A 57,671-nucleotide genomic window follows, 5' to 3' on the forward strand; every position below is an offset into this window, starting at 1 on the left:
GTATTCTGCTTTGATAGATAAAATAGGAATGAACTCTATGGTTTTAGAAACAGATATGGCGGGTAATTATGTAGGCTCTTCTTATGGTTGGGCTACGACAAGGGATTGGGCAAAATTTGGTTTGCTTTATTTGCACGAAGGGAATTGGAATGGCGAGCAGCTATTTAATAAGAGCTGGGCTAAATATGTGGCAACGCCAACAAATGGTTCAAATGGGGATTATGGGGGACATTTTTGGTTGAATGCCGGTGGAAGATATCCTGATGTGCCAAAGGATTTGTACTCGGCTAATGGTTTTCAAGGACAAAAAGTATTTATTATTCCGTCGCACGATTTAGTTATTGTGAGAATGGGTTTAACAGAAGATGCTAAGTTTGATGTAAACGGAATGTTGAAAGGGATTCTTGGGAGTTTTAAGAAGTAAGTTATGATAGATGAAAAGTATCCGTTAATTGAGGCTTTAAAGAAGTATAAAGCAAACTTTAATAAATCGCAATTTATTAGTTTACCAACTAATACTAATTTTGGGAATTTAAATATCATTTGGATGCAAATTGTTGTTAGAACCGAAAGTTGCAATAGTGAAATTATAAATATATATGATGATTTTTATAATTCGAAAAAGGAATTAGTGCTAAATGGAACTGTTGATGTAAGTCTTGAAATAGGTTATAAAGAAATAATGAAAATTGAACAGCTTTTTTATTGGTTAAGAAAGACGTCGGATGAATTAATATCTTTAATTTTTATATTGAGTTATTTTAAAGAAAATACTAGATACCCGCTAAAAATTAAAGTGAGTTCAATTGGCGAGTTTCTTAATAAGGAAAAATGTTTTGATGGAGGATTTGATAAGTTTAAAAGTATTTTACTAACATTAAATGAAATTTCTAATGGTTATAAACATTCCTTTATTAATTCTCAGCTTAATTCTTATAGTGGTTCTGTGCATCCAGTTGTTTTTGCATATTTAATGAAATATAATGATTCAAAGAATTCTGCAGAATTTCGTTCGATTGATTTAAAAGTATTTCTAAAGGAGTATGATGATTTTTTAAAATTCACTAAAAAGTATATTGAGTTAATGTATGTAAATGAATAATATTTTTTAGCCGCGATAGAAGTGAAAATCTTTTTTAAGGTTTTTACCGAAAAAAGATTGTAGCGGATAGCGGGAAATAGCTTCAAAAAAATAACCCTTTCAGAGTTTTGAACTTTGAAAGGGTTAAATGTTTTAAGTCCTTAATTATTACAAATCAAAACCTATTTTCACGCCTAATTTGTTAGCGATGATTTTGGTAATTCTTTGTTTTAATTCAGGTATTTTGATGTTTTCGATAACTGCATTCGAGAACGCATACATCAATAACGCTTTTGCTTCTTTTTTAGGAATTCCACGTGCTTGCATATAGAACATTGCCGTTTCGTCTAATTGTCCGATGGTACAACCATGAGAACATTTTACGTCATCAGCAAAAATTTCTAATTGCGGTTTTGCATTTATTGTAGCTTTGTCACTCAATAAAATGTTATTGCTTTTTTGGAATGCATTCGTTTTTTGCGCTTCTCTCTCTACATACACTTTTCCGTTGAAAACACCTGTAGAACGATCAGAATAGATTCCTTTGTAGTCCTGAAAGCTTTCGCAATTTGGAGTGGAATGTTTCACTAATGTGTAGTGATCTACGTGCTGTTTCTCACCAATAATCGTGATTCCGTTTAAGGTACTTGTCAATCTTTCGCCAAAGTGATAGAAATTCAAGTTGTTTCTCGTTAAGTTTCCTCCAAAAGAGAAGGTATGAACAGCTACATGACTTTCTTGTTTTTGGGAAACATAAGTGTTGTCTATAAGATTAGCAGTGAGGTTGTCATTTTGAATTTTGTAGAAATCTACAATCGCACGTTTTTGTGCAAAAATCTCTGTAACCGAATTGGTTAAAACAGGATTATCATTCAAACTCTGGTGACGCTCGATAATTTGTACATGAGAATTCTCACCTACAATCACCAAGTTTCTTGGTTGTGTCATCAAAGCAGCTTCGTTTCCAGTAGAGAAATACATGATTTCAATAGGTTTGTCAGCGACTTTACTTTTTGGGATGTTGATGTATGCTCCTTCAATAGCGAAAGCCGTATTCAACGAAGTCAAGCTATCGTCTTTATTGGCAATCTGGTTGAAGTAAGTATCAATAATCATTTTGTACTTTGGTTTCGTCAATGCCGACGCCATTAAGCAAACATCAATCCCTTCATGCGTTGTTGATGATAAATGAGAACTGAAAACACCATCAATAAACACTACTTTGTAGGTGTCTACTTCGTGTAAAAAATATTTTTTTACATCAGAATACTGAATGTTACTATCTGTTTTTGGAAAAACGGTAAAGTCATTTTTTAGAATGGCGTTTAGCGAAGTGTATTTCCAAGCTTCATCTTTTTTGGTTGGGAAACCTTTATTTTCAAAGTTTTTTATGGCTGAAGTTCTCACATCATGAAGTTCAGAGTGAACATCGATGCGCTCTTCAAAAGCCATAAAAGACGATACTAATTTTTCTTTTAAATCCATTTTTATAGTTTTTGTTTAAAGTTTAAGGTTTAAAAGCTTAAAGTTATTTTGAGGTAACTTTAAACTATAGACTTTAAACAAATTTTATACTTCTTGTTCTTGTTTGATCCAGTCGTATCCTCTTTCTTCAAGCTCTAAAGCTAAAGAAGCGTCTCCAGATTTTACAATTTTACCGTTAAGTAAAACATGAACGAAATCAGGAACGATATAATCTAATAAACGTTGGTAGTGCGTAATTACTACAATTGCGTTTTTGTCGCTTTTTAATTTATTAACTCCGTTAGCTACGATACGTAATGCATCAATATCTAATCCAGAATCAGTTTCATCAAGAATAGCCAATTTTGGTTCTAACATCGCCATTTGAAAAATTTCGTTACGTTTTTTCTCTCCACCAGAAAATCCTTCATTTAATGAACGAGATAAAAACTTACGGTCGATTTCTAATAATTCTGATTTCTCACGAATCACTTTTAGCATTTCATTAGCAGGCATTTCTTCCTTACCGTTTGCTTTGCGAGTTTCGTTGATGGCTGTTCTAATGAAGTTTGTTACTGAAACTCCAGGAATTTCAACTGGATATTGAAACGACAAGAATACACCCTTATGTGCTCTTTCTTCTGGAGCTAAATCAGAAAGGTCTTCACCATCTAATTCGATTTCTCCTTCAGTCACTTCGTAAGTTTCGTTTCCTGCAATGATTGAAGCAAGTGTACTTTTTCCGGCACCGTTAGGTCCCATTATTGCGTGAATTTCTCCTGCTTTTACTTCAAGATTAATTCCTTTTAATATTTCTTTGCCATCGATTGAGGCATGTAAATTTTTTATGCTTAACATCTGTTTTCGTTGTTTAAAGTTTAAAGTTTAAAGTTCTCGTGTTTACTGAAACTTCGTGCCTTTAAAATCTTTCTTGTTTAAATATGATATAAAATTATTTATTTTCCCGCTTAAATTTTCGAAGTCAGTTTTTAAAAATTCAAACTTTTCTACGTTAATATAATTGTAATCTAGTGCTCTGTATAATTGAGACCTTGTTTCTCCAGCGGATCCTTTTGCAATAGACAAAAATTGTCTAAATTCTAAATTTCCATTTCTTTCAAATCCTTCGGCAATATTATCCATTACTGAACCAGATGATGCTTTTATTTGATCTCTAAATCTAAAATCATTTTTTAAATCTGTTTCTGCAGAAATAATATGAATCTCCTTAGCTAGTCGTCTGGCTTCTTTCCAGATCTCTAAATCTTCAAATTTTGTAATTGTAGCCATAAAATTTGTTTAAAGTTTTCTAGTTTAAAATTACTCAACTATTACGTATCCACAACTTTAAACCTTAAGCTTTAAACTTTTTTTATCCTACCGATCCTTCTAACGAAATTTCTAATAATTTTTGTGCTTCTACTGCAAATTCCATTGGCAACTTGTTCAAAACTTCTTTACTGAAACCGTTAACGATTAAAGCAATTGCTTTTTCAGTTGGAATTCCACGTTGGTTACAATAGAAAACTTGGTCTTCACCAATTTTACTTGTCGTAGCCTCATGTTCCACTTTAGCTGTTGGATTTTTACTTTCGATGTAAGGGAAAGTATGCGCTCCACAATTGTTCCCCATTAATAAGGAATCACACTGTGAAAAATTACGAGCATTTTCAGCAGTTGCTCCAATTTTAACTAAACCACGGTAGCTATTCTGTGATTTTCCAGCAGAAATACCTTTGGAAATAATGGTCGACTTAGAGTTTTTCCCAATGTGGATCATTTTTGTTCCTGTATCGGCTTGTTGGAAATTATTCGTTACAGCGATAGAATAAAATTCTCCTACTGAATTATCTCCTTTTAAAATAACCGATGGATATTTCCAAGTTACTGCAGAACCAGTTTCTACCTGTGTCCAAGAAATTTTAGCGTTTTTCTCGCAGATTCCTCTTTTAGTCACAAAGTTGAAAACTCCACCTTTACCTTCTTTGTTTCCAGGGTACCAGTTTTGTACTGTTGAATATTTTATTTCGGCATCATCAAGTGCGATTAGCTCAACTACAGCAGCGTGTAATTGGTTTTCATCACGACTTGGGGCCGTGCAACCTTCTAGGTAACTTACATAACTACCTTCGTCAGCAACAAGTAATGTTCTTTCGAACTGTCCTGTTCCTGCTTGATTGATTCTAAAGTAGGTCGAAAGTTCCATTGGACAACGAACTCCTTTTGGAATATAACAAAAAGAACCATCAGAAAATACTGCAGAATTCAAAGCAGCATAAAAATTGTCTTTTTGTGGAACAACTGTTCCTAAATATTTACGAACTAATTCTGGATGCTCTTTAATAGCTTCAGAAATACTCATAAAGATAATTCCTTTTTCTCCTAATGTTTTCTTGAATGTTGTTGCTACTGAAACAGAGTCAACTACAATATCCATAGCGACATTATTCATCATTTTTTGTTCGTCAACAGAGATACCTAACTTTTTGTACATTTCTAAAAGTTCAGGATCTACGTCGTCTAATGTTTTATTAGGGTCAACCGCTTTTGGGGCTGAATAATAAGAGATAGCCTGAAAGTCAGGTTTTGTATAATGTACATTTGCCCATTCTGGTTCAGTCATTTCTTGCCAAGCACGAAATGCCTCAATGCGCCAGTCGGTCATCCATTGTGGTTCTTCTTTTCTGTGGGAAATGGCACGAACTATATCTTCGTTTAACCCAATAGGAAACGTATCCGATTCCAATTCGGTATAAAATCCGTACTCGTATTCTTTAGTTTCGAGTTCGATTTTTAAGTCGTCTTCTGTATATTTACTCATTCTTGTAAAGATTTAAAGATTTAAAGATTCAAAAATTGAATATTAAACTTTATTATTTGTGTCTAAATTTTAAAGAGAGAAACTCTCTCCACAACCACAGGTTCTGCTTGCATTAGGATTATTGAAAACAAATCCTTTTCCGTTTATCCCGCCTGAAAATTCCAGGATGGTTCCCGCTAAATAGAGAAAAGATTTTTTCTCTACAGCGATTGTTATGTCGTTGTCTATGAAAATCTTATCTTCTTCGTTTTTGGTTTTGTCAAATTTCAAATCATAAGACAAACCAGAGCATCCGCCACTTTTTACACCTACTCTTACATAGTCTGTAGCAGCGTCAAAACCGTCCTCTTTCATCAAATCGACGATTTTCTTTTTGGCAGTATCAGAAACCTTTATCATTGTTATATTGATTTTGTCTAAATTAACCACAAAGGTAGTGTATAAAAACCTTTTTCCATAATTGATAACATTTTTATAACTAATGATAAAATAGAAAAAGTCTATATGATTTCTTTTAAAGCAGATCAATTTTCATAAATTGCAATCTATTACGGAAAAAGCAAAAGATTCTAAACGTTTTCTTTTATCTATATGAGGTGATGAGGATCTAAACTAGATCGTTTTATCCTTCAATTTTTTAATCTTTCAATTCAAAAAAATGAAACTATATCCTATTGAAACCGGTAATTTTAAACTTGATGGTGGCGCAATGTTTGGCGTGGTGCCCAAAACAATTTGGAACAGAACCAATCCCGCAGATGAAAATAATTTAATTGATATTGCAGCTAGATGCTTGTTGATAGAAGATGGCAACCGACTGATTTTGATCGATACTGGAATGGGTAACAAGCAATCAGAAAAGTTTTTTGGCTATTATTCTCTTTGGGGATCTCATTCTATGGATAAGTCCTTAGCTAAATATGGTTTTCACCGTGACGATGTTACTGATGTTTTTATGACGCATCTGCATTTTGACCATTGTGGTGGTAGCGTGCAATGGAATGCAGACAAAACGGGGTATGAACCTGCTTTTAAAAATGCTAAATTCTGGAGTAATGAAAATCATTGGGAATGGGCTACAAAACCGAACCCTAGGGAGAAAGCCTCTTTCCTGTCTGAAAATATTCTACCTATGCAAGAAAGTGGTCAATTGAATTTTATAAAAAGACCTGAAGGGGATTTCTTGGAATCATCAGAACTAGGTTTTGGCATCTTTTTTGCGGATGGACATACTGAAAAACAGATGATTCCACATATTAAGTATAAAGATAAAACAATCGTTTTTTGTGCTGATTTATTGGCGACAGCCGGACATATTCCAATTCCTTACGTAATGGGATATGATACGAGACCATTGTTGACCATGCCTGAGAAAACTAAATTTCTTACATCCGCAGCTGATAATGATTACTATTTATTCTTGGAACATGATGCACACAATCAAATTATAACTGTGCAACATACTGAGAAAGGCGTTCGACTAAAAGACGTTTATACGGCTGAAGAAATCTTAACGTAGTGTTAATACTGCTTTTATTTGTAACAAAATAAATTATTTTCGACAAATATTTAAAACATAAATTAAATTTCCATGAATATTATTAAACCCATTTGCCTTTCTACTTTTGCCGTTTTGGTTTTAGCAGGATGTGGAGCTCAAAAGCAAGTTTCAACAACTGCTTCGTTAGCTCAAATTAGCGCTCCTTTAAACATAAAAAAAGTTGCTCCTTTAAAAGAAAATGAATTAAAACGTTGGAGTCATTTAGACATTGTAAATGATACAATCCCTGGAATGAGCGTTGACAGAGCGTATTCAGAATTATTAAAAAATAAAACTGGAGTAAAAGTTATTGTTGGAATTGTAGATTCTGGTGTTGATATTGAACATGAAGATTTAAAAGATGTTGTTTGGACCAATACAAAGGAAATTCCTGGAAACGGAATTGACGATGATAAAAATGGTTATGTAGATGATATTCACGGTTGGAATTTTCTTGGAGATATTACCAAAGAGAATTTGGAGTATGAAAGAATCATCAAAAATAAAGACTTAGTTGATGAGTTAACGTATCAAGCTGCAAAAGCATTAAATGATAAAAAAATTGCGGATGCGACAGTAGGAAAAGCGCGTACAGAGCAAATGATTGCGGATTTAAACGAAAGTGATGCCGCTTTAGCAAAGCATTTCGGAAAACCGGTTTACACAATTGACGAAGTAAAAGCAATTGTTTCAGAAGAACCAGCCATGCAAAAAAGCAAAGCTTCAATGCAAAGAATGCTTTCTTTTAATTTGCCAATAGCAGATTTGAAAGTGGCTATTCAAAAGCAATTAGATGGTATGAATGCGATTTTAAAAGGAGACAACCTAACAACTGATTATAGAAAAGTTGTAGGAGATAATCCTAATGATATCACAGATACAAAATACGGGAATAACAATGTTATGGGACCAGACAAGAATGAAATTCTTCATGGAACTCACGTTGCTGGTATCGTTGCTCAAGTGAGAAACAACAATATTGGAGGTGACGGAGTTGCTAACAATGTTCAAATCTTGACTGTTCGTGCAGTACCAGATGGTGATGAGTACGATAAAGATATTGCGTTAGGAATTCGCTACGCAGTTGATAATGGTGCAAAAGTGATTAACGGAAGTTTTGGAAAAAGCTTTTCTCCTCACAAACAATGGGTTTATGACGCTATTAAATATGCTGAAAAGAAAGACGTATTAATTGTTCATGCTGCAGGAAATAGTGCTGAAGACATTGATAGTTATGATAACTTTCCGAATGATTCTGATGACAAAAAAACGGAATTCGCTGACAATATGATTACTATTGGAGCTTTGAATTATGAATATGGGGATAAAGTGGTTGCTCGTTTCTCAAATATTGGGAAAGTGAATGTTGATGTTTTTGCTCCTGGAGTGAAGATATATGCTACAACGCCAAATGATACTTACAAGTATTTACAAGGAACTTCAATGGCTTCACCAAATGTTGCAGGTGTTGCTGCTTTAATACGTTCTTATTATCCAAAATTATCTGCCTCTCAGGTAAAACATATCTTGATGGATTCAGGAGTAGCGATTTCTACTGATGTAGTTGTTGGAGGGAAACCTACTGATGTGCGTTCTTTTACTGCGCTATCTCAATCAGGAAAAATAGTGAATGCTTACAATGCTTTACTGATGGCTGAAAAAATGTCAAAATAATATTTATCAAATATTTAAAAATGGAAGGGCAATTTGTCCTTCCATTTTTTATTTTAAGCAATTTGAAAACCTTCATTTATTTTTTTACTTTCGTCAAATCTTAACATAGTGTTAATCCATTTATAGTCTGTTGTAAAAAGACATAATTTAGGCCCACATTTAATTTTAAAAATTTATAAATGAACACGATTAAACCTATCTATTATTCTGCCTTTGCATTTTTTGCATTAGTAGGATGTAGCGCTCAAAAACAGCTTACTAAGACTAGTGCACCTATAACGATAAGTTCGCCTTTGATTATTAAAAAAGTGGCGCCTATTAGTGATGCTGATTTAAAACGTTGGAGTCATTTAGATTTAGTTAACGATACAATCCCCGGAATGAGTGTTGATAAAGCCTATTCTGAATTGTTGAAAAACAGAAAAGGAGTAAAAGTTATCGTAGGAGTTGTAGATTCAGGAGTTGACATTGAGCACGAGGATTTAAAAGATGTTGTTTGGACCAATGCAAAAGAAATTGCTGACAACGGAATTGACGATGATAACAATGGGTTTGTTGATGATATTCACGGTTGGAATTTTCTTGGTAATTCAGGATTCGAAAATTTAGAGATGACCCGTATTCTGAAAAAAGCAGATGATGGATCAGTGACCTATAAAAATGCAAAAGCAGAATATGAAAAAAAGTACAATGAGGCATTGGAAGGAAAACAGCAAGTAGATTTTCTTTTAAACACTAATAAAACGATTCAAACGTATTTAAAGAAAGACGATTATACGCTTGAGGAATTGAATGCAATTGTGACTACTAATGAAGATTTGAGTAAAAGTAAAATGATTATGACTAGCGTTATTGGGCAGTCAGGTCCTACATTCAACGCTGATATCGAAGAATATAGAAAATACGTTTACGACCAATTGAATTATAATTTGAATAAGGATTTTAATGGCAGGGAATCAGTTGGTGATAATCCAGATGATATAAGTGACAACAAATACGGTAATAATGTAGTTTTTGGGCCTGATAAGGAAGAGGCATTGCACGGCACTCATGTTGCGGGAATCATTGCCCAAGTTAGAGGCAACAGTATTGGAGGCGATGGAATTGCAAATAATGTTGAAATTATGGCAATAAGAGCTGTTCCTAATGGTGACGAATACGATAAAGATATCGCTTTGGCGATTCGTTATGCTGTTGATAATGGCGCGAAAGTAATTAATGGGAGTTTTGGAAAAAGCTATTCTCCACACAAACAATGGGTTTTTGACGCCATTAAATATGCTGAAGCAAAAGATGTTTTGTTTGTACATGCCGCTGGAAACGACGGAAACAATATTGATTTAGAAAAAAATATTAATTTTCCAAATGATTCTGAAGACAACAAAAAAGAGTTTGCTAGCAATGTTCTTACTGTTGGTGCGATAAACAATATTTATGGTTCTACTGTTGTTGCTCCATTTTCTAATTACGGCACTATTAATGTGGATGTATATGCGCCGGGAATGGAGATTTACGCTTCTGTTCCAAACAACAAATATAAATACGAACAGGGAACATCTATGGCTTCGCCAAATGCAGCCGGGGTTGCAGCATTAGTACGCTCGTATTACCCTAAATTATCTGCTAAGCAGGTAAAGCAAATTCTAATGGATTCTGGAACACCACTTCCAACTTCAGTAGAATTAGGAGAGCAAAACGATAAAAAATCGGCAGCTGATACGTCAAAATCTGGAAAAATGATCAATGCGTATAATGCACTGATTTTTGCAGCTGCGTTATCTGAAAATATTCAAAAATAAATTTACTAATCCAAGGACATGAGTCCTTCCATTTTTCAATTAAATACCATGAGAAAACTTATTTTACTTTCAATTATCACGCTCAGTTTTGGGTCTGTTTATGCACAAAGTGCCACATACTGGCAACAACATGTTGATTACAAAATGGATGTTACCATGGATGTAAAAAACTATCAATATAAAGGAAAGCAGGAATTGGTTTACACCAATAATTCTTCTGATACTTTAAGAAAAGTATATTATCATTTGTTCAATAACGCATTCCAACCAGGAAGCGAGATGGATGCAAGACTACATAGCATCAAAGATCCTGACGGAAGAATGGTGAACAAAGTAAAAGTAGATGGAAAAGAAGTTAAAGTAAGCCGAATCGAGAGCTTGAAGCCTAACGAAATTGGCTACTTAAAAATTACTAATTTCAAGCAAGATGGAGTTGATGCTGTTGCAAAAACGGTAGGAACAATACTTATTGTTGATTTAGTAAAACCAATTTTACCTAACTCTAAAACTACTTTTACCCTAGATTTTGATGGTCAAGTGCCAGTTCAAATTCGCCGTTCTGGTAGAAACAATTCTGAAGGAGTTGAATTGTCAATGGCACAATGGTACCCAAAAATGGCCGAATTTGATTTCGAAGGATGGCATGCTGATCCTTATATCGCAAGAGAATTTCACGGTGTTTGGGGGAATTTTGACGTAAATATCACTATCGATAAGGACTATACAATAGGAGGTTCTGGGTACTTGCAAAATCAAAACGAAATAGGACACGGATACGAAGATGCTGGTGTTAACGTAAACTATCCAAAGAAACTGAAAACATTGACTTGGCATTTTGTTGCGCCAATGGTTCATGATTTTACTTGGGCTGCTGATAAAAACTACATTCACAATGTGGTAAAAGGGCCTAATGATGTCGCTATACACTTTTTATACAAAAACTATCCAAAGACAGTAGAGAACTGGAAAAAGCTACAACCAATGATGGTGAATGTAATGGATTTTTACAATAAAAACATTGGAGACTATCCTTATAAACAATACTCTTTTATACAAGGTGGTGATGGAGGAATGGAGTATGCGATGTGTACTTTAATGCTAGGAAACGGAACTCTGGAAGGAATTTACGGTACGGCTACACATGAGTTAGGACACTCTTGGTTTCAACATATTTTAGCTTCTAATGAATCTAAGCACCCTTGGATGGATGAAGGATTTACGACTTATATTGAAGATTTGGCTATCAACGAACTATCTGGTAAAAAAGTAGAAAACCCTTTCAAAGGGAATTATAACGCTTACTATAAGTTAGTGGAATCAGGGAAAGAACAAGCACAAACGACACATGGTGATCGTTATGATGAAAATAGACCTTACAGCATTTCGTCTTACGTAAAAGGAAGTATCTTCTTATCTCAATTGGGTTATGTAATAGGACAAGACAATCTTGCTAAAACGGTAAAAAGATATTACCAAGATTTTAAATTCAAGCATCCTACGCCAAATGATATCAAAAGAACGGCAGAACGTGTTTCAGGTGCTAACTTAGACTGGTATTTAGTTGATTGGGCAGAAACTGCTAATACAATTGATTATGGAATTAAAGAAGTGAAAGAAAATGGAGAGTCAACTACAGTTAGTCTAGAGAGAATTGGAAGAATGCCAATGCCTATTGACTTAACAGTAGAATATGTTGATGGAACAACAGAGAGTTTCTATGTTCCGTTGCGCATGATGAGTTTTGAGAAAGAAAACCCGAATCCATCCGTAAGAAGAACAGTTTTAAACGACTGGACTTGGGCTGCATCTGACTATGACTTTACTATCGCTAAAGCAAAAAGCACAATCAAGAAAATCACTATTGACCCAAGCGGATTAATGGCTGACGTGAAACAAGCGAATAACGTTTATGAAATGAAGTAATATTTCTTATAAAGCAAAAAAAAGTCTAGTTGTGAAACTAGACTTTTTTTTTGCTTTTATATTTCTTCTGATTTACTTAGATTTTCTAACATGTCTTTGGTCATGGTTTCTAAGTCATATTTATGTTTCCAGCCCCAATCTTCTCTCGCTTGGTGGTCATCTATACTTGCAGGCCAACTGTCCGCAATTTTCTGGCGGAAGTCAGGTTCATAAGTAATCGTGAATTCTGGAATGTGTTTCTTAATTTCTGCAGCAATTTCTGTTGGCGTAAAACTCATTGCAGCCAAATTGTATGAAGAATGAATTTTGATTTCATCTTGTGGTGCTTGCATAATATTTATGGTCGCAGCAATTGCGTCATCCATATACATCATTGGCATTTTAGTTTCTGATGAAAGGAAACATTCGTAAGTTTTATCAGAAAGTGCTTTATGAAAAATATCAACTGCATAATCTGTAGTTCCACCACCTGGAGGTGAAGAATAGCTTATTAAACCAGGATAACGGATGCTTCGCACATCAACACCAAAAATATTATGGTAATATTCGCACCATCTTTCACCAGATTGTTTGCTGATTCCATAAACGGTAGAAGGTTCCATTATGGTATATTGTGGGGTATTCTCTTTAGGAGTTGTAGGTCCAAAAACAGCAATGCTAGAAGGCCAGAATATTTTTTTTATTTTTCCGGCTTTCGCCAAATTCAAAACGTGAAATAATGAATTCATGTTGAGGTCCCAAGCAAAAGCAGGGTTTTTCTCAGCTGTCGCTGATAGCAATGCAGCCATCAGATAGATTTCGTCAATCTTATGTACTTCTACAAGATGCTCAATTTGATTGAAATCTAAGGCGTTAATTACCTCAAATGGACCTGAGTTGACAACGTCATTGTTCAGTTTACGAATGTCAGAAGCGATAACATTATCAGTTCCGTATATTTTTCGTAATGAATGGGTTAGCTCGGTTCCAATTTGACCACAAGCGCCAATAATTAATATTTTCGTACTCATTTTGATAGGTTTTGAATGGCAAAGGTAACGTTTTCGTAAATATTTTCGCGCTAGTGAATCAAGATTACAAATACGATACAAAAAGGCTTAAAAGGATAATTTTCTTTCTGTTTTTTTGGCATATTTAATGCTGAAAATGCAGTGTTTAGAGTGTAATTGTAATTCGCATTTTGGAATCTGTAATTATAAATTTACTTTGTAACTTTGTGCTTCAATGCAATTACAATGAAATACAAATTATCCTACTTTCTTTTTCTGATTATTTTGCTTTCCTCATGTAAAAATGATGATCAAAAACGGATTGCCGAAAATGAAAAAGATGCCCAAAAAAAGGAAGTCATTTTCTTAAACATAGACAAAGGCTGGGTCTTTTATGACACTCCTATTAATACCACTTCAGAGGCCAGCATGGCCACTTGGAATGAATTACGATTATTTTTAGCTGAACTGGCAATAAAGCCTAAAAAAACCATTGGCGCTTTTCAGCAAAAATCGACAGCTATTTCTAAAAAAGTAATGGCGTTGAATGAAAATATACCAAATCAGTTTGACAAGCCTCAGATCAAGAGTAGAATTTCGACTTTGATCACTAAGGTGCGCTTGCTGGATTTATATATTCATTTGGACAACATTCCAGAAAAAAAGGTAACTCGCACAATTGCAGAGATCAATAATGAATTGTCCTCCTTGCAGAGACAAATGGATAAAATTACAGAAAAAAGTAAAATTCCTGTTGAAGCGGGCGAGTCAGAATTAATGAAAATGATGGATGCTTCAAGAGCAATCCCGAATACACCAACTACACCTATCGATCCAAATACCCCTCAAATTGAGTAAGACAGCCTTATATAACACATACGATAATTCCCCAAAAGTTAAGCAAATTGTAGAGCAATTGGGCGGATTAAACCCAATAAAGATGCAACTCGACGGTTTGTTGGGCTCTTCTGTTTCATTCGTTATTCGTGCTTTATTTAAAAAGGCGGAGCGTCCCTTTTTGATAGTTTTAAACAACAAGGAAGAAGCAGCTTATTATTTGAACGATTTAGAACAAATGATTGGTGAACAAGATGTACTGTTTTATCCAGGATCTTATCGACGTCCGTACCAAATTGAAGATACAGATAATGCTAATGTTTTGCTACGTGCCGAAGTGCTCAACAGAATTAATTCGCGCAAAAAACCAGCGGTTATCGTTAGTTATCCAGAAGCGCTATTTGAAAAAGTAGTTACCCGTAAGGATTTGGAAAAAAATACTTTAAAAGTATCTGTTGGAGACAAAATTTCTATTGATTTTATCAATGAAGTTTTATTCGAATATGAATTCAAAAGAGTTGATTTTATTACTGAGCCGGGCGAGTTTTCTGTTCGTGGAGGTATTGTCGATGTTTTTTCTTTTTCAAATGATAATCCATACCGAATCGAGTTTTTTGGAAATGAAGTGGACAGTATTCGTAGTTTTGACGTTGGCACACAATTGTCTATAGAAATCCAAAAAAAAATCACCATAATTCCTAATGTGGAGAACAAGGTTTTTCAGGAGAACCGAGAAAGTTTCTTGGATTACATTTCAGAGAAAACGGTAATTTTCATTCAAAACACTGAGGACCTTTTTTCACAATTAGACAAGCAATTTACAAGAGCAGAAGAGGCTTTCGAAAAACTGTCTAAAGACATAAAACATGCCGCGCCTGAGCAATTGTTTCTAAATCAATCTGCTTTTATCAAAAGAGCATTGGATTTTTCAATCGTAGAATTGAGTTCCAGACCGATATTTAAAATAGCAAAAAAATTCGAATTCTATATTCAACCACAGCCATCGTTCAACAAGCAATTTGACCTATTGTTGAATAACCTGAATGAGAATCATTTCAACGGATATAAAAATTATTTATTTTGTTCGAATGAAAATCAGGCAAAGCGTTTTCATGATATTTTTGAAACTCTGGACGAAGCTAATTCGGAGAATATTCGAAAACAATATAATACTATAGTTTTTCCTTTGTACCAAGGTTTTATTGATGAGGAGAATCAAATTACTTGTTATACGGATCACCAAATTTTTGAGCGCTATCATAAATTTAACATTAAGAACGGTTATTCTAAAAAGCAAAATATAACTTTAAAGGAACTCACCACTTTGTCTGTTGGGGATTATGTAACGCATATCGACCACGGAATAGGGCGTTTTGGAGGACTGCAAAAAATACAAGTAGAGAATAGAACACAAGAAGCGATAAAGTTAGTGTATGCGGACAATGATATTGTTTACGTAAGTATTCATTCGCTGCACAAGATTTCGAAATACGCAGGTAAAGACGGAGCGCCTCCCAAAATATATAAATTGGGTTCGAATGCCTGGAAAGTTTTAAAACAAAAAACTAAGGCAAGAGTTAAGCATGTTGCGTTTAACTTGATACAATTATACGCCAAAAGAAGATTAGACAAAGGATTTCAGTTTGCCCCCGACAGTTATTTACAAAATGAATTAGAAAGTTCATTTATTTATGAAGATACGCCAGACCAAACCAAATCTACCCAGGAAGTAAAGGCCGATATGGAAAGTGACCGTCCTATGGATCGCTTGGTGTGTGGTGATGTGGGTTTTGGTAAAACTGAGGTTGCAATTCGTGCCGCTTTTAAAGCTGTTGACAATAGCAAACAAGTTGCCATTCTGGTACCAACAACCATATTAGCCTACCAACATTACCGTACTTTTACGGAAAGATTGAAGGATATGCCAGTCTCTATTGGCTATTTAAACCGATTCAGATCGGCAAAACAAAAAGCAGAAACGCTGAAATTATTAGCCGAAGGAAAACTCGATATTGTAATTGGGACACATCAATTGGTTAATAAAAATGTTGTCTTCAAAGATTTAGGATTGCTGATTGTTGATGAGGAACAAAAATTTGGAGTCAACGTAAAAGACAAATTAAAAACAATAGCAGCGAATGTTGACACACTGACTTTGACTGCAACGCCAATTCCGCGAACCTTGCAGTTTTCGTTAATGGCAGCAAGAGATTTATCTGTAATTACAACGCCACCACCCAATAGATATCCTATCGAGACGAATGTGGTTGGTTTTAGCGAAGAGTTAATTCGGGATGCGATTTCATATGAGATTCAGCGTAACGGACAAGTTTTCTTTATCAATAATCGCATTGAGAATATTAAGGAAGTCGCAGGAATGATTCAGCGATTGGTACCAAATGCCAGAGTGGGAATTGGCCACGGACAGATGGAAGGAAAAAAGCTCGAAGAGTTAATGCTTGCTTTCATGAATGGTGAATTTGATGTTTTGGTAGCAACTACCATAATCGAAAGTGGATTGGACGTTCCAAACGCCAATACAATTTTCATTAATAATGCCAATAATTTTGGTCTGTCTGATTTGCATCAAATGCGGGGACGTGTAGGGCGAAGCAATAAGAAAGCCTTTTGTTATTTTATTTGTCCACCCTATTCGGCGATGACAGAAGATGCTGGGAAACGAATCCAAGCCTTGGAACAATTCAGTGAGCTAGGAAGCGGATTTAATATTGCCATGAAAGATCTTGAGATTCGCGGTGCCGGAGATTTATTGGGAGGAGAACAAAGCGGATTTATAAATGAAATTGGTTTTGATACCTATCAAAAAATACTAAACGAAGCCATCGATGAATTGAAGGAACATGAATTCAAAGATTTATACCCTGTTGAGAATGATATTGAAACCAAAGAATACGTAAAAGACCTTCAGATTGATACTGATTTTGAGTTGCTATTTTCTGACGAATACATAAATAATGTAAGCGAACGATTGAGTTTATACAATGAGTTGGCTACTGTGAAAAATGAAGAAGAATTACAGCTCTTCCAGAAAAAATTGATCGATAGATTTGGACCTATGCCACCACGCGCTATTGCGTTAATGAATAGCATCCGTATTAAATGGATTGCCAGCCGTGTTGGAATTGAGAAATTAGTTATGAAACAAGGAAAAATGGTAGGTTACTTTGTGTCCGACCAACAATCTGATTATTACCAGTCCAATCGTTTTACGGATGTTATGCGTTTTGTTCAGAAACGAAGTTCTATTTGTAAAATAAAAGAAAAAGAAACGAAAAATGGCTTGCGCTTGTTGTTGACTTTTGATAATGTGAAATCAACTAGAAGGGCCTTGGAGTTAATGGAAATGTTGGGCGGAATAGAAAAATAATTTTTCTATTAGTTTAAATTAAAAAGCTTCCAGTCTTTCAAAGACTGGAAGCTTGAAATATAAGATTTGAAATGTTTAATTCTTCAAATCCTTGATTACTTTAAAAGCAACATCTACCTGCTCTTCACTCACTAATATCGTGAATTCATTAGAAGTTGAAATGACTTCGTTAATTATAATTCCTTCCCAAGCTAAACGTTGGAAAATGAAATAATAAATACCAGGAATAACAATGTTTTCTTTTGGTAATTTTACTGTTATTGAAGCTAAATCATCCAATTTTTGAATTAGTTTTTCGTTAGCAAGGTGTTTGTCAACCAATTGGTTTACACTTTTGCTTACCACAATGTTGATTTCATTTACACCTCTTGATGAAGTGTAAAAAACATCTGGCATCTCATTGATATCAGATATTAATGCTGCTTGTTTGTTTAAAACAGTTTCTGAAACCGCAAAAGTATAATCAGTCAAGGCAGAACGAACGGTGATTTCACCTATGTTTTTTATTACCTTATTTATTTTGTGGTTTAGTCTAAAATCAAGCTCTTCAGTAAGTCTTTTTAATGCCATTACAACCGCGCCTTGTTTCACTTCTTTACCAAACTCACTTTCCAATTCGGACATGATGTTTCTCGATAGTGAAGTCAGGTTGATAATCCCAAGCGATAATGCGTTTAATAAAAAGGGTTTTGTTTTGATGTAATTTTCTACAATTGAAGAGACGGTTTTCATAATTTTAGTGTGTTTGTGTTTGGTAAGAACAACAAGGTTGTTTAGTTTGTGTGTTAAATGTCGCTACAAATATAAATAAAAAACAATTTGTTACAAATATAACATCAAAAAAAACACTTAAAAATGATAAAATGCATCTATAAGGTGCTCAATGGCAAAAGCTTTGCCTTCTTTATGAATGGCAATGATGTCAAAACGGACGTTAATGTCCAAATCTTTTTCGATTACATACGCATCTACCGCCTTTACCAGAAGTTGGATTTTTTTAGGTTTTACAAAATCCTGGGGTAAACCAAAATCTAAAGAAGAACGGGTTTTGACTTCGACAATGGCGAGTATGTTTTCTTTTTTTGCAATAATATCAACTTCCGCTTTTTGGAAAGTCCAGTTGGTTTCTAAAATAACATAGCCGTCTTTCTGTAGATACTCTACAGCCAACTCTTCCCCTAATTTCCCTAAATCATTATGTTCAGCCATGAAAAATAGTGTTCAATATTTAGCCGCAGTATGTATAGATCTGCAATCAGAAACCGTTAATCAATTTTGTTATTCAAAAACAACGCTTGAACTATTTTTCCCCACATTTAAGCTTACTTTACTACCTAGTACCAAGGCTCTGTTGTCACGAATATGTCCTGCGGGAAAACTGTAGAGGACTGGAATATTATATGTTTTAGTCACATCTTCTATGATTTGAACAGCATTTTTTCCCCAAGGAATATCATTGTCTTTCATGTCTGACATGGAGCCCACTATAATTCCTTTTATGCTCTCTAGGCAGCCATTGCGTTTTAAATTCATCATCATACGATCCACGTGATATAGATATTCATCTAGATCTTCGATAAACAAGATTTTATCTGTGCAATCGATCGCTGACTGAGATCCCAATAAACTATAAAGAATGGATAAGTTTCCACCTACTAATTCGCCTGTTGCAGTCCCCATTCGATTCATTGGGTCAGGAGCAACTTGATAAGACAATTGGTTTCCAAATAATGCGATTTTCAAACTTTCAACTGCTTCTTTTGAGGCGCGTGCTGTCGTGACGGGCATGATTCCGTGTATGGATTTAAAACCCATTGTATTCAAATGATTATGCAATACGGTAACATCACTAAAGCCAATAATCCATTTTGGGTTTTGTTTAAATTTGGTAAAATCTAATAAATCTACCATTCTGACCGTACCATATCCTCCTTTTACGCACCAAATTCCTTTGATGTTAGGATTGTCTAATTGCTGCTGGAAATCAGCAGCTCTTTGTTCATCCGTTCCTGCAAGTTGGTTTTCATCTAAACCAATTGTACTTCCTATAACGACTTCTAGTCCCCAACTGTGTAATAAATCAATTGCTGGTTTAAGATTGTCGTCAAGGTTTTTTCTGGCTGTAGCCAAAATGGCGATGGTGTCTCCTTTTTGTAAAATAGGTGGTGTTGTCATTAGTGTACTAGCTTGGCTGTTGAAAGATTCTAAAATAAAAAATAAAAACAGGAATTTATATAAACCAAACGTACTGTTTATAGATGAAGATCGAGTAGTGTGCATATTTTTGTTTTCCTTATTTATTAATATCAGTGTAGTCTATAATAATAGACAAAAACAAAGATAAGCAAATTGAAAATAAATCTGAGTTTGTTATTCAAATGAAGTATTTTTACTAGGAGTTAACATAAGTTTTGAAGTATTTCCTGTTGAGAGTCTATTTTTAATATGTCAGATATGAGATTTTTACGATTGTTTTCCTGTTTTATTTTACTCTTTTCATTGACAAATACTTTTGCTCAGCAAAAAAATTACGCCATACATACATTGGCATTTTATAATTTTGAAAATCTTTTCGATACCATCAATGACCCCAATACTAATGATGATGAATGGACGCCAAAAGGAGCGCAGCATTGGACTTCCAAAAAGTACCAGCAAAAACTGCTGAATCTTTCGAGGGTTTTACTCGAAATTGGTTCTTCTGAAAATACCAATTCGCCGACTTTTATAGGTTGCTCTGAAATTGAAAATAGGGGTGTCTTAGAGGATTTGATTAAAGAACCCAAACTGATCAATAAAGAATACGGAATTATTCACTTTGATTCTCCTGATAAGCGGGGTATTGATGTGGCCTTATTGTATCAGAAGAAATATTTCCGACCAACCACTTACACCAATATACCTTTGAATGTATATCGAAAGGAAACCCCAATTAAAGCGGTAACAAAAGTGGAAGCGAATGAAAGAAGTGATGATAGTTTGGTTGTGAGCGACCAAAACAATCGTGTATTTACGCGTGACCAATTGCTGGTTACTGGTTTTCTGGATGGTGAGGAAATTAATATTATTGTCAATCACTGGCCTTCTCGTTCTGGTGGTGAAAAAAAGTCTAGCCCTTTTAGGGAAGCTGCAGGGGCACTAAATCGAAAAATTATCGATTCCTTACAACGAATCAATCCAAATGCAAAAGTGATTACTTTAGGAGATTTAAATGACGGACCTTTTAATAAAAGCGTGAAACTTGCTCTGGGCGCCAAAGCCAATAAGGCAGATGTTCTTCCTTTTGGAGTATTCAACCCATTCGAAGATATGGCTAAAAAAGGATTGGGAACCATAGCATACCGAGATTCGTGGGATATTTTTGACCAAATCATGGTGTCTCAATCATTAATTGAAAATGACTTCAGTTCTTTTCGATATTGGAAAGCTGGGATTTACAACAAATCTTTTTTGATACAAACTTCCGGCCAATACATAGGTTATCCGAAACGACACTCCGCAACTGAAGTTGGTTTTAGTGATCACTTTCCCGTTTATATCTATCTGATTAAAGAAATGAAGTAGAAGTAAGTCAAAGAAAGAAGTAGAGAAAACCCATAGCGTAGATAATAATTTATAAAATTTAAGGCATCCTACTTTTTAGTAACTTAGCAACTCATAAATTAAACACACAGTCAAGATGTCCATAGCAAAACCGTTCAACCTAAATAAATGGATTGATGAAAACCGTCATTTATTAAAACCACCAGTTGGTAATCGTAATTTATACAGAGAATCAGGGGATTATATTGTCATGATTGTTGCGGGACCTAATGCCCGTAAAGATTATCATTACAACGAAACCGAAGAGTTATTCTATCAGTTAGAAGGGTCGATAAAAGTAGTCATTCAAGAGGATGGGGAGCGCAAAGAAATGGAACTAAATCCTGGTGATATGTACTTGCATCCTGCTAATGTTCCTCATTCTCCAGTACGTTCAGAAGGCTCAATAGGATTAGTAATTGAACGCAAAAGAGTAGGGAAGGGATTCACTGACGGACTGCAATGGTATTGCGACAATTGCAATCATAAATTGCACGAAGTACGTTTTGAACTTCATAATATCGAGAAAGATTTCTTACCTCACTTTGAACATTTCTATGCTTCAGAGGAATTAAGAACCTGTGATAAATGCGGTACAGTTATGGAAGTTGACCCTCGATTTGTTGCCAAAAAATAGTTTTTTCAGGAGCTATTTCCCGTCATCCGCTGTATTCCCGATTAATAAAAACTACGGCTTGAAAAAAAGCCTTGTTTTTCTAAATCGGGAGATGCCGCTTCTACCGGGGCTAGGGCTGATTAAGTACGATTATAATCTGTAGATAAGTTTAAGCGTTTAAGAAATATAAGATTTTTACCAAAGAGAAAAATGGAAGTTAGCGATTAATTTTTGCTTACATAACGCTATGTATTCTTTTTAAAAAGTGTAACGCCTTTTAGCGACAACACTATCTATGTCTCTATGTGGTAAAAAAAAATAATAAACTCAAGGTGTTAATCACAGTTCAAATCGCTTTCCTTGTTCAGGGAAAATAAATTCCAGACCCAAATCATTTTGCTTTTTCAATTGTGCTTTAATTTTCGCGAAATTCTCAGTTGGAGGTTTCATGTGTGTAATGATAATTTTAAAGCCTTTCAAAGCACCTTTTCCTGCAAGATCACTTAGAGTATGAAGCTCTTTCATGAGATATTTTGGAGTTAAATGCCCAAATAATTGCGAGTCGGATTGCTCATTAGGAAATGAAACTTCAATAAAAATTCCTTTTAATGTTCTGTTTTTAATTAAAGGAGCTATTTCCGTCCATAGCAAACTCAACTTATTGCTTTTCTCAATTTGATCCGCACCAGTATCACCTAAATATAAAGCGTAGGCATTGTCATTTTTAATTAAAAAAGCAGTGCTTTCAAAAGGGTTCACATGACTTAGTGGAAACGCTTTTACAGTCATTGTCGTATTTGTAATTGGAGTTTGTTCTTTAGGGTTTAATGTCTGAAAATGGTATTTTTTTATTTGATAGCCAGTTCCTTGATCTCCAAAATTAGCCCAAGTTTCGCCATTAAAATAATGTTTTTGCATCATTTCCATACAATCTTTGGTTGCGTAAATGGTTTTTGATGAATCGGCAGGTGAATTAATAATCAAACCCGCAACATGATCTAAATGCGCATGGGATATTAAATAGCCTTTGATGTATTTTTTTAAAACAGCTTCAGACGAAATTTTAAAAACATTGTTCTCAATCGCTTTTTCAATTCCAGCATGTATTGTTCCTGCATCAAGACAAATAAAATCGTTGGTGTTTAAAGGTGCTATTAAGTAGGCTGAAAGATTTTTTTCATCAATTCCACCTTTTACACCTAAATGGACAATTTGGAAATTTGTTTTTTGTACCTTTTGAGAAAAGCTATTCATCGAGATTAGAATCAAGCAAATCCAGAAATTTTTTAAAAGTGCCATGCTTTATTGTGTGTAATTAGGAATTAATTTTCAGTCTATAAAATTAGGTTCTTCTTTCCAAATAGAAGCTTTTTTTAGTAAATCAATTTTAAATCGTCAAATTGGTCTAATTTTACTTAGATTTTAACAATTTAATTCGAGAGAAATTCAACTCGAAATAATATCTTTACAAAATAATATAACAATTTTAACTAAAAAAGTTACAATGACAACAATAGCAAATCAATTCGGAATGAAAGAAGCTTTGGCACAATTGGGCATAAAGGACATAAATGAAGGTACTTCAACAGGTTTAAATCATTTTTCAAATGGAGAAATCCTGGAAAGTTATTCTCCTGTAGACGGACAATTGATAGCGAAAGTGAAAATGTCAACTGCTGCTGATTACGAAAAGGTAATGCAAACAGCAACAGAGGCTTTCAAAACATTCAGAACGATGCCAGCTCCACAACGTGGTGAAATCGTGCGTCAGTTTGGAGAGAAATTACGTAAAAACAAAGAAGCTTTAGGTAAATTGGTTTCTTACGAAATGGGGAAATCATTACAAGAAGGATACGGAGAAGTTCAGGAAATGATTGATATCTGTGATTTTGCAGTGGGTCTTTCGCGTCAATTGCATGGTCTGACAATGCATTCTGAACGTCCAGGACATAGAATGTACGAACAATATCACCCAATGGGAGTTGTTGGGATTATTTCAGCTTTCAACTTTCCAGTAGCTGTTTGGGCTTGGAATACAGCCTTGGCTTGGATTTGTGGTGATGTTTGCGTTTGGAAACCATCAGAAAAAACACCTTTATGTGGAATTGCCTGTCAGAATATTATTGCTGAGGTGATTAAAGAAAATAACCTTCCAGAAGGGATCTCTTGTTTAATCAATGGAGATTATAAAGTGGGAGAAATGATGACTAACGATAAACGTGTTCCTTTAATTTCTGCAACGGGTTCAACTCGTATGGGGAAAATTGTGGCGCAAACCGTTGCTGGACGTTTAGGTAGATCATTATTAGAGTTAGGTGGAAACAATGCAATCATTGTGACTCCGGATGCTGATATTAAAATGACGGTTATTGGAGCTGTTTTTGGAGCAGTAGGAACAGCAGGACAACGTTGTACTTCAACTCGTCGTTTGATCATTCACGAAAGTATTTACGATAAAGTAAAAGAAGCGATTGTATCAGCATACAAACAATTACGCATAGGAAACCCATTAGATGAAAACAACCATGTAGGTCCCGTAATCGATAAGCATGCAGTGGAGATGTACAACAAAGCTTTAACAAAAGTAGTTGCCGAAGGAGGGAAAATCCTTGTTGAAGGTGGTGTTCTTTCTGGTGAAGGTTACGAAAGTGGCTGTTATGTTAAACCAGCAATTGCTGAAGCAGAAAACTCATTCGAAATCGTACAACACGAAACTTTTGCACCGGTATTGTATTTGCTGAAATATTCTGGGGACGTTATGGATGCCATCGCAATCCAAAACGGAGTGGCTCAAGGATTATCTTCTGCAATCATGACTAATAACTTACGTGAAGCAGAATTATTCTTATCAGTTGTAGGTTCAGACTGTGGAATTGCCAATGTAAATATCGGAACTTCTGGTGCTGAAATTGGTGGTGCTTTTGGTGGAGAAAAAGAAACTGGTGGCGGACGTGAGTCTGGATCTGATGCTTGGAAAGTGTACATGAGAAGACAAACCAATACAATTAACTACACAACAAGTTTACCTTTGTCACAAGGGATAAAATTTGATTTGTAAGAAGTAGTTATAATAAATAAAAAAAGGCAATTTGAGTTTTCAAATTGCCTTTTTTTATTTCTGGATCTTTCGTAATCTTCAAAAGAATCGTTCTACTTTTATGATTTTAATTTGATCTATAAATTAAAAGAAGCACCAATGTTTAATGTAAACTGATTGTTTAAGTTATGTCCAAAATCAGTACTATTTTTGTCATATTTTGCAATAGGCACTCCAGCCTCTCCAAACAATCCAAAACCGTCAGTAAAGAAATAACGGAAACCTAAATGGGCACCAAAATTTTTCAATCCTAAGTCTAATCCTGGATAGATATCCATATTTGGCTCCAATTGCATAACACTTCCTAGGTGCGCATTAAATCTAGCTTTTAGATCAACACGATCTCCAAAAGAAGGATTCTCATCATTCAATGGGTTTGTACGTACTGATAACAAGTAATTAGCGGTAAGTCCTAAAGACATATTTTCCCCAATCCCAAAATCAGACGATAAAAAAATACCAGTTCCGCCGTCTTGTAGATTAAGACCAACTTGTCCTTTAACATCTCCGTTTCCTTTGAAGGCTTGAGCATTAATTAGACCAAAACATAATAGTAATGATAATGTAATAATTTTTTTCATAATTCATGGAAGTTATAAATTCCGGGGCAAAATTAGTTTAATAAATTCTAATTACGGCCTTTTTCATCGAAATACAGTGCGTTCAACGGTTCGCTTTGCCAGAATTCTTTAGTGTTGATATCCATAATGGTCAAAGGTCCTTTGAAAGCAGCTCCGGTGTCTACGTTCCAAACGCAAGCCATTTGCACAGGAACAGTTTTTCCGATGCGTGTAACAGGGGTGTGTCCTATATAAATTTCATCATAAAGTGTTAAGCGTTTAGGGTACAATAAATCATTGGGTTTGATGCTTCGGTCTAGTGCTAGAGCAGTTTCCCATAGGGTTCTATCCCAGTAAAATAATTTTGGGTAGAACTCATAAGCAACGCCATTCATATTTGTAAACCCCGCATGAACAAATAGACGGTTTTTTTCGTCAAGATGATAATCTTGTAAGGATTCCAAGAAGTCAATATGCAATTTCTTCCTTCTTGAGTCTACCTCTTCATAAGCCATGACTGTCGCTTCTCCACCATGTTTGTACCACAATGGGTTGTCTTTGTTGTCTTTAAGCCAATGAAGCAGGAGTTCATCGTGATTCCCACGAATGAAAATACAGTTGTTTGTAGTGTTCAATTCGATTAAGAAATCGATAACCTGCGGAGATTGGCTCCAGCCATCTACATAGTCTCCTAAAAAAATTAAGCTATCTTGTGGAGTTACCTTCGCTCGTTCCATTATTTGGTGCAGCGCGCGCAAACCGCCGTGTATGTCGCCTATGACTAATGTTCTCATTTAGTGTGTTCTCAATGTGGTTTTCTAAAACAGTAGAAATACCGTTTTTTATAATTTATAAAAATAGGTAAAAGAGTTTGTACCAAAGAATTTTTAACTGTTTTTTTCGATATTATAGAAGCTAAAGTAGCTCAATTGGTGCTGTAATTTATTACTTATTTGTTGAAAATTCTATTGGATTAGGATTTTTGAGGCTACTCATTTTAAAAAGCAATTAATTTTATTTGCCCAAATTGCAAAATATTAGTTTAAAAACGACTGTTTTTAACCGCATTAAAATATACCCACTTTTAATGATTGATTAGAATGAAAATTAAAGCTAACTTTATAAAAAATTTAAAACGCCAGATAAATGAATGCAATTATCGCTTTTTCACTTTTAATTATAGAAATGATATGCAGTTTTATAAATGACCTCTTATTTGGTTAAAAACATCACTTCATGGCTTTTTTTGGTGTAATTAGGAGATTAGTCTTAGCTCTTCTCAATCTAATTATTGTCTTAAGTCTACTGCTATAGTAATTTTTGGTTTAGAGTTCTTTCAGTGTGCTTTAAAAGCATTTGGCTACTTACTGCATGTCATATTTCATCTTCCTCAAAATCCGCATGGCTTCTTTAAAGGACAAATATATTTGTCTATAGGGTTTCAAAAGCGGTTTGGCTTCAATTAGCTTTTCTTTGGCATCATCAAATCCGTTGAGGTAGCAAATCATGAACGTAGAAGGCAAGTTTTCAAGATCTTTACGTTCCCTTTCTGTCAATGGCTGCTCTTTTTTCAATTTTTTTAATAAGGCAATATTCGAGTTGTAAATGTGGTAAAGCATTTTACGGTTGAACCCGATGGCTCAAACTTGTCCTCAAACGTTAGCGCAGGTATTTACCTGTGCCCGCAAAGGTGAGGAAATACAGTAAAAAGTTGTGGCAATTAAAATGCTCCATTTTTTTGTTTAATTTTAAAATAAAAAGGTCAACAAAATACAAAGCAACAACTACTGAAGAAGCTTATTTTGTAACTATAACAACTGTGGGTTGGGTAGATGTATTTACAAGATTGAGTCAAAAAAATAATATTATTCGTGCCTTGCAGTATTGTCAAGAAAATAAAGGCTTGGAGATATATGGTTATTGCATTATGTCTTCTCATATTCATTTGCTTTGTAAAGCCACTAACAATTTTATTTTGTCGGATGTAATGCGGGATTTGAAGAGATTTACTTCTATAAAAATCATACAAACAATTCAGGAAGAGCCAGAGAGTAGAAGAGAATGGATGCTGGAATATTTTAGAAAAGCATGCGAACATTTAAAAAAAGAACAAAAATATAAAGTATGGCAAAACGGCTATCATGCAGAACATATTTATAGTAACAAATTCATACGTCAAAAACTAGATTACATACACAACAATCCTGTAAAAGATAGAATTGTTACTTTAGCAGAAGATTATTATTTCAGTTCTGCTAGAAATTATGCCAGTTTAGATAACGATTTAAAGGTGATTTTGTTAGATTTGTTTTGACAATCTTTGTGGGCACAGGCAAATGCCTGCGCTAAAGATTATAGGATTTATACTATGTAATGGGACATGCTTTTAAAAGTGGTGTACCGCAAAAAAAGTTGAAAAATGCTTTCACGGCGTTTCAATCTTGTTTTTTAACTTATGTAATTCCTGTCTTTGAACATAGTTGTAATAAATTTAGCACTCCACAAACATCCAAGAAAGCAAGAAGATAAAATGGAAAAAATTACACCTATGATGCCGTTGTTTATTGTGGCTTTATTTATATTTTTCACAGCAAATTATTTTTTAAAAAAAGATAAAAGAGATAATTTAGGTAAAACCAATTCTGGATCCGAAATGGATTTTAATAAATATATAAATATTAAAACTAAATATGCTAAAATATTTTCTCTAGTCATTATTATTTTTATAATATCAAAAATATTTTTTATTCTGTTTGTATAATCGAAAAAAAACGCGCTATCGGGTACTTTAAAAGAATTTGGCCGTTTACTGCACGTCATATTTCATCTTCCTCAAAATCCGCATGGCTTCTTTAAAGGACAAATATATTTGTCGGTAGGGTTTCAAAAGCGGTTTGGCTTCAATCAGCTTTTCTTTGGCATCATCAAATCCGTTGAGGTAGCAAATCATAAACGTAGAAGGCAAGTTTTCAAGATCTTTATGTTCCCTTTCTGTCAATGGCTGCCCTTTTTTCAACTTTTTTAATAAGGCGATATTCGAGTTGTAAATGTGGTAAAGCATTTTACGGTTGAATTCCGGTGGCTGAAAAAGCATTTCGCTTTCTATCTTATAATAGCCATTCTCGTAAAAAAAGATGGTTTGTTTCTCTAATGGGTAATAGCTAGTCTTGTCGTTCAATCCCAGCGGTACATATTCAATAATCGTAAAATAATCATCGTCATAAGATATCGTGACCACGTCTTGTGCCGAATAAAACAACTTTACTTGTTCATTGATAAGCTCAATATCAACACGTGACAAATAGATTTTATCACGCACCTTTTTTGGGATTCCAGCCCAGCAAATGATGAATAACTCCTTAAACACTTTGTATTTTGGCGCCATGTCCTTGTGGCGAAAATTCATGAAATCAAAAACACCGTCAAGGGTGTGTTCTATGTTGTTTCTGGAGCCGTTTTCAATGCCGATGACTGTTTCGGCGTTTTGATAACTCCTTTCAACTTTAGCTACTGTTGGTGTCGTATTGCTTCCTATTCTTATAAAAACGCTACCAGCAGGGATGGTATGAATCCCTTTTTTAAAAAACGAACTGTTTTTTTTGGGTTTTATTGTGACTAGTCCTACGACCTTATCTTTGGGTAAACTTGGGAAGGGGACATTCTCATATTGAATTTTAGGCGGGTTTTCAAGATAGGCATTTACTAAATTCTGGATGTGACTGTCGTCAAAAAAGTCATCACCCACAATTTCGTTATCTTGATCTTCAACTCCCACAACAATATAAGAGTTGTTTGTGGGATTCGAATTTGACAATGCGCATATATGCTTCAAAAACTTCGCTTTTCCCTCACGAGTATGCAAATTCAACTGGCGTTTTTTATCATAAAAACTGCACTCATCATTATAGGCGAGCAGGTTTTTGATTAAAAGACGTTTGTTGATCATTGATTAAATTAATTTTTATTGACAATTGTCGATGATGCTTGGGCTGTACTCATAACTACTAGATCGGCAATATTAATATGGTAAGGTCTGGAAACTACGAAATGAATAATGTCAGCAATATCTTCAGCTTGCAAGGGCTCAAAACCTTTGTATACATTTGATGCTCTTTCAGAATCTCCTTTGAAACGTACTTCACTAAATTCGGTTTGTACCATTCCGGGATGAATGGCTCCGACCCTTATTCCGAATTGGTTTAAGTCCATGCGCATTCCTTGGTTTAAAGCATCAACGGCATGTTTTGTGGCACAATAGACATTTCCGTTTGGATATACTTCTTTTGCGGCAGTAGAACCAATATTGATAATATGACCAGATTTTCTTTCAATCATTTGTGGAATTATTGCTTTCGAAACATACAAAAGTCCTTTTACATTAATGTCTATCATGGCGTCCCAATCGTCTATATCTCCAGTTTGAATTGGATCTAAACCATGGGCGTTACCTGCATTGTTAATCAGAATGTCAATTTTAGAAAAAGCTTCAGGTAAAGAATTGATTTGCTCTGAAACAGCTTTTTTATCCCGAACATCAAAATGCAGGGTGTGCACTTCAGTCAATTTAGAAAGTTCCGTTTCTAGCTCGGCCAATCGGTCTTCTCGTCTTCCGCAAAGGACTATTTTATAGTTATTTTTAGCTAATAGTTCAGCTGTGGCTTTACCTATTCCGCTGGTGGCACCAGTTATTAGTACTGTCTTATTCATAATTTGTATTTCTATTTAGTTCGTATATAGGTCCCTGGGGGAGACTAAAAAAAAAGAATCAACAACACAGAAACATAGAAAGAAAAGAGCTGGAGAGTCCAATTCTTGGATTCACATAGCTATTGTTTTCTCTAATCGAGTCAAACGCCTTCCTAATTTTATAAAATCTATGTTTCTATGTGGTTAAAAAATTAAACAAATTGAACTACACCCACCGATTATACATATAAAAATATATACGTTAGAGGAAAAGGGAATAATTTGAAATTTGTAAGTGGGTAACTATAAGCCTGATTTAAGGCACATCTTCTCCCATACTTTCTGACCAAATGGCAAACCAATCTTCTTTTTCGAGTTCGAGTTCGACCGCTTTCATCAAAGACTGAATTCGGGCTACATTTACAGTTCCGGCAATCGGAATCACTTTTGACGGATGTTTCAAAACCCAAGAAAGCAAAATTGTGTCAGAGCCTAAATGGTATTTCGAAACTAATGTAGCTAGTAATTTTTTCAATTTATGTGTTTGAGGAATGTCTTTTCTGAAAACACAACCTAGTGGATTCCATGACATAGGGCGAATATTATGCATTTGCATATAATCAAAGCTACCGTCAAGCATTGGTTCAAAATTAGTGGCCGAAAATTGAACTTGGTTATAACTAATTTCCGTTTTCTGACGAATCAATTCTGTTTGTGAAGAAGTAAAATTCGAAAGTCCAAAATCGATTATTTTTCCCTCAGATTTTAGTTTTTCAACTGCTTCAGCAATTTCATCAGCTTGCATCAATGGGCTGGGTCTGTGTAGCAAAAATACATCTAGATAATCAGTTTGCAGGTTTTTTAACGATTGTTCAACGGAACTAATAATATGCGCTGTAGAATAATCATAATGTTTGACAGTGTTGTCTCTGTTTTCTGACAGCATCTGAATTCCGCATTTAGAAATTAATTGCATTTTTTCTCTCGCTATTTTGCTAGAAGAAAATGCTTTTCCAAAGTCGGCTTCCGTGGTGTATGAACCATAAATATCGGCATGATCAAAAGTCGTGATTTTGTTTTCAAGGCATACGTGAATCATGTTTTCCATTTCCTTTGAAGTGAGGTTTTTATCCCAAACTCCCCAATTCATAGTACCCGCAATTATAGGTGATAATGTTGTTTTATTCATGGTTTTATTGTTTTAGTAAAATCTGCATTTATGCGATTCCGAAGTATATTTTTCAAAGTTCTTAAAAATATAAAAATTGTATCATAATTCGACCTTAAAATTAGGGCATTTGTCGAAGTTTTAACCATTTTTTAACATCTTACCTCTAAAAAATAATTCAATTTGCACTCTCAAAAGTAAGGCATTAAATTCAAGGTTTTAAAAATATCAATATGGAAGAAAATACATCGACTTTAGACATAAGAGCAATCAATGAAAAAATAGAAAGAGAGAGCGCTTTTATCGACCTTCTGACTATGGAAATGAATAAAGTGATTGTGGGTCAAAAGCACATGATCGAACGATTGTTAATTGGACTTTTAGGTCAGGGACATATTTTATTAGAAGGTGTTCCGGGATTAGCAAAAACGCTTGCTATAAACACACTTTCACAAGCAGTTCATGGTTCATTTAGCAGAATCCAGTTTACACCAGATTTATTACCTGCAGATGTTGTAGGAACCATGATATACAACATTAAACAAAATGAATTCTCTATTAAAAAGGGACCTATTTTTGCAAATTTTGTTCTAGCGGATGAGATTAACCGTGCGCCAGCCAAAGTGCAATCAGCATTATTAGAGGCGATGCAGGAAAAACAAGTGACTATTGGTGATACCACTTTTAAGTTAGAGAGACCTTTCTTAGTTTTGGCTACTCAAAATCCAATTGAACAAGAAGGAACGTACCAACTTCCAGAAGCACAAGTCGATCGTTTTATGTTGAAAACGGTTATTGACTATCCTAAAATGGACGAAGAGCGTTTAGTTATTCGCCAAAATCTAAAAGGAAGCTATGAGAAAGTGAATCAAGTTGTTTCTGTGGAGCAGATTTTACGTGCACAAGAAGCGGTTCGTGAAGTATACATGGACGAAAAAATAGAAAAATACATTCTTGATATTGTTTTTGCCAGCCGTTTCCCTGAGAAATATAAATTAGCAGATTTGAAACCATTAATCAGTTTTGGAGCTTCGCCACGTGGAAGTATTAATTTAGCTAATGCGGCCAAATGTTACGCTTTCATAAAACGACGCGGTTATGTTATTCCTGAGGATGTTCGTGCTGTTGTACATGATGTATTGCGTCACAGAATTGGGATTACTTATGAGGCAGAAGCAGAAAATATTACTTCTGTTGATATTATTAATAAAATCATCAACGAAGTAGAAGTGCCTTAAAGTTTGTTTAATGTTTAAATTTTTAGCTTGTTGAAAGACGAGCTTGAAACATTAAACTTTTAAACTTTAAACAAATTATAGAATGGATACAAAAGAGCTTTTAAAGAAAGTACGTAAAATAGAAATTAAAACCAGAAGATTGAGTGATCATATCTTTTCTGGGGAATACCATACTTCATTCAAGGGGCGTGGAATGACGTTCAGTGAAGTACGACAATATCAATACGGAGACGATATTCGTGCTATTGACTGGAACGTTACGGCACGTTACAACGAAGCACACGTCAAAGTTTTTGAAGAAGAACGCGAATTGACGATGATGTTGATGGTTGATATTTCAGGCTCTGAGAGTTTTGGTTCCCAAAAACAATTTAAAAAAGACATTGTTACTGAAATAGCTGCAACAATGGCTTTTTCAGCTACGCAAAACAATGATAAAATTGGATTGATTTTGTTTTCGGACCAAATCGAATTATATATTCCGCCCAAAAAAGGACGGTCGCACGTTTTGCGCATCATCCGTGAATTGATCGAATTCCAGCCTGAAAGCAATAAAACAGATATTGCCCAAGCATTGAAGTTTTTATCAAGCACCCAAAAGAAGAAAGCCATCGTGTTTATGATTTCTGATTTTATGTGTGAAGATTATGAACAAACCCTCAAAATAGCCTCCAAGAAACATGACATTACGGGTATTCGAGTATTTGATATTCGGGAAGAAAAAATGCCCAATATTGGCATGGTTTCGATGCTTGATGCCGAAACGGGGATGACAGAATTGATAGATACCAGCTCTAAAACAGTGCGACTCAATTATGAGAAATTTTATAGGGTTAAAGTGAATTATTTTAAGGAAACCTTCAGCAAATCAGGTTCAGGTGTTGTCAATACCAGGGTTGATGAAAGCTATGTCACAAAATTGTTGGGTTATTTCAAATCGAGGTAGAGATGTAAGATTTACGATTTTTGATTTTTGATTTCAGATTGAAAATAAAAGCAGCAAATGAACAAACAAGAACTAGAAAGCAGATTAATAGTTTTTGCCGCAACCATAATTATTGTCGCAAGTAAATTTGAGAAAAACTATGCAGGGAATCATCTGGCTGGACAAATAATAAGATCAGGAACTTCACCCGCATTAAATTATGGGGAAGCCCAAAGTGCAGAAAGTAGTAAAGATTTTATTCATAAAATGGGTATTTGTCTAAAAGAGTTAAGAGAAACATTTGTGTGTTTGAAAATAATTGAAAAATCAAATTTGATCTCGGATTTAAATTATTTGTCAATTGCGAAAAAAGAAGGAAATGAGTTAATTTCTATTTTCGTTTCAAGTATAAAAACAGCTAAAACAAATTTGAAATAATTAAGATTTTAGAGATGAAAACAAAACATGATTTTAGACAGATCTGAAATCAAAAATCGTTAATCAAAAATCTGAAATCTAAAATTTCAAGAATAAAATATGAAAAAAAACATATACTTACTATTACTGCTTCTTTCCACTGCTATTTTTGCTCAGCAAAAAAGATTGGAAACAAGTATCGATACAACAAAGAATAAAATTGGTGCCGAGTTTAAATTAACCATAAAAACTTCGGTGGATACTTTGTCTAAAGTTGTTTTTCCTAATCTTAAAAATATAGGCGCTCTTGAAGTGATCCGTTCTTATCCAATTGATACGGTTAAAAAAGACGACCGCTATGAACTAATCAAGAAATACGGATTGACCCAATTTGATTCAGGGAAATATTCGATTCCGAGTATCAAGATTTTCATCAACAGCAAACCGTATATGACGGATTCACTTTTGGTGGAAGTCGCGAATGTTCAGGTAGATACTTTAAAGCAAAAAATGTATGACATTAAAGGCATCACACCCGTAAAGAGCTCCTTGGGCGACTGGTGGAAATACCTGCTGATTTTTGCTTTAATCCTTGGTATTGGGGCATTGGTGTATTGGTTAGTAAAAAAACAACAAAAGAAAAAGATTGAAGAAGAGGTATATAAAACTCCTATCGAAAAAGCGACCAGTTTACTGAACAGCTTAGAGAAGAAAGAGCTTTGGCAAAAAGGAGAGGTAAAAGAATATTATAGCGAATTAACTGATATTGCTCGAAATTACATCGAGGAAGCAATAGAAATTCCTGCTATGGAAAGTACTACTTCAGAATTGATTTTGGGACTTAGAGCTGCTTCTGTCCGAAAAAAAATGACGGTTTCGCAGGAAACTATAGAAAATCTGGAACGAGTGTTGAAACAAGCCGATTTAGTGAAATTTGCTAAGTCAAAACCGTTGGACTACGAAATAGCGGAGGATAAAAACAAGATACAAAAAGCAATCCTAACACTGGACAGTTCTATTCCTGTTGAGGTTGAAATTGAAGAAGATGCGATTCTGAATGAAGCACAAAAACAAAAACAGATTCAAATTCAATTAGAACAAAAGAGAAAAAGAAGAATTTTAATTGCAGCTGCTTCAGTTCTATTCTTACTATTAGCTACGACGAGTTATTTTATCGTGACCAAAGGGTTTACTTATGTGAAAGATACAATCATAGGAAACTCAAGTAAAGAATTATTAGAAGGAGAATGGGTAAAAAGTACCTACGGAAATCCAGGGGTTGTTATTGAAACTCCTGAAGTTCTGAAAAGGATAGACTTGACAAAATCATTGCCTAAAAACGGATTGGCGCTCATTAAGGAAATGAATTCTTTTGCCCTTGGCGGAGTTTCTGACGAGTTTTACCTGATGGTTTCTACTTATAAATACAAACAAGATTCGACAGCAGTTGATTTAAAAAAATCATTAGAAGTGACCTTGCAAACATTAGAATCACAAGGGGCGCAAAACATGATTGTGAAACAAGAAGATTTTGACACGAAAGAAGGCGTAACCGGGATTAAAGGATATGGTACTTTTTCGAGAGTAAATGACAAGTCAATAGGTAGCGAAAAATTATATTATGAGATCGTATTATTCAGTCAAGAAGGAGGATTACAACAAATTATGATTTTCCATAAAGACGGGGATTCTTATGCAACAGAAATAGTAGACAGGGTGATGAGCTCAGTCGAATTAATACAACTAAGTAAATAATGACGAATATAACTTTTCTAAATCCTGAGTTTTTCTGGTTGTTTCTTTTGATTCCAATTGCCATTATCTGGTTGGTTTTTAAAAGAAATGAGCAATCGGTGACTTTAAAAATAAGTTCGATTCAAGGATTCAAGGGATCAACATCTTTATTGGCAAGGCTAAAACCTTTTTTGAGCGTACTGCGTTTATTGGCGTTAAGCTCCTTAATTGTAGCCATGGCAAGACCAAGAACAGTTGACATAAGCAACAAAACAAAAACGACTAAAGGAATCGATATTGTTATGGCAGTTGACGTTTCTGGGAGTATGCTAGCCAAAGATTTGAAGCCAAACCGAATGGAAGCGCTAAAAAGAGTGGCGGCTGATTTTGTGGATCAAAGACCTAACGATAGAATAGGACTTGTGGTTTATGCCTCTGAAGCCTATACGAAAACTCCCGTAACCAGCGACAAAGCGGTGATTCTTGAGGCCATTAAGAGTATAAAATACGACAACGTATTACAAGATGGAACAGGAATAGGGATGGGATTAGGTACGGCTGTCAACAGATTGAAAGACAGTAAAGCCAAAAGTAAGGTAATTATCCTTTTGACAGATGGTGTTAATAATGCGGGTTTTATTGAACCAGAAACCGCGGCAGATATTGCCAAACAATATGGAATAAAAGTATATACTATAGGAATAGGAACAAATGGTATGGCGGAATTTCCTTATGCTGTTGCTCCAAACGGTCAATTTTTGTTCCAAATGATGAAAGTGGAAATTGATGAGAATCTAATGAAAAGTATCGCTAAGAAAACAGACGGAAGATATTTCCGTGCAACAAGCAATAGTAAGCTAGCTGAAATTTATGGTGAAATCAATAAATTAGAAACTACCGAAATCGAAGAACTTAAGTTTTATGATTACGATGAGAAGTATAGACCTTTTGTTTGGCTTGCAGGATTTTTATTGTTGGCTGAAATTGGTTTAAGAAATACAGTGTACAAAAGCTTCATATAGTTTGTTGAAAAATGGAGTAAAGAGGGTCATAAATGACACTCTATGATTTAAAATAATTTGGTGTGCTTTGTGCTAAAACTTTGCGCCCTTTGTGTTTGAAAAAATTATGGAATTAGACGAAAAAAAATATTTATACCTGCTTTTCATTATACCATTAGTAGTGTTGCTGTTTCTATACAATTTATATTGGAAAAGAAAAAAGCAACGTGAATTTGGAGATTTAGACGCAATAAAAAGGTTAAGTCCAGAGAAATCTACTTTTAAACCCACTTTTAAACTGGTAGTTATTCTTTTGGCGTTGGCTGGATTGATACTAGGATTGGTAAATCCAAAAATAGGGACCAAAATGGAAACGGTGAAACGGGAAGGAATTGATATCGTTTTTGCGATGGATGTTTCTAAAAGTATGCTTGCCGAGGATATAGCTCCAAGCCGATTGGAAAAAAGTAAGCAGATTGTTTCCCAAATTATAAACCAATTAGGTAGTGATAGAATAGGGATTGTAGCTTATGCAGGAAGTGCATTTCCAGTCTTGCCGATAACGACTGATTACAGTGTAGCCAAAATGTTTTTGCAAAGCATGAATACCGAAATGGTTTCTTCACAAGGGACGTCTCTTGATGAAGCAATCAAACTATCAGCTACATATTTTGACGATAAGAGCAAAACGAGCAAGTTGTTGATTTTGATTTCTGATGGTGAAGACCATTCTGAAGGAGCGCAAGCAGCAGCGGAAGAAGCCAATAAACAAGGAATGCGAATCATTACAATTGGTCTTGGAACTGAAAAAGGAGGAACAATTCCTTTAAAAAAGAACGGTATTGTTGAAAGCTATCAGCGAGACAATAATGATCAAGTTGTAGTTACTAAATTAAACCGTGCCAGTTTAGAGGCAATTGCTAAAGCTACAAAAGGTGGTTATGTGAATGGAAATAACACTAAGGAAGTGTTGGAATATATAAAAAACACTTTGGATAAAATTCAAAAAACCGAATTTGAATCTACACAAATGGCCGATTTTCAGTCTCAATTTCAATGGTTTCTTGGAATCGCGTTCGGTTTGTTGTTTTTAGACTTTTTCTTGTTGGAAAGAAAAACGAATTGGGTTAGCAAGTTAAATTTATTTAACGAAGAAAAGTAAATTCCTATTGCTTCAAGCTTTTTAGAATTAACAGAATTAAATTAAAATGAAGAACATTAAAAAACACATATTTGCCTCTTTCTTGTTTCTCCTATGGGGTCTGGGTGGAGTATTTGCACAAGAGAAGGATAGAAGTCTACCTAAAGCAAATGGAGAATATGGCGAAAGTAAATTTGCAGATGCTGAGGCTAATTATAGAGTTTCGAATTCGAAATTTCCTGGTAGAGCCATCGCTTCCTATAATTTAGGAAATGCAATATACAAGCAAAACCAAGCTTCGGAAGCGAAATATGCCTATGCAAAATCAATAAAAAATGCCAAAACAAGACCTCAAAAACATAAAGCTTTCCATAATATGGGAAATGTTTTTATGAAGGAAAAAAATTATACTGAGGCAGTAGAGGCTTATAAAAATGCATTGCGTAATGATCCCACGGACGAGGAAACAAGATACAACTATGCCTTAGCCAAAAAGATGTTAAAGGAAAATCCTCCTAAAGACGATAAGAACAAGGATAAGAAAGACAAGGACAAGGATAAAAAGGATCAGGATAAGAAAGATCAGGATAAGAAGGACAAAGACAAAAAGGACGAAAAGGGAGACAAGGATAAGGATAAAAAAGACGAAAAGGATAAAGACGGAAAAAACAAGGACGACAAATCTAAAGATCAAGAGAAACCAAAGCCAGCTCCTGGCGGAATTTCCAAACAAAGATTAGAAAACCTTTTGGACGCGGTCAGTAATGAAGAAAAGAAAGTGCAAGACAAAGTAAATGCTTCTAAAGTTAAAGGGAAACCTACAAAAACAGAGAAAGATTGGTAATCAATTTTATTAGTTTGGAAATTTAGTAATGCAACTATAGAATTTAAAATATATCCGGTAAGGAAAGATTGAATAAGAAAATGAAAAGATATTTGATTTTAATACTAATCAGTTTTCAAGGACTTTTGGCTCAAGTGCAGTTTGAAGCCAAAGTCAGTAAAACAACACTTGGATTAAACGAAAGACTTCGTATTGATTTTGCCATGAATATTGATGGCGATAACTTTAATGAACCTTCTTTTGATGGATTTAGAGTAATTGCAGGACCTAGCCAGCAAGTGAGTCAATCATGGGTAAATGGTAGGAGCTCTTTCGAAAAAATCTATTCCTATTATTTGTTACCAAATCAAAAAGGGAACTTGGTAATCAAGCAGGCTACAATTGAGTATAATGGACAAGTATATAAAACATCTCCTATAAAAATCAACGTTACTGCAGCTGTAGAGCAACCTAAAGATCCTAATGATACCAGTGTTTCTGCAGATAATAACGTATATCTTGTTGCCGATATTTCTAAAATGAATCCCTATGTCAACGAACCAATTACGATCGTTTATAAATTGTATTTTACCAATGTGGGAATCTCCAATTTTAGAGAATTAAACAAGCCTAAATACAATGATTTCTGGAGTCAAAACATAGAAATTAAGCAACTTGTTGCCGAAGAAGGCATGTTTAAAGGCGAAAATTACCGTTTTGTTGTATTGAAAAAAACAGTTTTGTATCCTCAAAAATCCGGTAAGCTTAGTATTGAGCCTTTGTCAATGGATATTGATGTGCAACTCCCTAGCAATAGAAGAGATGTGTTTGGTCGAATGATCTTGACTGAAGGGAATAAAAGAGTATCAGCTGGAGCAAAAACCATAACGGTGAAAGCACTACCGGAAAAAGGCAGACCAGATGATTTCTCAGGGGCAGTGGGTAATTTTGATTTTAAAGTTACACCTAGCAAAACAAACCTTAAAAACGGGGAAAGTCTTGATTTAATAGTGAGTGTTACAGGTAAGGGAAATATGAAGTTATTTACTTTGCCAAAACCGGTAGTTCCTAATGCATTAGAGATGTATGATGCTGTTCACAATGAACAAGTCAATACTTCGTTGTCAGGAATGTCAGGAAAGGTATCAGACAGTTACACAATTGTACCGCAATACAAAGGAAACTATCCTGTTAAACCGATGCAATTTTCTTATTTCGATTTAGGATCTGGAACATACAAAACGATAACTTCTGATGAGGTAATGATTAATGTGCTTGAAGGACCTACGGATACCAGAACTGCTGAAAATGGTAATTCGAAGAACAATAAAAATAGAATTTCAAGCCAAGAACAATTCAAGTTCATAAAACTAAAAACGAATCTTTTGGCGAAAGCTCAAAATGATTTCTTTGGTTCTCAATTGTATTTTGGTTTAGTATTGTTGCCGTTTTTAATGTTGCCTCTAATTGTTTTATTCAAAAAGAAAAAAGAAGCTATTGATGGTGATGTCGTAGGAAATAGGATTAGAAGGAACAATAAATTAGCTAAGAAATATTTGTCGGAAGCCAAGAAACAAATCAATAACAAGGAGCCTTTTTATGTTGCCTTAGAAAAAGCGATGCATAATTTCTTGAAAGCTAAATTGCATATCGAAACTTCGGAAATGAGCAAGGACAATATAAAAGAACTGTTATTAGGCAAAAATGCGAGTTCAGAAGGGGTGAACGATTTTATTGCTCTTACTGAAAATTGTGAAATCGCTAGATATGCTCCTGCCTCAAGCACGACAATTCAGAAGGATTATGATAAGGCGGTTGCAATAATATCAGAACTGGAAAAGCAGATATAAAATTGATGATCAGCTATACAATTGACAATTGAAATAAAATGAAAAATATTTTTTATATACTATTACTGACTACCCAATTTTTCTTTGCCCAAAATGGCTTTGAAACAGGGAATGATTTATATCAAAAAGGCAAATACAATGAAGCGGTTGCGGCTTACGAAAATGTTTTGAAATCTAAAAAACAGTCGGCCGAATTGTATTTTAACCTTGGGAACAGCTATTACAAGCTCAACAAAGTGGCGCCAGCAATTTATAATTACGAAAAAGCATTAGTACTTAGTCCAAATGATAGCGATGTACTGACCAATTTACGCTTTGCTCAAAAGCGAACCATCGATGAGGTAAAAGTTATTCCTAAAGTGGGTTTTGGTAAATTACTTCGTGATTTTACGGCTATCTATCATTACAATACTTGGGCGTGGATTTCGGTTTCATTTTCTGTATTGTTTTTATTGTCGTTTTTGGGCTATTATTTTTCTCAATTGACACTGTCCAAAAGAATATTTTTCTTCGGAATGTTTATTATGTTTGTTTTACTACTGATTAGTGTTGCTGCAGCAATTTTCGAAAACAGCCATTATAAAAACGAAATACCAGCAGTAGTTTTTGCCGAAATGATAGAGGTAAAAGCGGAACCTCAAAGATCAGCATCTAATGTTGTGACACTGCACGAAGGCACAAAAGTTTTCGTAAAAGAAACAGTAGAAAACTGGAAGAAAATCCAATTGACGGACGGTACCGAAGGTTGGATTGAAACATCTGCCATTAAAGAAGTGAAGTAATTCGGCTTTCTAAGTTGGGAACTTTATCAGATAAGGGAATGATTTTAAACAGGCTCGCTTTCTTTTTTCTTTTTAAAATCATTGTACCAGGTCTCCAGTGAGGGATAAATGTATTTTGAAGTCTCTTGAATTGGATTATAAAACAAGGAGTTGTCGAGAGTTTCCTCTTTGACAATCATATTGTTTATATTGATTTTCTGAAAAAGATTCAATACAATACTCAGAAGTAGTATGGTTTTGACAACACTAAAAAATCCCCCTGCCAGTTTATTTATCCATCCCAAAAAAGCAAAGTCCATGATTCCGGTAAAGACCTTTGCCAGGACATGTACTGCTAAAACTACAGCTATAAAAGTCAGTGCAAAAGCAATTATCTCTATATATTTTGGCGACCAAGAAACGTGACCAGTAAGTGCTTTTCGGACTACATATGAGAATTTTATGGCGATGTAGATTCCCAGTATTAATGAAATCAAAGAAGCCAATTCTATAAATAGACCGTTTTTTATTCCTTTAAACAAGGCGTAAATAAGTAAGGAACCTAAAACAATATCTAAAAAACTCATAGTTAAAGAATAAAAAGAATAGAACAAAGATAGAAGAATAAAGAAAATAGAGGGAAGAACTGGGAGAAAAGAAAGTAAAAGAGGGAAGTCTTTAAAAGAATAAAGAAAATAGAGAATAGAATATCCCGAAGTCAAAAACCTAGTTCCTATCTTTGCAAAAATCAATTTTTTAAAACTCAAAGGATGAAGTCTTTTCTCTTTATTCTTTATTATATTTTCAAAAAAAATGTCAAGAGACACACAACTTAAAGACCGCTGGGAAAAGCTGGTTAACATACTTTCAGATCAATTTTCGCAAGGTGAAGATTTAGATTTGGATGCCATCATTTATTTAATCGGAGTACAAGAACTTGGAAAGGTTCACAATGAATATAAAAAAGACGAGAAACTAAATTTGATGCATATCGCGATATGCAGATTATTAGAACCTTATGGTTTCTATGAATTCGAGTTTTTTGACGAAGACGGTTGGCCGCATTATAGAGTCAAAGAAGAATTGCCACCGCTAAAAGCGGGTGAACAATCCGTTTTGATGAAAGAGGCAATTGTCAGCTATTTTATAGAAAGAGAAGTTATAGATTAGTGATCTGTAAATAGTTTTAAGTGTTCGGCTAAAATAATTTAGGACATATAAAATGTAGTTATGTTTTTAAACTTTAAAAAAAATGAAAAGACAAGTACAAAAGCAATCTAACAATTTAGAATGGAAACTTTAAACTTTAAACGGGATACCTAAAACAAATTTTGTAATTTTGCACTCGCAATTATTGGATGAAAATGATAGACAAGATAAAAGAATATATTGGTGAAGCACAAGCTTTCTCAACACAAAACCCAGCAGAATTAGAAGCGTTCCGAATTAAATTTCTAGGAAGTAAAGGACTACTAAAAGAGTTTTTTGCTGAATTCAAAAATGTTCCTAACGAACAAAAAAAGGAATTTGGACAAGTAATTAACTTGCTTAAAACTTCAGCTGAAGAAAAAGTGAAATCCATTCAGGAATCTTTGGAAAACAAAGAAGAAAGTAAAGGATTTTATGGTGATTTGACAAGATCTGGCGAGCCGGTTACTATTGGTTCACGTCACCCTATATCATTGGTGAAAAACCAAATTATTGATATCTTTTCAAACATTGGGTTCAACGTTTCTGAAGGACCGGAAATCGAAGATGATTGGCATAATTTCACAGCATTAAACTTACCGGAATACCATCCGGCGCGTGATATGCAGGATACTTTTTTCATTCAAACAGATCCAGATATTCTGTTGCGTACACACACATCATCTGTGCAAGTGCGTTACATGGAAAACAATAAACCGCCTATACGTACTATTTCTCCGGGAAGAGTTTTTCGTAATGAAGCCGTTTCGTCTCGTTCGCATTGTATTTTTCACCAAGTGGAAGGACTTTATATTGATAAAGACGTTTCGTTTGCTGATTTAAAGCAAACCTTGTTGCATTTTACAAAGGAGATGTTCGGAAAATCAAAAATCCGTTTGCGTCCTTCTTACTTTCCATTTACGGAACCAAGTGCTGAAATTGATATTTATTGGGGACTAAAAACCGAAACTGATTACAGAATTACCAAAGGAACCGGATGGTTAGAAATTGGTGGTTGCGGAATGGTAGACCCTAATGTACTTAAAAACTGTGGTATCGATCCAGAAGAATATACTGGTTTTGCTTTCGGAATGGGAATCGAAAGAATTGCCATGCTGAACTATCAAATTGGTGATATTCGTATGTTTTATGAAAACGATGTTCGTTTCTTGGAGCAATTCAAAGCGAGTATTTAATTAATAAGAATTAGGAGCTATTTCCAGCTATTCGTTACAATCTTTTCTTGTTTTAAAGAAAAACAAGAAAAGGATTTTCACTTCTATCTGGGCTAGAAAGTTCTAAACAATACTATTTTGTGTCTTCGATACAGCATAGCAAAACATAAGTAATGAAAAAAGACATCATCATCCCCGAAGTGGAAAACGTATTTTTAGCTGCCGTTCAAGAATGGAGTGACGATTTCATGGAGAAAGTCTGGTATGCTTATTTAATTAACGATAGCGACTTTCTTATAGAAAGTGTTATGGTTGTTTCAAAGGCTTTTGGAACCATAGATGGCGAAATGAAAAAAACGTCCTTATTGCGTCATGCTTATGTTGAAGTGCAGCCGGTTTCAGTTGTAAAGATTGAAATGATGGAGAAAAGTGTTTTATTACTCAACAATGAGTTTATGGTTACTTTTTTCATTGGGAATAAACTATACGACAAGAAATTTATTTTTAAAGCAAATTCTATAAATGAAGAAGCGACCGAAGAAGTGCCTATATTATTTGTTGAGGGTGTCATTGTGAGGTAAGGCTTGTTCTATAATCATAAAAAAACCACGTTTATTACTGTTTACAAACAGAAATAAATGTGGTTTTTTATTTGGACTAATATTGTGAACTGTCTGCTTATATTTTGAATTTAAAACGAAGAAACTTTTGTCAGTTTGTCTGTGGCTAAAAGGCTTGCGTCTTTATTTACATACCAAGTTCTTACTTTTGGTATTTTAATCCCAGAGAAAACCTCTTGTTCGCTTAGCACAATGTATTCTCCGTCGTTTTTAGTTACGTTGTGATAAAATTGATATATTTCCATCGCATACGTTTTTGGATCAAAATAAAAGAGCCAAGAGTCTTTTCCGATGCCTTCCTCATATTTGACTTTTAAAATCAAATATTCTTTACCCATGAATTCTTTTTTCTCAACAACAGGATCGATAATTGTTCCTGGATCATTAAGTTTCATTGGCAAACCGTATAAAAATGTATAGTAGTTGCGCATGAATTTTGCCCTAGTTTCAGTTAAGTTGTAGGCTTTGGCCTCTTCGTCACTAAATTCTGTTTTGCCATTTAAACTAAAAGAGGGTTTGTTTTTATTTACAATATGCTCCACTTTATTCTCGTTTTTAAACGAACTCAGTTTAAAATATTCTTGTGGTAAATCAATACTTATTTCGCTCAGGCGTTGATTGCCGTTAGGCATTTGCATTTCTATGAAAAGCTTTCCTTTAAATTGACTCCAATTGTTGTTTGGGTCATGATATTCAATAGTTTTCTTTAGTAAATCCAATCCTGTCATCTGCTGGGCAGAAGTTTGGAAAACAACAAAAAAACAAATCAAAAGCAAGCTTCTTTGTAATAATACAGATGTTCTTTTGAATAAAATGACAGCCATGTTTTTTATATTTAGGTAAAATTGCTTTTCTAAGACGAACTAATTAATCAAGTTTGTCTGTTAATTCTTTAAAGGTAGCTTTAGCATCTTTTCCTTCATATAAAATTTGATAGACAGCATCAATAATAGGTGTTTTTGCACCATATCCTTGATTCAGTTTATAGGCGCTTTTTGTAGCGTAATATCCTTCAGAAACCATACTCATTTCTAGCATTGCGCTTTTCACTGTATATCCCTTGCCAATCATGTTTCCAAATGTTCTATTTCTTGAAAAAACGGAATATCCAGTCACTAATAAATCACCTAAATAAGCCGAATCATTAATGTTTCGTTTCATTTTATGAACTTTCTTGATGAATTTTTTCATTTCTCGGATACCATTACTCATCAAAACTGATTGGAAGTTATCTCCATAACCTAGTCCATGAGCAATACCGGCAGCGATAGCATAAATGTTTTTCAACATAGCAGCATATTCAGTCCCTATGATATCATCAGTAATTTTGGTTTTAATGAAATTGCCAGCTAAAGTATTGGCTACAATTTCTGCCTTAGTGGCATCGCCACAAGCGATAGTTAGGTAGGACAAGCGTTCCAAAGCCACTTCTTCAGCGTGACATGGACCTGTGATAACGCCAATGTTATAATAAGGAATATCGTATTTGAAGTGAAAATGTTCTCCCACAATCATGCTCGTTTCTGGAACAATACCTTTAATGGCCGAGAATATTACCTTGTCTTGTAGTGAGACGGTAAGTTTTTCTAGCTCACCATTTAAGAAAGCAGAAGGGATTGCAAATATGATGTAGTCAGCATAAGCAACAGCTTCATTAATATCGCTGGTCAGTTTAAGTTTGTTTGTGTCAAACTCTACTGCACTTAAATAATTAGGATTGTGCTTGTAGGTTTTAATATGTTCAATGGCAGATTCATTACGCATATACCATGAAACTTCAGAAAGATTTACACACAGCATTTTTGTAATTGCCGTTGCCCAACTTCCTCCACCAATCACTGCAAATTTTATATTTTTGGTCATCTTTTCATTAAATTTAACCAAAAGTACTTAAAAATGGATTAATTAAACAAATAAATAATTGAAGATGTCGTAAGGTATATTGGGATGTAGACATGGAAAATTAAATTAAAATGAATTTTATTATAATAATGCGCAATAAAGCTAATTTATTAACGTTTGAACCTAATATAAATTAAGATTTTAATTAAAAATGAGAATTGAATTAGTTAGTTTTGTTTTGGTGTTATGAAAAAGGCGTCCTGAATTAAATTCACGAACGCCTTTTTATTTAACCCTAAATGATTCTAGTTTTTAGAACTAGTAACTCATTTCCACAATAGCTTTTACTTTGTCTAATGTGATATTTTGTCTTTCTCCTAAGCCTTTCCATCCTCTTTCGTCAAAACGATTCACAATGAAATCTGCTGTGTTATCGTACTCTTTTGTATAGTCAGAAAGTTTAGTGTCCATTCCCATTTTGTGGAAGAACTCAACTGTTTTATTAATTGCTTCATTGGCAATTTCATCTTCCGTACCTTCTAAGTTGAAGATGCGTTTTCCGTATTGTGCCAGTTTTCCTTTTTTAGTTTCAAACATCACTTTGTATAAACTTGGAGCAATAACAGCCAGTGTTCTTGCGTGATCAATTCCATACATAGCAGTTAATTCATGGCCAATCATGTGTGTTGCCCAGTCGCTAGGAACACCTTTTTGGATTAAACCGTTTAGAGCCATAGTGCAAGACCACATAAAGTTAGATGCCAATGCATAATCTTTTGGGTTTTCAACTACTTTTGGACCTATTTCGATCAAGGTTTGTAAAATTCCTTCAGCAATACGGTCTTGTAAATATCCTTCGTGAGGATAAGTCAAGTATTGCTCCATTACGTGAGTGTATGCATCAACAACTCCATTTTGTAATTGTCTTTTTGGTAAAGATTCAATTACTGTTGGGTCGCAAATTGAGAATTTAGGAAACATTGCTGAACCACCAAAAGCTAATTTCTCTTTTGTAGATTCGATTGTGACTACAGCGCCAGAGTTCATTTCACTTCCGGTTGCTGGTAATGTTAATACAGTTCCAAATGGCACTGCATTTTCCTTAATTAATATGCGTTTTTGTAAAATGTCGATTGGGTTTCCTTCAAAATTAACAGCAGCAGAAATAAATTTCACGCCGTCAATTACTGATCCACCACCAACTGCAAGGATGAAGTCGATTTTTTGTTCTTTAACAATAGCAACGGCTTTCATTAAAGTTTCGAAATGAGGATTAGCTTCAATTCCGCTAAATTCAACCACTTCATGTCCTTTAAGATTGTTCATCACTTGTTCGTGAATTCCGTTTTTAAAGATACTTCCACCACCGTAAGCCAATAATATTTTAGCTTCTTTTGGTACTAGTTCACCTAATTTTTCAATTTGTCCTTTTCCGAATACAAGATTCGTAGGATTATATAATTCGAAGTTTAACATGCTTATTTTTTTGCGTTTAATTGGTGTAATAATTTCTCGGCAACTAATTTAGATGAAGCTGGGTTTTGACCTGTAATCAATAAACCATCTTCAACTGCATAAGGATTCCAGTCTGCCACTTTTGAATAAGTTGCTCCGTTTGCTTGTAAAGCATCTTCTAATAAGAAAGGTACAACGTCAGTTAATCCTACTGCTGCTTCTTCTGTATTTGAAAATCCAGTTACTTTTTTTCCTTTTACTAAAAATTCTCCGTTTACTTTTACGTTTTTCAATACCGCTGGTGAATGACAAACGAAAGCTACTGGTTTGTTATTAGTATAGAAAGCTTCAATCAATGCGCTTGATGTTTTGTCTGTAGCTAAATCCCAAAGTGGACCGTGACCTCCTGGGTAAAATACTGCGTCATAATCAGCTTCATTCACATCAGATAACTTATGTGTGTTTTTTAGTTTTGCCAATACTTCAGTGTCTTTGTCAAGTCTTTTAGTATCTTCTGTTGCTGCAGATGGGTCATCACTTTTTGGATCAATTGGAGGTTGACCTCCTAGTGGTGTAGCAATATCAATTTGAACGCCTTTATCAGCTAATTCATAATATGGAGCTGCAAATTCTTCAGTCCAATATCCTGTTTTTTCTCCGGTATCTCCTAGTTTATCATGACTAGTAAGAACAAACAATACTTTTTTCATAATTTTTTTATTTTGTTTTTGTGCAGTTGCACCTAGGCAACCTACTGTTAATGCTATTACTGTAAATAATGCTATTTTCTTCATTACTGATTTTGTTTCTACAAATTTACGGCGAATATGTTATCAGTAAAAATAATTTAAATTATGTTTGTGATAAATATATTTATATCATGGTAAATTTAGAATGGTACAGAACCTTTAAATCGGTATATAAAAATGGTAATTTTTCATTGGCTGCCAAAGAATTATTTATCAGTCAACCAGCGGTCAGTCAGCAAATGTCTATGCTGGAGGCGCATGTAGGCTATAAATTATTTAATAGAAAATCCAAAGGAGTCGAACCAACGGAATATGCTAAGTTACTGAATAACTTGATAATAGAAGCTTTAGATAGACTGGAAAATGTGGAGAATGGTTTTCGTACTAAAGCTTTTAATGCTAACAGGTTAATTACAATAGGAATATCCGCACATTTGTTCAGTAGCTTGGGGAGTACGTTAATTTCAAAATTTGACTTCATTGATTTTAGTTTTCATGAAAATGAAATGCTATTTGAATTGGTTAACGCCAAAAAACTTGATTTCGCAATTGTGACTGCTAAGTATGACACTTTTGATACCGTTCAAAAAAAAGTGGGTGATATCAAGCAAATTGTAGTGGGTTCAGCAAAACTTGATGCTACAGGATTAAAAGCTAAAATTAAAGGCAATGATTTTCCTGCCACTGAAAACTGGTTGAATGAACAAATTTGGTATACCCATGATTCTGGAATTCCGCATGTGAAATTATTTTGGATGTATGCCTTTAATAAAAAAAGACCATCTATAATAGCTAATTTCATTATACCTTCTGAATACGAGATGTTAGGTGTGCTCTCAAAAAACACTGGAGTTGCTGTGGTATGGAATTGTAATGCCAAGTCTTTCTTGCAGGACAAAAAACTGCAGTTATTGTGGGACAGTAAGCAAATGCCTAATACAGAAGTGTACTTATTATCAGGTAAAAATGATAATTTTAATACTGCTTTTCAGGAAATCGAGTGCGAGTTGAAAAATATATTGAGCTGATTACTTTTTGTAAAAATTATTGTGATCAATGTATTCCCAAACTTTATCAGATAATAAGGGCTGGATGTTTTTGCCGTCCTTAATGCTTTTTCTGATAAAAGTTGAAGAAATTTCAACAATAGGAGCGTCAATCAAGTGAACTTTTGGATGGTTTTTTAAATCTAGATTTTCTTGTTCAGCTGACAAGCGAGGATAAACGTAGATATCGTGATTTTGTAAAATAACCTCGAAGTTTTTCCATTTATGTAAAGACTTCAAATTGTCTTCTCCCATGATTAGTGAAAACTCATGATCTGGATATTTTTCTTCGAGATGCACTAAAGTGTTTACCGTGTAATTAGGTTGTGATAATTTGAATTCAATGTCAGACGGTTTGAGTTTTGGATAATCCTCAGTTGCCAGATGTACCATTTGTAGGCGGTGGTAATCGTCTAGCAAAGTATCTTTCTTTTTGTGTGGATTGTGTGGTGTAACTACTAGCCAAACCTGTTCCAAGTCAGCATTCTCCGCCATGTGATTAGCAATAATTAAATGGCCAACGTGGATGGGGTTAAACGTTCCAAAATAAAGTCCTATTTTCATAAATATATTGTTTCGCAGAGCGTCGCAAAGTTTTCTCAGAGTGCCGCTAAATAATTTGTACTATTTTGCGTGGCTTGTTTTTTCTCTGTGAATCTCTGCGGAATATTTTTTATTTACTTACAAAATCTTTCACCAATTGGTAAGCTTCTTCTAAAGCGATATCTAGATCGTAGTTCTTAATTACAACATCAAATTGTGGAGCTGTTGCTAGTTCTACAGATGCTTTTGCAATACGCATATTGATTTTATCTTCACTTTCGGTAGAACGCTTTTTTAAACGAATTTTTAATTCATCAATACTAGGTGGTTTTACAAAAACGGCTAATGTTTCTTCAGGATATTTAGACTTAATACGCAATCCACCTGCAACGTCAATATCAAAAATCACATTTTTACCTTTAGCCCAAATGCGTTCAATTTCACTTTTTAATGTTCCGTAGAAATTATCTCTATAGACTTCTTCCCATTCCAGAAAATCTTCATTCTTGATGTGTGTTTTAAACTCCTCGGTAGAAATAAAATAATAATCCTTCCCATTTACTTCGTCTCCACGAGCATCTCGCGAAGCAGCAGAAATAGAGAATTCTAAATTTAAATCTGGTTTGCTTAATAAATGTTTAACAATGGTTGTTTTTCCAGAACCAGATGGCGCCGAAAAAACGATTAATTTTCCTTTTTTCATTTTGTGCTGAATTTATTTCAGTATCTGTTTATGCTTTTTCTGCGAGGTTTATAGAACGTTCAAAACCTGTTCTTTGATTTTTTCTAATTCGTCTTTCATTTGAACGACTAATTTCTGCATTTGCGCATGATTAGATTTAGAACCCATAGTATTGATTTCACGCCCCATTTCTTGAGTAATAAAACCTAATTTTCTACCGTTGGCTTCATTTCCGTTTATTGTTTCTAAGAAATAATCTAAATGGTTTGTTAGACGAACTTTTTCCTCAGTAATGTCAAGTTTCTCTAAATAATAGATTAATTCTTGTTCAAAACGATTTTCATCCACGTTTACCTTAAGTTCTGCAATTGCAGTTTGTAAACGATCTTTTATTGCTTGTACACGCTCAGGATCTAGTGCAAGAGCTTCAGTCATATATTGACGAATATTGCCAATGCGTAATTGAAATTCTTTTTCCAAAGACATTCCTTCATCTTTTCTAAAAGTCAAGATGTTCTGAACTGCTTCTTCGATAACAACTTGGATTTGTACCCAGTCATTTTCGTCAATTTCATCACGTTCCACTTTTAATGCATCCGGCATTCTCACTGCCATTTTCATTAATTCGGTCTCATCTGCGTCAGCATAGATTTCTCTTAATTGCTTGATGTATCCTTTTACGATTGGCGCATTTACTTTAGTTGAAGTTTGTTCTGCAGTGCTTTCGATAAAAATAGAAAAATCTACTTTTCCTCTTTCTAGTTTCACTGCTAATTGATTACGCAATCCCAATTCCATTTCACGGTATAGGGAGGGCATTCTCACATTCAAATCTAGTCCTTTACTGTTTAGGGATTTTACTTCTATTGTTATTTTTTTGGTTGGTAATTGCAAAGAAGCTTTACCAAAACCTGTCATCGATTGTATCATATAATTTTCTAAAAGAGTTCAAAGATAAGAAAAAAGAGTTCATTGGCCAGAGTTCAACCTAGACGATGTGTTTAAGAATATAAATGTGCGTTGAGCGAGCTTTAAGTTAGTTATCAGCAGTTTTCTTCTTTTGGGTAACCATATAAACGCCCACAAAGATCAAAATTGCCGAAACTATTTTTACTAAACTCAAGTCGTCCTTTCCTAAGCCAATGGCAAAAACTGTGGCGAAGAACGGCTGTAGATAGATAAAAACGGCAACAGTTGTTGGCTTTAGTTCTTTCATCGTAAGCAGGTTTAATAAATAGGTTATGAAGGTCGAAATGACCACTACAAATGCGATTTTCCAATAAATATGCGTTGGTACTATTGCCCAGTTAACCGCTTCAAATTGGCTCCAGCCAAAAGGTAAAACCATTAGGAAACCAAACAGATAGATCCATTTTACGAAGGTGAACGCATTGTATTTATCCATTAATTTCTTGACCGTGATCAAATAAAACCCGTAAGAAATGGCATTGACAAGGACCAGTATGTTTCCAAAGCTGGCATTAGTTGCAGTACCGATTGATTTGCCATAGAGAATAAGAAAGGCCGTTCCTATTAAGCCTAGGATTATACCAATAACCATTCGTTTTTGCATGCGTTCTTTCATTATGATGGCTGACAACGCCAGAACAATCATAGGAGTTGTAACCATGATCACGGATGCTGATATTGGTGAAGTGAGGCTTAATCCCTTAAAAAAAGTAAGCATATTAAAAGCTACTCCAAAAAAAGCAGCAGCAATAATTCGAGGAAAATCTTTAAGCGCTATTTTTTCTTTTGGCATAAAAAACCAAGAGAGCCAAAATAAAACCATTGCCCCGCTTACGCGCAATAAAATAAAGCCGTAAGCATCGATATATTCAGGCATTACATCCTTAGCAATTGTAAACGTAACGCCGTAAATTACAGAAACAATAGTAGCGCCAAAAAGCGCAACATTCCTTTTAGACATTCCCTAACGCTTTCATTACTTGAAGCATGTTTTGCTGGGTTCCGCCAACATAAACGTTATTGTCAATTACGAAAACCGGTCGGCTCAAAAAGGTATAGTGTTCTAGAATGTATTTCTTGTAATCATCTTCGGTTAATGATTTGTTCTTTAAATCCATTGTTTTGTACAGTACTGCTTTTTTGCTGAATAAGGCTTCATAACTACCTGAAATTTCGTGCATTTCTTCTAATTCCTCCTCTGTCAAAGGGGTTTGCTTTATATCACGAAAAACTAGATTATTTCCTTTTGGTAAGGATTTTATGATTTTTCGGCAAGTATCACAAGAAGCGATGTAGTATATTTTGTTCATAATAATTTCAATTTCTTTGTGCAAAGAAAAATCATTTGGAAGTGAAAATGATTATTTTTATCAAAAAATTAAAAATGAACACATCATTAGAGGTTACTAGAACTAGTAGAAAAATGTTATCTCAATTCCTAAAAGGATATAGTTTAGCTCAACTTAACAGTATTCCTGAAGGACATAATAATAATTTGATTTGGAATATTGCGCATGTAGTTGTAGTGCAACAAATGCTCGTATATAATCTGTCTGGTCTTCCAATGAATATATCAGCTACGCTGGTGCAAAAATATAAAAAGGGAACAAAACCAGAACAGGATGCAACACAAGCAGAAGTCGATGAAATTTATAGTTTACTAGTTGAAACTATCGATCAAACTGAAGTTGATTTGAATAATAATGTTTTTGTTAACTACCAAGAATACCCAACATCGACAGGATTAGTTTTGAAGAATGTCAAAGACGCAATGTCCTTTAATAATTTTCATGAAGGAATTCATATTGGTGCTATTCTTAGTCTTAGAAAGTTCGTTTAGGTTTAAATTATTTTCTTAAAAGATAGTTGTTCACTTCGTTATAAGACAGTAATAACTCTTTAGGTCCATCAGCATAAGATGCCGCTTCATAAGGGTTGTAATATAAAAGCAGCCCTTCATCTGTATAGAATATATTGATAGGCAAACTAAATTTGTCACCTTCAAACAGAAGTCCAGTAGCGTTAATTGACTTATTTGCAGGGATTTTATATTTGCTTCTGAATTTTTTTTCGGCGAAAGCCTTAAAAGCATTCTGGTCTTTAAATAATTGGTGGTTTGGGATTGATTTTCCGGTTTCGGGATCAAAAATTAAAGAGCGAAGCCCTTGATAACCATGTGCGCCACCTGTAAAAGTGTAGTGCTTGATTTGAATGTTAAGGATGCTGTCAGACTGGTATTTTATACTTCCTTCAATTTCTGCTTCCCAGCCAAAAACGTCTTTTGGATATTCTTTTCGAAGTTGTTCGTAAGAACCTATAAATGCATTTAACAGTCCGTTATAATCAGTTGAAGTATATGGCTTTTCGCCAAAATAAACAATCTCCTTCAATACAGAAAATACTTTTTTGTTGATGCTATCCGCTACAATTGGGACGTCTTTCGCAATTGGGATAGTGACATTGATATGCGGACAATTTTCATTACAGGGTAAACTGCTTTCCTTTTCGAAAGACTGGTTTTCAAAAGTGAGTTCTTTTGAACAGCGTGCCATAGAGAAAAGTAATATGGTATATAGTAGTATGTGTTTCATCGCAAAAAAATGTTAATTAAATACAAAGGTATGGACTTGTTTCCTGCCAAGAATAAATTTAAAGCTAAGTTTGTAAAGCTATTAAAAACTTAAAGATATGAAATTCAATACTAAAACAATACACGGTGGGCAACATCACGATCCAACTACTGGGTCGGTTATGCCACCAATTTTTCAAACCTCCACATTTGCACAAACTAGCCCAGGGAAACCTATTGGCGATTATGTGTATAGTAGAACTGCTAATCCAACTAGAACGGCTTTAGAAGAAGCTTTGGCTAGTATTGAAAACGGAGCAAGAGGATTGGCTTTTTCATCTGGATTAGCGGCGACGGATTGTTTGTTGCGTTCTTTTAAAGCGGGTGACGAAATCATCGCGATGGACGATTTGTATGGTGGTACCTATAGAATGTTCACTAAAGTATATAATAATTCAGGAATTAAGTTTCATTATGTTGATATGAATGATTTGGATAATGTTCAGTCCTTAATTAATGAAAATACTAAAATGATTTGGGTAGAAACACCTACAAATCCTATAATGAAATTGGCTGATATTGCTGCTATAGCAAAAATCACAAAGGCTAACAATATTCTGTTTGCGGTAGATAATACGTTTGCAACGCCTTATTTACAAAATCCGTTAGATTTAGGAGCTGATGTGGTTATGCATTCAGCTACAAAATACCTTGCTGGTCACTCTGATGTTGTGGCAGGAGCTTTAATTACTAAAACAGCTGAATTAGGAAAACAATTGCATTTTCAGCAATTTGCGACTGGTGCTACACTTGGACCCATGGATAGTTTTCTTGTTCTTAGAGGGATAAAAACATTGCATTTAAGAATGCAAAGACACTGTGAAAACGGAGAAAAAGTAGCTGAATTTTTAGACCAGCACCCAAAAATAAAAACAGTGTACTATGCAGGATTAGCAAGCCACCCGTATCATGAAATTGCCAAAAAGCAAATGAGTGGTTTTGGCGGAATGGTTTCTTTTGATTTTGTATCAGGAGCAAAACAAGACTCTGTTGCATTCTTAGAGAAAGTTAAAATATTCACTCTGGCAGAATCGTTGGGAGGTGTAGAGTCATTGGCAAATCACCCAGCTTTGATGACGCATGCTTCTATTCCAGAGGAAAAACGAAAAGAAGTGGGTATTACAGATGACTTAGTTCGTCTAAGTGTAGGTGTTGAAGATATAGAAGATTTATTAGAAGATTTGAAACAGGCATTGGCGTAAGTCAAGAATAGATTAGACTTTCCTTAATATTTTCGTTTAGGATAAAATGAAAAAATTCCCCAATTCTAAAGCAATTACAACTGGGGAATTTTGTTTTTCTATAGTTGTGCAAATCCTATTGCAGATAGTAAATGTATCCAACATTAAACCAAACTAACCAATCGTTTGCTTTGTTTTCTTTGTAAATATCTGGGTTTGGATTTAATCCGTCTACCCAATTAGAGAAATAATATTGAAAGCGTAAATCCACCATAAAATCGCTTAATGGACTTAATTTATATCGTGTTCCTACACTTGAAACAACTGACCAAACAGAGCCTCCTTCGGTTGAAAATCCGTAAGGGCGACCGTCAGTAGGAGTTAAGTATTTAGGAAATGTGGTTAGTGGTGTGCCTAGTGGTCCAAGAGTAGAATAAGCCTTGGCATTATAATAACTGAATTGGGCTCCCAAACTTACAAATGGACCTAAACTACCTATTGTAGCTGTGAAATCACGGATGCTTAAAGGGAAATATTCCAGTTGCATTCCTATATTTGTTACAGCAGTGCTTCCTTTCATAGCCCGCAATTGATCAGCTCCTAAGGATGTTCTTTCAGGGGCAACCCATTCTCCTAGATGCTCTAAATTGGTTTTGTTATATGATAATTCAGTTCTTAATTTGAAATGATCATTAAAATAAGTTTCAGGGGTATAGCAGTTACAATCCGCTTCGTAGGAGAAATTCATATAATGGATTATCCCTATTCCTATTCCTGTATTTCCAGCATTAGTGCTTAAACTATAACGTTCTCCATAGTCAGATTGAAAAGCGACAGGACCAGCAATAATTCCAACTTCATGCGAGAAGCCGAATTGAGCATTTGAATTATTTGAAAAGCCCAAAAAAGCAAATAAAATAAGGGAGACGTATCTGAGCATTTTTTGTTGAAATTTCGAGTACGGACAAATATATAAAAAACATCATTCATCCGTTAAATTTAAAATCAAAAATAAATAAACAAATAGGAATTTGCTTAAGAAAAATACAACGTTTTGATATAATTGGTAACTTCAAAAGCCTGAATAGTAAGGAATGATTAATAAAAAGATAATTCGGCAATATATAACAAGATATAATTTAGAAATAGTCGCATAAAACGTATATTTGTACCCTCTAACGAAAACGTTTTCTTAAACGTTAATAATCTAATAATCATGTCACAAAGTATTACTACTTTTATTGAAGAGGTTACTAAAAAAAACCCAAACGAGCCGGAATTCTTACAGGCAGTTTTAGAAGTTGCTGAAACTGTAATTCCTTTCATCGAAGAAAATAAAAAATACCAGAACAAAATGCTTTTGGAAAGAATGGTCGAATCTGATCGAATCATTATGTTTCGTGTAGCTTGGATTGATGATAAAGGAGCAACTCAAGTAAATAGAGGATACCGTATTCAAATGAATTCAGCTATCGGACCATACAAAGGAGGACTTCGTTTTCACCCATCTGTGAATTTGAGCATCTTGAAATTTTTAGCTTTCGAACAAACATTTAAAAATAGCTTGACTACATTACCAATGGGTGGTGGAAAAGGTGGAGCTGATTTTGATCCAAAAGGAAAATCTGATAATGAAGTGATGCGTTTTTGTCAAAGTTTCATGACAGAATTATCTAAGCATATCGGAGCTAACACGGATGTTCCTGCAGGGGATATTGGAGTTGGTGGAAGAGAAGTTGGATTCATGTTCGGTCAATATAAAAGACTAAGAAATGAATTTACAGGAGTTTTGACTGGTAAAGGAATTTCTTTTGGAGGTTCATTAATTAGACCTGAAGCAACTGGATACGGTGCGGTTTATTTTGCACAAAGTATGTTAGAAACAAAAGGAGATAGTTTTGCAGGTAAAACAGTTGTAGTTTCTGGTTCTGGAAACGTTGCACAATATGCTACTGAAAAAGCAACTCAATTAGGTGGTAAAGTAGTGACTATGTCAGATTCTGCTGGATACATTTATGATGCTGACGGTATTGATGCTGAGAGATTGGCTCACGTAATGGAGATCAAAAATGAATTGAGAGGTAGAATTAGCGAGTATGTTAAGAAATACCCTAATGCAAAATATGTAGCAGGAGCACGTCCATGGGAAGTGAAATGTGATATCGCATTGCCTTGTGCAACTCAAAATGAATTGAATGAGGATGAAGCTAAAGCTTTAGTTGCAAACGGATGTATCTGTGTTGCTGAAGGAGCTAACATGCCAACTATGCCTGATGCAGTTATTGTGTTTCAAAATGCTAAATTATTGTTTGCTCCAGGAAAAGCATCTAATGCTGGTGGAGTAGCAACTTCTGGTCTTGAAATGTCTCAAAACTCATTAAGATTAAGCTGGAGTTCTGAAGAAGTAGACGAAAAATTAAAAGGAATTATGCTTGCTATTCACGCTTCATGTGTGGAGTACGGTAAAGATTCTTCTG

56 protein-coding genes and 1 pseudogene (2 of these 57 running past the window's edge) are annotated in these 57,671 nt (G+C 34.6%); 29 read left to right on the forward strand and 28 right to left on the reverse strand.

Annotated elements, in window-relative coordinates; all coding sequences use genetic code 11:
* Positions 1–424, forward strand: the 3' end of a protein-coding gene (locus BLV91_RS01720; protein ID WP_091428890.1) for a serine hydrolase domain-containing protein. The gene continues 923 nt to the left of window position 1, outside the view; the window shows 424 of its 1,347 coding nt (coding positions 924–1,347); the start codon falls outside the window, past its left edge; its stop codon occupies positions 422–424.
* A gap of 3 nt (positions 425–427) precedes the next feature.
* Positions 428–1,102, forward strand: coding sequence for a hypothetical protein (locus tag BLV91_RS01725; protein WP_091428891.1), 675 nt, complete (start codon positions 428–430; stop codon positions 1,100–1,102).
* Positions 1,103–1,249: 147 nt separating this feature from the next.
* Here BLV91_RS01725 and sufD read toward each other — a convergent pair whose 3' ends face one another.
* From sufD to BLV91_RS01750, 5 genes are all read right to left on the reverse strand, one after another.
* A complete protein-coding gene (gene sufD / locus BLV91_RS01730; RefSeq protein WP_091428893.1) occupies positions 1,250–2,566 on the reverse strand; it encodes a Fe-S cluster assembly protein SufD in 1,317 nt (438 codons plus the stop codon).
* Between the two features lie 84 nt (positions 2,567–2,650).
* Entirely contained in the window at positions 2,651–3,403 is a 753-nt protein-coding gene (gene sufC, locus BLV91_RS01735) for a Fe-S cluster assembly ATPase SufC (protein ID WP_091428894.1), read from the reverse strand.
* A gap of 42 nt (positions 3,404–3,445) precedes the next feature.
* Entirely contained in the window at positions 3,446–3,835 is a 390-nt protein-coding gene (locus BLV91_RS01740; protein ID WP_091428900.1) for a four helix bundle protein, read from the reverse strand.
* An 82-nt stretch (positions 3,836–3,917) separates the two neighbouring features.
* Complete coding sequence (gene sufB / locus BLV91_RS01745) at positions 3,918–5,366, reverse strand: Fe-S cluster assembly protein SufB (protein WP_091428902.1); 1,449 nt, start codon at positions 5,364–5,366, stop codon at positions 3,918–3,920.
* Between the two features lie 69 nt (positions 5,367–5,435).
* Positions 5,436–5,765: a HesB/IscA family protein gene (locus BLV91_RS01750; RefSeq protein ID WP_091429124.1), complete on the reverse strand. Its 330-nt coding sequence runs from the start codon at positions 5,763–5,765 to the stop codon at positions 5,436–5,438.
* Between the two features lie 259 nt (positions 5,766–6,024).
* Here BLV91_RS01750 and BLV91_RS01755 point away from each other — a divergent pair, with 259 nt between their 5' ends.
* The 4 genes from BLV91_RS01755 (at position 6,025) to BLV91_RS01770 (ending at position 12,302) form a co-directional block, all read left to right on the forward strand.
* Positions 6,025–6,885 (forward strand): MBL fold metallo-hydrolase, encoded by an 861-nt coding sequence (locus BLV91_RS01755; protein ID WP_091428911.1) that lies wholly within the window; start codon positions 6,025–6,027, stop codon positions 6,883–6,885.
* A gap of 72 nt (positions 6,886–6,957) precedes the next feature.
* Positions 6,958–8,580, forward strand: coding sequence for a S8 family peptidase (locus tag BLV91_RS01760; RefSeq protein ID WP_091428912.1), 1,623 nt, complete (start codon positions 6,958–6,960; stop codon positions 8,578–8,580).
* A 179-nt stretch (positions 8,581–8,759) separates the two neighbouring features.
* A complete protein-coding gene (locus tag BLV91_RS01765) occupies positions 8,760–10,379 on the forward strand; it encodes a S8 family peptidase (RefSeq protein WP_091428914.1) in 1,620 nt (539 codons plus the stop codon).
* Between the two features lie 48 nt (positions 10,380–10,427).
* On the forward strand, positions 10,428–12,302 hold the full coding sequence (locus BLV91_RS01770; RefSeq protein ID WP_091429127.1) for a M1 family metallopeptidase: 1,875 nt from the start codon (positions 10,428–10,430) through the stop codon (positions 12,300–12,302).
* A gap of 56 nt (positions 12,303–12,358) precedes the next feature.
* Here the strand turns inward: BLV91_RS01770 and BLV91_RS01775 are convergent, their stop codons facing one another.
* The gene (locus tag BLV91_RS01775; protein WP_091428916.1) at positions 12,359–13,312 is read right to left on the reverse strand and encodes an L-threonine 3-dehydrogenase; all 954 of its coding nucleotides are present in this window, start codon (positions 13,310–13,312) and stop codon (positions 12,359–12,361) included.
* A gap of 225 nt (positions 13,313–13,537) precedes the next feature.
* Between BLV91_RS01775 and BLV91_RS01780 the strand changes: the two genes are divergently transcribed.
* Both BLV91_RS01780 and mfd read left to right on the forward strand, forming a co-directional pair.
* On the forward strand, positions 13,538–14,149 hold the full coding sequence (locus tag BLV91_RS01780; RefSeq protein WP_091428918.1) for a DUF3450 domain-containing protein: 612 nt from the start codon (positions 13,538–13,540) through the stop codon (positions 14,147–14,149).
* Positions 14,142–17,516, forward strand: a complete 3,375-nt coding sequence (gene mfd / locus BLV91_RS01785) for a transcription-repair coupling factor (RefSeq protein WP_091428920.1) — start codon at positions 14,142–14,144, stop codon at positions 17,514–17,516. The genes BLV91_RS01780 and mfd overlap by 8 nt, the downstream gene beginning before the upstream one ends.
* A 75-nt stretch (positions 17,517–17,591) precedes the next feature.
* Here the strand turns inward: mfd and BLV91_RS01790 are convergent, their stop codons facing one another.
* The 3 genes from BLV91_RS01790 to BLV91_RS01800 form a co-directional block, all read right to left on the reverse strand.
* The gene (locus BLV91_RS01790) at positions 17,592–18,248 is read right to left on the reverse strand and encodes an aspartate kinase (RefSeq protein ID WP_091428922.1); all 657 of its coding nucleotides are present in this window, start codon (positions 18,246–18,248) and stop codon (positions 17,592–17,594) included.
* Positions 18,249–18,365: 117 nt separating this feature from the next.
* Positions 18,366–18,725 (reverse strand): YraN family protein, encoded by a 360-nt coding sequence (locus BLV91_RS01795; RefSeq protein ID WP_091428923.1) that lies wholly within the window; start codon positions 18,723–18,725, stop codon positions 18,366–18,368.
* Between the two features lie 69 nt (positions 18,726–18,794).
* Positions 18,795–19,796 carry a S66 peptidase family protein gene (locus BLV91_RS01800; RefSeq protein ID WP_245709583.1) on the reverse strand — a complete coding sequence of 334 codons (1,002 nt, stop codon included), beginning with the start codon at positions 19,794–19,796 and terminating at the stop codon, positions 18,795–18,797.
* 174 nt (positions 19,797–19,970) lie between these two features.
* Here BLV91_RS01800 and BLV91_RS01805 point away from each other — a divergent pair, with 174 nt between their 5' ends.
* Both BLV91_RS01805 and BLV91_RS01810 read left to right on the forward strand, forming a co-directional pair.
* Entirely contained in the window at positions 19,971–21,080 is a 1,110-nt protein-coding gene (locus BLV91_RS01805) for an endonuclease/exonuclease/phosphatase family protein (RefSeq protein WP_091429130.1), read from the forward strand.
* A gap of 115 nt (positions 21,081–21,195) precedes the next feature.
* Entirely contained in the window at positions 21,196–21,735 is a 540-nt protein-coding gene (locus BLV91_RS01810) for a 3-hydroxyanthranilate 3,4-dioxygenase (protein WP_091428925.1), read from the forward strand.
* 318 nt (positions 21,736–22,053) lie between these two features.
* Here the strand turns inward: BLV91_RS01810 and BLV91_RS01815 are convergent, their stop codons facing one another.
* Positions 22,054–23,013 (reverse strand): MBL fold metallo-hydrolase, encoded by a 960-nt coding sequence (locus tag BLV91_RS01815; protein ID WP_175513928.1) that lies wholly within the window; start codon positions 23,011–23,013, stop codon positions 22,054–22,056.
* Positions 23,014–23,218: 205 nt separating this feature from the next.
* Between BLV91_RS01815 and amaB the strand changes: the two genes are divergently transcribed.
* The gene (gene amaB, locus BLV91_RS01820; RefSeq protein WP_091428928.1) at positions 23,219–24,772 is read left to right on the forward strand and encodes an L-piperidine-6-carboxylate dehydrogenase; all 1,554 of its coding nucleotides are present in this window, start codon (positions 23,219–23,221) and stop codon (positions 24,770–24,772) included.
* A 116-nt stretch (positions 24,773–24,888) separates the two neighbouring features.
* Here the strand turns inward: amaB and BLV91_RS01825 are convergent, their stop codons facing one another.
* The 3 genes and pseudogenes from BLV91_RS01825 to BLV91_RS01835 form a co-directional block, all read right to left on the reverse strand.
* Positions 24,889–25,392 carry a DUF6646 family protein gene (locus tag BLV91_RS01825; RefSeq protein WP_091428931.1) on the reverse strand — a complete coding sequence of 168 codons (504 nt, stop codon included), beginning with the start codon at positions 25,390–25,392 and terminating at the stop codon, positions 24,889–24,891.
* A gap of 47 nt (positions 25,393–25,439) precedes the next feature.
* Positions 25,440–26,165, reverse strand: coding sequence for a metallophosphoesterase family protein (locus BLV91_RS01830; protein ID WP_091428932.1), 726 nt, complete (start codon positions 26,163–26,165; stop codon positions 25,440–25,442).
* Between the two features lie 570 nt (positions 26,166–26,735).
* A pseudogene (locus BLV91_RS01835) lies at positions 26,736–27,002 on the reverse strand (DUF5929 domain-containing protein); the annotation flags it as partial.
* Between the two features lie 107 nt (positions 27,003–27,109).
* Between BLV91_RS01835 and BLV91_RS01840 the strand changes: the two are divergent.
* Both BLV91_RS01840 and BLV91_RS01845 read left to right on the forward strand, forming a co-directional pair.
* Positions 27,110–27,685 carry an REP-associated tyrosine transposase gene (locus BLV91_RS01840; RefSeq protein WP_245709584.1) on the forward strand — a complete coding sequence of 192 codons (576 nt, stop codon included), beginning with the start codon at positions 27,110–27,112 and terminating at the stop codon, positions 27,683–27,685.
* Between the two features lie 216 nt (positions 27,686–27,901).
* The gene (locus BLV91_RS01845) at positions 27,902–28,132 is read left to right on the forward strand and encodes a hypothetical protein (RefSeq protein WP_175513929.1); all 231 of its coding nucleotides are present in this window, start codon (positions 27,902–27,904) and stop codon (positions 28,130–28,132) included.
* Between the two features lie 45 nt (positions 28,133–28,177).
* Here the strand turns inward: BLV91_RS01845 and BLV91_RS01850 are convergent, their stop codons facing one another.
* The 3 genes from BLV91_RS01850 to BLV91_RS01860 form a co-directional block, all read right to left on the reverse strand.
* Positions 28,178–29,317, reverse strand: coding sequence for an ATP-binding protein (locus BLV91_RS01850; protein ID WP_091428936.1), 1,140 nt, complete (start codon positions 29,315–29,317; stop codon positions 28,178–28,180).
* A gap of 8 nt (positions 29,318–29,325) precedes the next feature.
* On the reverse strand, positions 29,326–30,078 hold the full coding sequence (locus BLV91_RS01855; RefSeq protein ID WP_091428939.1) for an SDR family NAD(P)-dependent oxidoreductase: 753 nt from the start codon (positions 30,076–30,078) through the stop codon (positions 29,326–29,328).
* Between the two features lie 295 nt (positions 30,079–30,373).
* Positions 30,374–31,246: an aldo/keto reductase gene (locus BLV91_RS01860; RefSeq protein ID WP_091428941.1), complete on the reverse strand. Its 873-nt coding sequence runs from the start codon at positions 31,244–31,246 to the stop codon at positions 30,374–30,376.
* A gap of 212 nt (positions 31,247–31,458) precedes the next feature.
* Here BLV91_RS01860 and BLV91_RS01865 point away from each other — a divergent pair, with 212 nt between their 5' ends.
* From BLV91_RS01865 to BLV91_RS01905, 9 genes are all read left to right on the forward strand, one after another.
* Positions 31,459–32,463: an AAA family ATPase gene (locus BLV91_RS01865; protein ID WP_091428945.1), complete on the forward strand. Its 1,005-nt coding sequence runs from the start codon at positions 31,459–31,461 to the stop codon at positions 32,461–32,463.
* A gap of 82 nt (positions 32,464–32,545) precedes the next feature.
* On the forward strand, positions 32,546–33,409 hold the full coding sequence (locus BLV91_RS01870; RefSeq protein WP_091428947.1) for a DUF58 domain-containing protein: 864 nt from the start codon (positions 32,546–32,548) through the stop codon (positions 33,407–33,409).
* 57 nt (positions 33,410–33,466) lie between these two features.
* The gene (locus BLV91_RS01875) at positions 33,467–33,826 is read left to right on the forward strand and encodes a four helix bundle protein (RefSeq protein WP_091428950.1); all 360 of its coding nucleotides are present in this window, start codon (positions 33,467–33,469) and stop codon (positions 33,824–33,826) included.
* Positions 33,827–33,925: 99 nt separating this feature from the next.
* Positions 33,926–35,560, forward strand: coding sequence for a hypothetical protein (locus BLV91_RS01880; RefSeq protein ID WP_091428953.1), 1,635 nt, complete (start codon positions 33,926–33,928; stop codon positions 35,558–35,560).
* On the forward strand, positions 35,560–36,561 hold the full coding sequence (locus BLV91_RS01885; protein ID WP_091428956.1) for a vWA domain-containing protein: 1,002 nt from the start codon (positions 35,560–35,562) through the stop codon (positions 36,559–36,561). The genes BLV91_RS01880 and BLV91_RS01885 overlap by 1 nt, the downstream gene beginning before the upstream one ends.
* Before the next feature lie 106 nt (positions 36,562–36,667).
* Positions 36,668–37,702: a VWA domain-containing protein gene (locus tag BLV91_RS01890; RefSeq protein WP_091428960.1), complete on the forward strand. Its 1,035-nt coding sequence runs from the start codon at positions 36,668–36,670 to the stop codon at positions 37,700–37,702.
* 46 nt (positions 37,703–37,748) lie between these two features.
* Positions 37,749–38,525 carry a tetratricopeptide repeat protein gene (locus BLV91_RS01895; RefSeq protein WP_091428963.1) on the forward strand — a complete coding sequence of 259 codons (777 nt, stop codon included), beginning with the start codon at positions 37,749–37,751 and terminating at the stop codon, positions 38,523–38,525.
* A gap of 80 nt (positions 38,526–38,605) precedes the next feature.
* Positions 38,606–40,354 carry a BatD family protein gene (locus BLV91_RS01900; RefSeq protein WP_091428965.1) on the forward strand — a complete coding sequence of 583 codons (1,749 nt, stop codon included), beginning with the start codon at positions 38,606–38,608 and terminating at the stop codon, positions 40,352–40,354.
* 38 nt (positions 40,355–40,392) lie between these two features.
* Positions 40,393–41,136 carry a tetratricopeptide repeat protein gene (locus BLV91_RS01905; protein ID WP_091428967.1) on the forward strand — a complete coding sequence of 248 codons (744 nt, stop codon included), beginning with the start codon at positions 40,393–40,395 and terminating at the stop codon, positions 41,134–41,136.
* Between the two features lie 44 nt (positions 41,137–41,180).
* On the opposite strand, the gene BLV91_RS01910 is transcribed toward BLV91_RS01905, so the two are convergent.
* Positions 41,181–41,702: a CvpA family protein gene (locus tag BLV91_RS01910; RefSeq protein WP_091428969.1), complete on the reverse strand. Its 522-nt coding sequence runs from the start codon at positions 41,700–41,702 to the stop codon at positions 41,181–41,183.
* A 226-nt stretch (positions 41,703–41,928) separates the two neighbouring features.
* Here BLV91_RS01910 and BLV91_RS01915 point away from each other — a divergent pair, with 226 nt between their 5' ends.
* The 3 genes from BLV91_RS01915 (at position 41,929) to BLV91_RS01925 (ending at position 44,059) form a co-directional block, all read left to right on the forward strand.
* The gene (locus tag BLV91_RS01915) at positions 41,929–42,285 is read left to right on the forward strand and encodes a hypothetical protein (protein WP_091428971.1); all 357 of its coding nucleotides are present in this window, start codon (positions 41,929–41,931) and stop codon (positions 42,283–42,285) included.
* Positions 42,286–42,479: 194 nt separating this feature from the next.
* Positions 42,480–43,499 (forward strand): phenylalanine--tRNA ligase subunit alpha, encoded by a 1,020-nt coding sequence (gene pheS, locus BLV91_RS01920; protein ID WP_091429135.1) that lies wholly within the window; start codon positions 42,480–42,482, stop codon positions 43,497–43,499.
* Between the two features lie 152 nt (positions 43,500–43,651).
* Entirely contained in the window at positions 43,652–44,059 is a 408-nt protein-coding gene (locus tag BLV91_RS01925; protein WP_091428972.1) for a hypothetical protein, read from the forward strand.
* A gap of 110 nt (positions 44,060–44,169) precedes the next feature.
* Here the strand turns inward: BLV91_RS01925 and BLV91_RS01930 are convergent, their stop codons facing one another.
* From BLV91_RS01930 to BLV91_RS01945, 4 genes are all read right to left on the reverse strand, one after another.
* Positions 44,170–44,922: a DUF6503 family protein gene (locus BLV91_RS01930; protein ID WP_091428974.1), complete on the reverse strand. Its 753-nt coding sequence runs from the start codon at positions 44,920–44,922 to the stop codon at positions 44,170–44,172.
* Between the two features lie 43 nt (positions 44,923–44,965).
* Positions 44,966–45,961: an NAD(P)H-dependent glycerol-3-phosphate dehydrogenase gene (locus BLV91_RS01935; protein WP_091428976.1), complete on the reverse strand. Its 996-nt coding sequence runs from the start codon at positions 45,959–45,961 to the stop codon at positions 44,966–44,968.
* A gap of 297 nt (positions 45,962–46,258) precedes the next feature.
* Positions 46,259–47,416, reverse strand: coding sequence for an iron-containing alcohol dehydrogenase (locus tag BLV91_RS01940; protein WP_091428978.1), 1,158 nt, complete (start codon positions 47,414–47,416; stop codon positions 46,259–46,261).
* Positions 47,417–47,418: 2 nt separating this feature from the next.
* The gene (locus tag BLV91_RS01945; protein ID WP_175513930.1) at positions 47,419–48,189 is read right to left on the reverse strand and encodes a type 1 glutamine amidotransferase domain-containing protein; all 771 of its coding nucleotides are present in this window, start codon (positions 48,187–48,189) and stop codon (positions 47,419–47,421) included.
* 86 nt (positions 48,190–48,275) lie between these two features.
* On the opposite strand from BLV91_RS01945, the gene BLV91_RS01950 reads away from it, so the two are divergent.
* Positions 48,276–49,172, forward strand: coding sequence for a LysR family transcriptional regulator (locus BLV91_RS01950; protein WP_091428980.1), 897 nt, complete (start codon positions 48,276–48,278; stop codon positions 49,170–49,172).
* Here the strand turns inward: BLV91_RS01950 and nadD are convergent, their stop codons facing one another.
* From nadD to BLV91_RS01975, 5 genes are all read right to left on the reverse strand, one after another.
* Positions 49,173–49,754, reverse strand: a complete 582-nt coding sequence (gene nadD / locus BLV91_RS01955) for a nicotinate (nicotinamide) nucleotide adenylyltransferase (RefSeq protein WP_091428982.1) — start codon at positions 49,752–49,754, stop codon at positions 49,173–49,175. It lies immediately after the preceding gene.
* Positions 49,755–49,863: 109 nt separating this feature from the next.
* Positions 49,864–50,436: a guanylate kinase gene (gmk, locus tag BLV91_RS01960; protein ID WP_091428984.1), complete on the reverse strand. Its 573-nt coding sequence runs from the start codon at positions 50,434–50,436 to the stop codon at positions 49,864–49,866.
* A 48-nt stretch (positions 50,437–50,484) separates the two neighbouring features.
* The gene (locus BLV91_RS01965; RefSeq protein WP_091428986.1) at positions 50,485–51,345 is read right to left on the reverse strand and encodes a YicC/YloC family endoribonuclease; all 861 of its coding nucleotides are present in this window, start codon (positions 51,343–51,345) and stop codon (positions 50,485–50,487) included.
* 106 nt (positions 51,346–51,451) lie between these two features.
* Entirely contained in the window at positions 51,452–52,345 is an 894-nt protein-coding gene (locus BLV91_RS01970) for a DMT family transporter (RefSeq protein WP_091428988.1), read from the reverse strand.
* A complete protein-coding gene (locus BLV91_RS01975) occupies positions 52,338–52,694 on the reverse strand; it encodes an arsenate reductase family protein (RefSeq protein WP_091428990.1) in 357 nt (118 codons plus the stop codon). The genes BLV91_RS01970 and BLV91_RS01975 overlap by 8 nt, the downstream gene beginning before the upstream one ends.
* 74 nt (positions 52,695–52,768) lie before the next feature.
* Here BLV91_RS01975 and BLV91_RS01980 point away from each other — a divergent pair, with 74 nt between their 5' ends.
* Positions 52,769–53,224 carry a DinB family protein gene (locus BLV91_RS01980; protein WP_245709585.1) on the forward strand — a complete coding sequence of 152 codons (456 nt, stop codon included), beginning with the start codon at positions 52,769–52,771 and terminating at the stop codon, positions 53,222–53,224.
* 7 nt (positions 53,225–53,231) lie between these two features.
* Here the strand turns inward: BLV91_RS01980 and BLV91_RS01985 are convergent, their stop codons facing one another.
* A complete protein-coding gene (locus BLV91_RS01985; protein WP_245709586.1) occupies positions 53,232–53,975 on the reverse strand; it encodes a DUF3298 and DUF4163 domain-containing protein in 744 nt (247 codons plus the stop codon).
* A gap of 97 nt (positions 53,976–54,072) precedes the next feature.
* On the opposite strand from BLV91_RS01985, the gene BLV91_RS01990 reads away from it, so the two are divergent.
* A complete protein-coding gene (locus BLV91_RS01990; RefSeq protein ID WP_091428997.1) occupies positions 54,073–55,215 on the forward strand; it encodes a cystathionine gamma-synthase in 1,143 nt (380 codons plus the stop codon).
* 115 nt (positions 55,216–55,330) lie between these two features.
* Here the strand turns inward: BLV91_RS01990 and BLV91_RS01995 are convergent, their stop codons facing one another.
* Positions 55,331–56,134 carry a THC0290_0291 family protein gene (locus BLV91_RS01995; protein WP_091428999.1) on the reverse strand — a complete coding sequence of 268 codons (804 nt, stop codon included), beginning with the start codon at positions 56,132–56,134 and terminating at the stop codon, positions 55,331–55,333.
* A 276-nt stretch (positions 56,135–56,410) separates the two neighbouring features.
* Between BLV91_RS01995 and gdhA the strand changes: the two genes are divergently transcribed.
* Positions 56,411–57,671, forward strand: the 5' portion of a protein-coding gene (gene gdhA / locus BLV91_RS02000; RefSeq protein ID WP_091429001.1) for an NADP-specific glutamate dehydrogenase. It continues 83 nt past the right edge of the window; only the first 1,261 of its 1,344 coding nucleotides appear in the window; it begins with the start codon at positions 56,411–56,413; the stop codon falls past the right edge of the window.

This window comes from Flavobacterium degerlachei (genome assembly GCF_900106645.1).
In the GTDB taxonomy this organism is placed as follows: domain Bacteria; phylum Bacteroidota; class Bacteroidia; order Flavobacteriales; family Flavobacteriaceae; genus Flavobacterium; species Flavobacterium degerlachei.

What these genes read in the sequence shown, in the direction of transcription:
- BLV91_RS01725 (WP_091428891.1), top strand. Translation starts at nt 428, where the DNA reads ATGATAGATGAAAAGTATCCGTTAATTGAGGCTTTAAAGAAGTATAAA.
- sufD (WP_091428893.1), bottom strand. Translation starts at nt 2,566, where the DNA reads ATGGATTTAAAAGAAAAATTAGTATCGTCTTTTATGGCTTTTGAAGAG.
- sufC (WP_091428894.1), bottom strand. Translation starts at nt 3,403, where the DNA reads ATGTTAAGCATAAAAAATTTACATGCCTCAATCGATGGCAAAGAAATA.
- BLV91_RS01740 (WP_091428900.1), bottom strand. Translation starts at nt 3,835, where the DNA reads ATGGCTACAATTACAAAATTTGAAGATTTAGAGATCTGGAAAGAAGCC.
- sufB (WP_091428902.1), bottom strand. Translation starts at nt 5,366, where the DNA reads ATGAGTAAATATACAGAAGACGACTTAAAAATCGAACTCGAAACTAAA.
- BLV91_RS01750 (WP_091429124.1), bottom strand. Translation starts at nt 5,765, where the DNA reads ATGATAAAGGTTTCTGATACTGCCAAAAAGAAAATCGTCGATTTGATG.
- BLV91_RS01755 (WP_091428911.1), top strand. Translation starts at nt 6,025, where the DNA reads ATGAAACTATATCCTATTGAAACCGGTAATTTTAAACTTGATGGTGGC.
- BLV91_RS01760 (WP_091428912.1), top strand. Translation starts at nt 6,958, where the DNA reads ATGAATATTATTAAACCCATTTGCCTTTCTACTTTTGCCGTTTTGGTT.
- BLV91_RS01765 (WP_091428914.1), top strand. Translation starts at nt 8,760, where the DNA reads ATGAACACGATTAAACCTATCTATTATTCTGCCTTTGCATTTTTTGCA.
- BLV91_RS01770 (WP_091429127.1), top strand. Translation starts at nt 10,428, where the DNA reads ATGAGAAAACTTATTTTACTTTCAATTATCACGCTCAGTTTTGGGTCT.
- BLV91_RS01775 (WP_091428916.1), bottom strand. Translation starts at nt 13,312, where the DNA reads ATGAGTACGAAAATATTAATTATTGGCGCTTGTGGTCAAATTGGAACC.
- BLV91_RS01780 (WP_091428918.1), top strand. Translation starts at nt 13,538, where the DNA reads ATGAAATACAAATTATCCTACTTTCTTTTTCTGATTATTTTGCTTTCC.
- BLV91_RS01790 (WP_091428922.1), bottom strand. Translation starts at nt 18,248, where the DNA reads ATGAAAACCGTCTCTTCAATTGTAGAAAATTACATCAAAACAAAACCC.
- BLV91_RS01795 (WP_091428923.1), bottom strand. Translation starts at nt 18,725, where the DNA reads ATGGCTGAACATAATGATTTAGGGAAATTAGGGGAAGAGTTGGCTGTA.
- BLV91_RS01800 (WP_245709583.1), bottom strand. Translation starts at nt 19,796, where the DNA reads ATGCACACTACTCGATCTTCATCTATAAACAGTACGTTTGGTTTATAT.
- BLV91_RS01805 (WP_091429130.1), top strand. Translation starts at nt 19,971, where the DNA reads ATGAGATTTTTACGATTGTTTTCCTGTTTTATTTTACTCTTTTCATTG.
- BLV91_RS01810 (WP_091428925.1), top strand. Translation starts at nt 21,196, where the DNA reads ATGTCCATAGCAAAACCGTTCAACCTAAATAAATGGATTGATGAAAAC.
- BLV91_RS01815 (WP_175513928.1), bottom strand. Translation starts at nt 23,013, where the DNA reads ATGGCACTTTTAAAAAATTTCTGGATTTGCTTGATTCTAATCTCGATG.
- amaB (WP_091428928.1), top strand. Translation starts at nt 23,219, where the DNA reads ATGACAACAATAGCAAATCAATTCGGAATGAAAGAAGCTTTGGCACAA.
- BLV91_RS01825 (WP_091428931.1), bottom strand. Translation starts at nt 25,392, where the DNA reads ATGAAAAAAATTATTACATTATCATTACTATTATGTTTTGGTCTAATT.
- BLV91_RS01830 (WP_091428932.1), bottom strand. Translation starts at nt 26,165, where the DNA reads ATGAGAACATTAGTCATAGGCGACATACACGGCGGTTTGCGCGCGCTG.
- BLV91_RS01845 (WP_175513929.1), top strand. Translation starts at nt 27,902, where the DNA reads ATGGAAAAAATTACACCTATGATGCCGTTGTTTATTGTGGCTTTATTT.
- BLV91_RS01850 (WP_091428936.1), bottom strand. Translation starts at nt 29,317, where the DNA reads ATGATCAACAAACGTCTTTTAATCAAAAACCTGCTCGCCTATAATGAT.
- BLV91_RS01855 (WP_091428939.1), bottom strand. Translation starts at nt 30,078, where the DNA reads ATGAATAAGACAGTACTAATAACTGGTGCCACCAGCGGAATAGGTAAA.
- BLV91_RS01860 (WP_091428941.1), bottom strand. Translation starts at nt 31,246, where the DNA reads ATGAATAAAACAACATTATCACCTATAATTGCGGGTACTATGAATTGG.
- BLV91_RS01865 (WP_091428945.1), top strand. Translation starts at nt 31,459, where the DNA reads ATGGAAGAAAATACATCGACTTTAGACATAAGAGCAATCAATGAAAAA.
- BLV91_RS01870 (WP_091428947.1), top strand. Translation starts at nt 32,546, where the DNA reads ATGGATACAAAAGAGCTTTTAAAGAAAGTACGTAAAATAGAAATTAAA.
- BLV91_RS01875 (WP_091428950.1), top strand. Translation starts at nt 33,467, where the DNA reads ATGAACAAACAAGAACTAGAAAGCAGATTAATAGTTTTTGCCGCAACC.
- BLV91_RS01880 (WP_091428953.1), top strand. Translation starts at nt 33,926, where the DNA reads ATGAAAAAAAACATATACTTACTATTACTGCTTCTTTCCACTGCTATT.
- BLV91_RS01885 (WP_091428956.1), top strand. Translation starts at nt 35,560, where the DNA reads ATGACGAATATAACTTTTCTAAATCCTGAGTTTTTCTGGTTGTTTCTT.
- BLV91_RS01890 (WP_091428960.1), top strand. Translation starts at nt 36,668, where the DNA reads ATGGAATTAGACGAAAAAAAATATTTATACCTGCTTTTCATTATACCA.
- BLV91_RS01895 (WP_091428963.1), top strand. Translation starts at nt 37,749, where the DNA reads ATGAAGAACATTAAAAAACACATATTTGCCTCTTTCTTGTTTCTCCTA.
- BLV91_RS01900 (WP_091428965.1), top strand. Translation starts at nt 38,606, where the DNA reads ATGAAAAGATATTTGATTTTAATACTAATCAGTTTTCAAGGACTTTTG.
- BLV91_RS01905 (WP_091428967.1), top strand. Translation starts at nt 40,393, where the DNA reads ATGAAAAATATTTTTTATATACTATTACTGACTACCCAATTTTTCTTT.
- BLV91_RS01910 (WP_091428969.1), bottom strand. Translation starts at nt 41,702, where the DNA reads ATGAGTTTTTTAGATATTGTTTTAGGTTCCTTACTTATTTACGCCTTG.
- BLV91_RS01915 (WP_091428971.1), top strand. Translation starts at nt 41,929, where the DNA reads ATGTCAAGAGACACACAACTTAAAGACCGCTGGGAAAAGCTGGTTAAC.
- pheS (WP_091429135.1), top strand. Translation starts at nt 42,480, where the DNA reads ATGATAGACAAGATAAAAGAATATATTGGTGAAGCACAAGCTTTCTCA.
- BLV91_RS01925 (WP_091428972.1), top strand. Translation starts at nt 43,652, where the DNA reads ATGAAAAAAGACATCATCATCCCCGAAGTGGAAAACGTATTTTTAGCT.
- BLV91_RS01930 (WP_091428974.1), bottom strand. Translation starts at nt 44,922, where the DNA reads ATGGCTGTCATTTTATTCAAAAGAACATCTGTATTATTACAAAGAAGC.
- BLV91_RS01935 (WP_091428976.1), bottom strand. Translation starts at nt 45,961, where the DNA reads ATGACCAAAAATATAAAATTTGCAGTGATTGGTGGAGGAAGTTGGGCA.
- BLV91_RS01940 (WP_091428978.1), bottom strand. Translation starts at nt 47,416, where the DNA reads ATGTTAAACTTCGAATTATATAATCCTACGAATCTTGTATTCGGAAAA.
- BLV91_RS01945 (WP_175513930.1), bottom strand. Translation starts at nt 48,189, where the DNA reads ATGAAGAAAATAGCATTATTTACAGTAATAGCATTAACAGTAGGTTGC.
- BLV91_RS01950 (WP_091428980.1), top strand. Translation starts at nt 48,276, where the DNA reads ATGGTAAATTTAGAATGGTACAGAACCTTTAAATCGGTATATAAAAAT.
- nadD (WP_091428982.1), bottom strand. Translation starts at nt 49,754, where the DNA reads ATGAAAATAGGACTTTATTTTGGAACGTTTAACCCCATCCACGTTGGC.
- gmk (WP_091428984.1), bottom strand. Translation starts at nt 50,436, where the DNA reads ATGAAAAAAGGAAAATTAATCGTTTTTTCGGCGCCATCTGGTTCTGGA.
- BLV91_RS01965 (WP_091428986.1), bottom strand. Translation starts at nt 51,345, where the DNA reads ATGATACAATCGATGACAGGTTTTGGTAAAGCTTCTTTGCAATTACCA.
- BLV91_RS01970 (WP_091428988.1), bottom strand. Translation starts at nt 52,345, where the DNA reads ATGTCTAAAAGGAATGTTGCGCTTTTTGGCGCTACTATTGTTTCTGTA.
- BLV91_RS01975 (WP_091428990.1), bottom strand. Translation starts at nt 52,694, where the DNA reads ATGAACAAAATATACTACATCGCTTCTTGTGATACTTGCCGAAAAATC.
- BLV91_RS01980 (WP_245709585.1), top strand. Translation starts at nt 52,769, where the DNA reads ATGAACACATCATTAGAGGTTACTAGAACTAGTAGAAAAATGTTATCT.
- BLV91_RS01985 (WP_245709586.1), bottom strand. Translation starts at nt 53,975, where the DNA reads ATGAAACACATACTACTATATACCATATTACTTTTCTCTATGGCACGC.
- BLV91_RS01990 (WP_091428997.1), top strand. Translation starts at nt 54,073, where the DNA reads ATGAAATTCAATACTAAAACAATACACGGTGGGCAACATCACGATCCA.
- BLV91_RS01995 (WP_091428999.1), bottom strand. Translation starts at nt 56,134, where the DNA reads ATGCTCAGATACGTCTCCCTTATTTTATTTGCTTTTTTGGGCTTTTCA.